The 48254-nt window shown below is 64.3% G+C and carries 39 protein-coding genes, 3 pseudogenes and 1 CRISPR repeat array; of the genes and pseudogenes, 20 read left to right on the plus strand and 22 right to left on the minus strand.

The genetic code is table 11. The features are described from left to right. Window positions 1–253 precede the first annotated feature (253 nt). Window positions 254–1413, plus strand: a pseudogene (locus IEY21_RS12880) (IS3 family transposase). A gap of 91 nt (window positions 1414–1504) precedes the next feature. On the opposite strand, the gene IEY21_RS12885 reads toward IEY21_RS12880, so the two are convergent. The 9 genes from IEY21_RS12885 to IEY21_RS12925 form a co-directional block, all read right to left on the minus strand. After that, window positions 1505–2338 (minus strand): alpha/beta fold hydrolase, encoded by an 834-nt coding sequence (locus IEY21_RS12885; RefSeq protein ID WP_188904759.1) that lies wholly within the window; start codon window positions 2336–2338, stop codon window positions 1505–1507. Then, on the minus strand, window positions 2335–3579 hold the full coding sequence (locus IEY21_RS12890) for a dipeptidase (RefSeq protein WP_229753088.1): 1245 nt from the start codon (window positions 3577–3579) through the stop codon (window positions 2335–2337). Before IEY21_RS12890 ends, IEY21_RS12885 begins: the two co-directional genes overlap by 4 nt. Further along, a complete protein-coding gene (locus IEY21_RS12895) occupies window positions 3572–4984 on the minus strand; it encodes a BPL-N domain-containing protein (RefSeq protein WP_188904760.1) in 1413 nt (470 codons plus the stop codon). Before IEY21_RS12895 ends, IEY21_RS12890 begins: the two co-directional genes overlap by 8 nt. After that, window positions 4981–5865, minus strand: a complete 885-nt coding sequence (locus tag IEY21_RS12900) for an ABC transporter permease (protein WP_188904761.1) — start codon at window positions 5863–5865, stop codon at window positions 4981–4983. The genes IEY21_RS12895 and IEY21_RS12900 overlap by 4 nt, the downstream gene beginning before the upstream one ends. Further along, a complete protein-coding gene (locus IEY21_RS12905; RefSeq protein ID WP_188904762.1) occupies window positions 5858–6805 on the minus strand; it encodes an ABC transporter permease in 948 nt (315 codons plus the stop codon). The genes IEY21_RS12900 and IEY21_RS12905 overlap by 8 nt, the downstream gene beginning before the upstream one ends. A gap of 50 nt (window positions 6806–6855) precedes the next feature. Next, the gene (locus IEY21_RS12910) at window positions 6856–8436 is read right to left on the minus strand and encodes an ABC transporter substrate-binding protein (RefSeq protein ID WP_188904763.1); all 1581 of its coding nucleotides are present in this window, start codon (window positions 8434–8436) and stop codon (window positions 6856–6858) included. A gap of 10 nt (window positions 8437–8446) precedes the next feature. Then, window positions 8447–9253: an IclR family transcriptional regulator gene (locus tag IEY21_RS12915; RefSeq protein WP_188904764.1), complete on the minus strand. Its 807-nt coding sequence runs from the start codon at window positions 9251–9253 to the stop codon at window positions 8447–8449. Window positions 9254–9399: 146 nt separating this feature from the next. Next, on the minus strand, window positions 9400–10500 hold the full coding sequence (locus IEY21_RS12920; RefSeq protein WP_444542373.1) for an IS4 family transposase: 1101 nt from the start codon (window positions 10498–10500) through the stop codon (window positions 9400–9402). Window positions 10501–10694: 194 nt separating this feature from the next. Continuing rightward, on the minus strand, window positions 10695–12446 hold the full coding sequence (locus IEY21_RS12925; RefSeq protein ID WP_188904765.1) for a thiol-activated cytolysin family protein: 1752 nt from the start codon (window positions 12444–12446) through the stop codon (window positions 10695–10697). Between the two features lie 318 nt (window positions 12447–12764). Here IEY21_RS12925 and IEY21_RS12930 point away from each other — a divergent pair, with 318 nt between their 5' ends. The 3 genes from IEY21_RS12930 to IEY21_RS12940 all read left to right on the plus strand — a co-directional run bounded on the left by IEY21_RS12930 (window position 12765) and on the right by IEY21_RS12940 (window position 17571). Then, window positions 12765–15611 (plus strand): AfsR/SARP family transcriptional regulator, encoded by a 2847-nt coding sequence (locus tag IEY21_RS12930; protein ID WP_188904766.1) that lies wholly within the window; start codon window positions 12765–12767, stop codon window positions 15609–15611. A gap of 56 nt (window positions 15612–15667) precedes the next feature. Beyond that, a complete protein-coding gene (locus tag IEY21_RS12935) occupies window positions 15668–16207 on the plus strand; it encodes a hypothetical protein (protein WP_188904767.1) in 540 nt (179 codons plus the stop codon). Window positions 16208–16908: 701 nt separating this feature from the next. Then, entirely contained in the window at window positions 16909–17571 is a 663-nt protein-coding gene (locus IEY21_RS12940; RefSeq protein ID WP_188904768.1) for a recombinase family protein, read from the plus strand. A gap of 293 nt (window positions 17572–17864) precedes the next feature. Here IEY21_RS12940 and IEY21_RS12945 read toward each other — a convergent pair whose 3' ends face one another. From IEY21_RS12945 to IEY21_RS16850, 10 genes are all read right to left on the minus strand, one after another. Beyond that, window positions 17865–19304 (minus strand): hypothetical protein, encoded by a 1440-nt coding sequence (locus IEY21_RS12945; RefSeq protein ID WP_188904769.1) that lies wholly within the window; start codon window positions 19302–19304, stop codon window positions 17865–17867. Window positions 19305–19312: 8 nt separating this feature from the next. Further along, window positions 19313–22840, minus strand: coding sequence for a hypothetical protein (locus IEY21_RS12950; protein WP_188904770.1), 3528 nt, complete (start codon window positions 22838–22840; stop codon window positions 19313–19315). Window positions 22841–23460: 620 nt separating this feature from the next. Further along, a CRISPR array of direct repeats spans window positions 23461–26553; the repeat unit is 37 nt; unit sequence GTTTCAATCCACGGCCCACCCGAAGGCAGGCCGAATC. 177 nt (window positions 26554–26730) lie between these two features. Beyond that, complete coding sequence (gene cas2 / locus IEY21_RS12955) at window positions 26731–27024, minus strand: CRISPR-associated endonuclease Cas2 (RefSeq protein WP_188904771.1); 294 nt, start codon at window positions 27022–27024, stop codon at window positions 26731–26733. Beyond that, window positions 27021–28049: a type I-C CRISPR-associated endonuclease Cas1c gene (cas1c, locus tag IEY21_RS12960; protein WP_188904772.1), complete on the minus strand. Its 1029-nt coding sequence runs from the start codon at window positions 28047–28049 to the stop codon at window positions 27021–27023. The genes cas2 and cas1c overlap by 4 nt, the downstream gene beginning before the upstream one ends. Continuing rightward, window positions 28046–28675 (minus strand): CRISPR-associated protein Cas4, encoded by a 630-nt coding sequence (cas4, locus tag IEY21_RS12965; RefSeq protein WP_188904773.1) that lies wholly within the window; start codon window positions 28673–28675, stop codon window positions 28046–28048. Before cas4 ends, cas1c begins: the two co-directional genes overlap by 4 nt. 3 nt (window positions 28676–28678) lie before the next feature. Further along, a complete protein-coding gene (gene cas7c, locus IEY21_RS12970; RefSeq protein ID WP_188904774.1) occupies window positions 28679–29665 on the minus strand; it encodes a type I-C CRISPR-associated protein Cas7/Csd2 in 987 nt (328 codons plus the stop codon). A 2-nt stretch (window positions 29666–29667) separates the two neighbouring features. Next, entirely contained in the window at window positions 29668–31653 is a 1986-nt protein-coding gene (locus IEY21_RS12975; protein ID WP_188904775.1) for a type I-C CRISPR-associated protein Cas8c/Csd1, read from the minus strand. Beyond that, window positions 31653–32405 (minus strand): type I-C CRISPR-associated protein Cas5c, encoded by a 753-nt coding sequence (gene cas5c / locus IEY21_RS12980; protein ID WP_188904776.1) that lies wholly within the window; start codon window positions 32403–32405, stop codon window positions 31653–31655. The genes IEY21_RS12975 and cas5c overlap by 1 nt, the downstream gene beginning before the upstream one ends. Before the next feature lie 8 nt (window positions 32406–32413). Further along, window positions 32414–34723 carry a CRISPR-associated endonuclease Cas3'' gene (locus tag IEY21_RS12985; protein WP_188904777.1) on the minus strand — a complete coding sequence of 770 codons (2310 nt, stop codon included), beginning with the start codon at window positions 34721–34723 and terminating at the stop codon, window positions 32414–32416. 148 nt (window positions 34724–34871) lie between these two features. Then, window positions 34872–34985 (minus strand): WYL domain-containing protein, encoded by a 114-nt coding sequence (locus IEY21_RS16850; RefSeq protein WP_229753089.1) that lies wholly within the window; start codon window positions 34983–34985, stop codon window positions 34872–34874. A 13-nt stretch (window positions 34986–34998) separates the two neighbouring features. Here IEY21_RS16850 and IEY21_RS12990 point away from each other — a divergent pair, with 13 nt between their 5' ends. The 13 genes and pseudogenes from IEY21_RS12990 (at window position 34999) to IEY21_RS13040 (ending at window position 42673) form a co-directional block, all read left to right on the plus strand. Then, window positions 34999–36051 carry a hypothetical protein gene (locus IEY21_RS12990; protein WP_188904778.1) on the plus strand — a complete coding sequence of 351 codons (1053 nt, stop codon included), beginning with the start codon at window positions 34999–35001 and terminating at the stop codon, window positions 36049–36051. A 22-nt stretch (window positions 36052–36073) separates the two neighbouring features. Then, window positions 36074–36742 carry an ATP-binding protein gene (locus IEY21_RS12995; RefSeq protein ID WP_188904779.1) on the plus strand — a complete coding sequence of 223 codons (669 nt, stop codon included), beginning with the start codon at window positions 36074–36076 and terminating at the stop codon, window positions 36740–36742. Continuing rightward, entirely contained in the window at window positions 36739–38097 is a 1359-nt protein-coding gene (locus IEY21_RS13000; RefSeq protein ID WP_188904780.1) for a DnaB-like helicase C-terminal domain-containing protein, read from the plus strand. Before IEY21_RS12995 ends, IEY21_RS13000 begins: the two co-directional genes overlap by 4 nt. 14 nt (window positions 38098–38111) lie before the next feature. Continuing rightward, a complete protein-coding gene (locus tag IEY21_RS13005) occupies window positions 38112–38867 on the plus strand; it encodes a deoxycytidylate deaminase (RefSeq protein WP_229753090.1) in 756 nt (251 codons plus the stop codon). A 50-nt stretch (window positions 38868–38917) separates the two neighbouring features. Further along, window positions 38918–38989: pseudogene (locus tag IEY21_RS17125) on the plus strand (hypothetical protein); the annotation flags it as partial. Between the two features lie 91 nt (window positions 38990–39080). Then, window positions 39081–39212 carry a hypothetical protein gene (locus IEY21_RS17030; RefSeq protein WP_268237804.1) on the plus strand — a complete coding sequence of 44 codons (132 nt, stop codon included), beginning with the start codon at window positions 39081–39083 and terminating at the stop codon, window positions 39210–39212. Further along, window positions 39209–39547, plus strand: a complete 339-nt coding sequence (locus IEY21_RS16855; protein WP_229753091.1) for a hypothetical protein — start codon at window positions 39209–39211, stop codon at window positions 39545–39547. Before IEY21_RS17030 ends, IEY21_RS16855 begins: the two co-directional genes overlap by 4 nt. Further along, window positions 39544–39723 (plus strand): hypothetical protein, encoded by a 180-nt coding sequence (locus IEY21_RS13015; protein WP_188904782.1) that lies wholly within the window; start codon window positions 39544–39546, stop codon window positions 39721–39723. The genes IEY21_RS16855 and IEY21_RS13015 overlap by 4 nt, the downstream gene beginning before the upstream one ends. Continuing rightward, the gene (locus IEY21_RS13020) at window positions 39716–40213 is read left to right on the plus strand and encodes a hypothetical protein (RefSeq protein ID WP_188904783.1); all 498 of its coding nucleotides are present in this window, start codon (window positions 39716–39718) and stop codon (window positions 40211–40213) included. The genes IEY21_RS13015 and IEY21_RS13020 overlap by 8 nt, the downstream gene beginning before the upstream one ends. Continuing rightward, the gene (locus IEY21_RS13025; protein WP_188904784.1) at window positions 40206–40712 is read left to right on the plus strand and encodes a hypothetical protein; all 507 of its coding nucleotides are present in this window, start codon (window positions 40206–40208) and stop codon (window positions 40710–40712) included. The genes IEY21_RS13020 and IEY21_RS13025 overlap by 8 nt, the downstream gene beginning before the upstream one ends. Then, window positions 40709–41188 carry a hypothetical protein gene (locus IEY21_RS13030; RefSeq protein ID WP_188904785.1) on the plus strand — a complete coding sequence of 160 codons (480 nt, stop codon included), beginning with the start codon at window positions 40709–40711 and terminating at the stop codon, window positions 41186–41188. The genes IEY21_RS13025 and IEY21_RS13030 overlap by 4 nt, the downstream gene beginning before the upstream one ends. Then, entirely contained in the window at window positions 41185–41544 is a 360-nt protein-coding gene (locus IEY21_RS13035; RefSeq protein ID WP_188904786.1) for a hypothetical protein, read from the plus strand. The genes IEY21_RS13030 and IEY21_RS13035 overlap by 4 nt, the downstream gene beginning before the upstream one ends. A gap of 67 nt (window positions 41545–41611) precedes the next feature. Continuing rightward, window positions 41612–42673, plus strand: coding sequence for a toprim domain-containing protein (locus IEY21_RS13040; RefSeq protein WP_188904787.1), 1062 nt, complete (start codon window positions 41612–41614; stop codon window positions 42671–42673). 350 nt (window positions 42674–43023) lie between these two features. Here the strand turns inward: IEY21_RS13040 and IEY21_RS13045 are convergent, their stop codons facing one another. Beyond that, window positions 43024–43386 carry a DUF5615 family PIN-like protein gene (locus IEY21_RS13045; RefSeq protein WP_229753092.1) on the minus strand — a complete coding sequence of 121 codons (363 nt, stop codon included), beginning with the start codon at window positions 43384–43386 and terminating at the stop codon, window positions 43024–43026. Further along, window positions 43379–43600 carry a DUF433 domain-containing protein gene (locus IEY21_RS13050; protein ID WP_188904788.1) on the minus strand — a complete coding sequence of 74 codons (222 nt, stop codon included), beginning with the start codon at window positions 43598–43600 and terminating at the stop codon, window positions 43379–43381. Before IEY21_RS13050 ends, IEY21_RS13045 begins: the two co-directional genes overlap by 8 nt. A gap of 824 nt (window positions 43601–44424) precedes the next feature. Between IEY21_RS13050 and IEY21_RS13055 the strand changes: the two genes are divergently transcribed. The 3 genes from IEY21_RS13055 to IEY21_RS13065 are packed head-to-tail and all read left to right on the plus strand — an operon-like array spanning window position 44425 to window position 47479. Beyond that, window positions 44425–45744, plus strand: a complete 1320-nt coding sequence (locus IEY21_RS13055) for a replication initiator protein A (protein ID WP_188904789.1) — start codon at window positions 44425–44427, stop codon at window positions 45742–45744. Window positions 45745–45792: 48 nt separating this feature from the next. Then, complete coding sequence (locus IEY21_RS13060; protein WP_188904790.1) at window positions 45793–46602, plus strand: ParA family protein; 810 nt, start codon at window positions 45793–45795, stop codon at window positions 46600–46602. Next, a complete protein-coding gene (locus tag IEY21_RS13065) occupies window positions 46595–47479 on the plus strand; it encodes a ParB/RepB/Spo0J family partition protein (RefSeq protein ID WP_188904791.1) in 885 nt (294 codons plus the stop codon). The genes IEY21_RS13060 and IEY21_RS13065 overlap by 8 nt, the downstream gene beginning before the upstream one ends. Window positions 47480–47612: 133 nt before the next feature. Here IEY21_RS13065 and IEY21_RS17130 read toward each other — a convergent pair. Further along, window positions 47613–48229, minus strand: a pseudogene (locus tag IEY21_RS17130) (DDE-type integrase/transposase/recombinase); the annotation flags it as partial. Window positions 48230–48254 lie beyond the last annotated feature (25 nt).

Below are 48254 nucleotides of genomic sequence, written 5' to 3' on the forward strand. Positions count from 1 at the left end.
GCTACGCCTATCCCTGGGATAAACTGGTCGCGTCGGCGAGGTCTCTCTTCGCCGCTTGACGGGATTCTTGGAGCACTACCCCGGCAACTCAGGGTGAAGCGATGGGACCGCCATATAGTGGAGCCGATCACGGAGAGGAGAAAGCGGGAGCCGGGGAGCTTTTCCCCAACTACTTGCCAGGGGGCGGCTTGATGGTGAGGGTGATCCGGTAATGCGCAGATGGAGATAAGCCTCGAAGATAGGAGGCACCATCATGACGACCCGCAGAGTCCACCGCCCTGAGTTCAAGCGGGATGCTGTGCATCTCGCGCGTACCAGCAGCAACGTTTCAGGTACCGCCCGCAATCTGGGCATTCAGGTTTCCCTCCTTCGAAAATGGATGAAGGCCGAGCAGGACGAGGGTAATGTCGCGTTCCCAGGTCACGGACACCAGGTATTGACAGCGGAACAGCAGGAAATCCGGAGACTCCGCAAAGAGAACGAAATCCTGCGCCAGTAGCGGGAAATCCTGAAAAAAGCTACGGCCTTCTTTGCCAAAGAAACCACACGCTGAGGTATCAGTTCATCACTGCTCACCGAGTCGAGTTCCGCCTGGACATCATGTGCCGGGTCCTGGACGTCTCAGCGAGCGGATACCACAGCTGGCGAAGAAGGCCACCTTCAACCCGCAGACAGGAGGATGCGCTGCTTCAACAGCGCATCCAGGGCATCCACGTCCGCACCAAGGGACGATACGGAGCGCCTCGGATTCACGCGGAGTTGCGTGCTGAAGGCGTCCGGGTCTCCCGCAAGCGGGTCACCCGACTGATCCGCGCCTCGAGACTAAGTGGGAAGGGAAAACGCCACTGGGTGCGGACGACCGACAGTGAACACGTCTTGCCGGTTTCTCTGAACCTGCTGGAGCGCCAGTTCCACGTGCACCACCCGAATCAGGTGTGGGCATCCGACATCACCTATCTGCCCACCAGGGAGGGCTGGCTGTACCTCGCGGTGACCCTGGATCTGCATTCCCGTGCTGTCGTCGGGTACGCCATGGAAGCCCATATGCACGCCAGCTTGCCGCTCGCGGCTTTACAGATGGCCGCCTCGCGCCGTGATCCCCCGCCTGGTCTGCTTCATCACAGCGATCGAGGAAGTCAATACGCCAGCCGGATTTTTCAGGAAGCATTGGCCCGCCTACGGGCCAAAGAAAGCATGAGTAGAAAGGGAGATTGCTGGGACAATGCTGTCGTGGAGAGTTTTTTCAGCTCCCTGAAAAGGGAGCTGTTCGAGGACAATATCTTCGAGAACCGCATGGTTGCCCGACAGGCCATCTTCGAATACATTGAGGTCTTCTACAACCGACAGCGCCGTCACTCCACCCTGGGCTACTTGACACCTCACGAGTTCGAACGCCAGGCTAAGGCCGCTTAACTTCAACTACGCAATAGCGGGGTAGGCCCACACTGCATGTTCGCTTCCTGTCAAAAATTGTTGCATCACTCGCGCCAATTGAGGGGGCAGGTCACGACACATGCTGTTCAAGAAAGCTCCTGACGACTTTCAGGTATCGCTCCTGCTCCTCTATATGGGGCGAATGTCCACTGTGCTCGAAGATCACGAATTCGTTGTTTGGCAGGCCTGCTGCCAACTCTTCCGACGCCTCAAGAGGTGTAATCCAGTCCTCACGGCCCACCGTCACCAGCACCGGCACCTGAATTTCCTTCAGGCGGTCCACCAGGTCATACTCCGGCTGGTTGCGGCTGAACGCCCAGTTGTGTGTTTCGTAGCGGAAGGGTATCTGGGCGAGTCGCTTGGCCTCCGCGACAGGATCACGCTCCACGGTGTAGAGGGGTTGGATCATGCCAAAGCTCTCGCGGAACTCGTCGTTGCTGCCGACGTGCCCCCCAAACAGCCGTTCCAGCCGCGCCTGATCCATAGGAAAACCACTCGACATGGCGCGCTCCATACTGGTGTCCTGGAACCGGTTGCTGGCCGCCGTGTCGCGCAAGATCACCGCATGAAGGCTCTGTGGGTGGGCCAACGCGTATTCCAGGGCCAGGAAGCCGCCGTAACTGCCCCCCAGCACCACGATCTTGCCCAGATCCAACTTCTGGCGCAGCGCCTCCAGATCGTCCACAAACTGCGCGTGTGAGTACGGCTCACCCGCATCGGAATCGCCGTTCCCGCGCTGATCGTAACTGATCAGCCGATACTGATCTGTGAGTGGCTGAAAGGCCGTCCAGTCCCCGGCCCGGCTGCCCATGCCGGGACCGCCGTGAAGGGTGACGATGGCAGTACCTTGGCCGCCATCTTCATAAACAAGCTTCACGCCGTTGACCTCGATGCTGCGACTCATCGGTACCAGGCCTCTTTCAGCACGCGCATGATGTTTCCGCCCGTCGCCTTGGCAATGTCCTCGTCGCTGTAGCCGTGCTTCACCAGCCAGCGCACGATGTTTGGGAACGCCTCGGCCGGATTCTCGATGCCGTCCACGAACGGCACCTTGTCGTAGCTCAGATGTCCGCGCGACGCGCCAATGGACAGCGCCTCGGTCAGGGCGGTGTGCAGGCCCACATGGTCACCAAACAGCACGTCCGGCCCAAAGGCCACGTGGTCGATGCCCACGAGGTTGGCGCAGTACTCGAAATGCTCCATGTAGGACTCGATGGAGTGCCGGGGGTGCTGCTCGGTCAGGGTGGTGTGCGGCGCAGCCTCGATGCCGATCACGCCGCCCTTCTCCGCGCAGGCCCGGATGATGTCGTCGGGTTTGAGCCGGTTGGAGTTCCACAGCGCGCGCGCCCCGGCGTGCGTGATGAAGATCGGCTTGTCGCTGACCTCGATGGTGTCCATCGAAGTCCGGTCCCCGGAGTGACTCACGTCGATGGCGATGCCGAGCTTGTTCATGCGCTTCACGGCCTGCCGCCCGAAGGTGGTGAGCCCGCCGTCGTTCGGCTCCTTGAGCCCCGCGCCGAGCTGGTTGCCCTCGCTGTAGGCGATGCCCAGGCAGCGCACGCCCAGTCCGTACAGGATGTCCAGACGGTCGAGTTCGTTCTCGATCATCGCCGCGCCCTCGATGGACACGATAAAGGCGATCTGTCCGTTCTTCTTGGCGTTGATGATGTCCTCGGTCGTGCGGCACAGCACCACCATCTCCTGATGGGCGATGTCCGACAGGCGCATCCCGAGGTCATAGATAATGTCGTCCCACTTCCAGCCGCCGCGCGAGGTGATCATGGCCGTGCCGTTCATCAGGTTGTCGAACACCGCGTCCAGCCCCGAGACGCTCAGGCCCTCATAACCGGTGAAGTCCCGGCCCCAGCGGCGGAATTCCAGGAACTGGCTGAGGTCCTCGGGGGCCACGAAACAGTGGTCGTGCAGCGAGATCATCAGCTGTTCCTGGAACAGCCGCCGCACGCGGGTCTCCTGCTCGTCCGTGACCTCCACGCGGCGGCTGGGCACGCGGCCGATTTCCTGCGCGAGCGGATACACCTTGTAGTCCTCTCCCGGCGTCAGGTACGAGAACGACTTGTAGCCACTGTAGTTCTTCTGCTGCATCGGGGCATCGGTAGGAATGGGCATTTCTTTCAGGTCAGTCATGATGTTTCCTCTCGGGGCTGAACATAGGGTGAGGTGGTGGGCAGTCGGTCCCAGACAGGGTGCCGATGATGCCGGCCACGAGGCTTGCGGAGGCGGTCACTCCAGAAGCGCTGAGATAGCTACTGGCCAGTAGGTGGTAGGGGTGTTGATCCCAGTCGCCGTACGGAGATGTTGATGGCTTCGGAGGCGACCTTAGGTGCGCCTCAGCCTGATCAAGCAGGCTAAGAATGTGGGTGGCCAGCTGACGTAGCCCCACAAAACCGTAATCCTGTGCAGGAGTGGCGGAAGAATCGAGCCAGGATGCGCAGGCGGATGGCACCTGCCCAGTGTCTAGGCCGCGCAGGAACACGGCAGTGTCAGCACTCAGAGCTGACGCTTCCGTCAGGGCAGCCTTCCAGATGGCCGGCGCCTGTTGGCCCTGGAAGGCCGGTGCCCCCGTCAGATCGGGAGTGCGGTCAACCAGGTCGGTGAAGCGTTGCGAGGCGCGCTGCAGATCGTCCGCTACAGGGCACACTTCCAGTGTCACGCGGGACATGTCTCGCTGCTGCAGCACCGAGTCTCGGCTCCGGGGACCCTGGTGCCGGAGGGCATTCCCGAACAGGCGGGCGGCGACGCCCCAGCCGAGTTGCAGCACATCGAAGCCAAACTCCGGATGGGACCCGAAGAGAACCACGTTGCCCTGACCGAACGGCCCAGTCACGACATTCGCCGCGCCGTCGGCAATCAGGGTCTCCACCAGCGGTGCAGCGTCGCCGGGCAAGCTGCGCTCCCATGGCGTGAAGGCAACACCTGCACCCTGTACGTGTGTCACGGCGGTGACGTCGGTGTGAACGAGGGGAGTGAAGCACGGCCCGTTGTAGTGCACGACCTCGAAGCGGTGAGGCAGTCCCTGGGTCAGCCAGTGCCTCGGGGCGGCCACTACAGCCTGGAGTACGCCAACCCCGGGGGAATCCAGGCCGCCCAAGCCAGCGTCGGCACCATTGGCCAGCGGGACGTCCAGCAAATGCAGGGGTCCAATGGCCGGGTGCTGCGCCGCAAAGCTTGCGGGTACGGTCGCGGGCAGGTACGCGCCCGCGCACGAGCCGATGTACATGCCGCCCGCTGCCACCCACTCCCGGATCGCCTGACTGCCGGTGATGCCCAGCGGGGCCAGTAATCCTGCCATGCCCAACAGGCCCCCTCCGGGCATCACCAGGACGTCGTAATCCTTCAGGCCGCCTGCCTGGATCTGCGCTGCACTGAGGGGCTCCGGTAGGCCGCCCCATTGCGCGACGAGCGCCGCGTGATGGTACGGTGCGCCGGCTGAAGCATAGATTGCCACCCGCAGCCGGGACAGTTCAGGGGACAGTTCGGCTCGCAAGTCTATCCACCAGGTGGGGACGCCGCTCACCATGGCCGCAGTCATCGGGTCCTCGGATCAGTCAGGTCACGCAGGACATTCCCCAGTAGGTTGAAACACAGGACGGCCACCGCAATCATCAGCCCCGGATATACCGCCAGGGCAGGCTTCACCCAGAAGTACGTCTGGGCGTTTTGCAGCATGTTCCCCCATGACGCCACCGGCGGCTGAATGCCCAGACCCAGGTAACTCAATCCAGTCTCCGTGAGGATGGACCAGGCGATGCCCAGCGTGGTCAGCACGGCGGTGGCCGGCAGGGCCTGCGGAAAGATATGCCGCCAGATGATGCGGTTACTGGAAGCACCGAGCGCGCGTTCGGCTTCCACGAAGTCAAAATTGCGGATCTTCGTGACCTCCGCGTGCACGATGCGCGCCACCTGTGGCCAGAAACCCAGACCCACGACCAGCACCACGATTGGCGGACTGTTGCCCAGCACCGCCAGCGCCGCCAAGATCAGGAAAAAACTGGGGATGGCCATGAAGGTGTCCACGACCCGCATCAGCACCACTTCCAGCCAGCCACGGTGGTAGCCGGCCATGGCACCAACCAGCGAACCGATGCTCAGGGCAACAAGCATCGAGATGATGCTGATCATTAGCGTAATGCGCCCGCCATACATCAGCCGCGCAAGTACGTCTCGGCCAAGTTCGTCTGTGCCCAACAGGTGCTCCGCTGAAGGCGAGGCCGTTGTGTTGAGCGCGTCTGTGGTGATGGGCGAGGCGGTGTATACGAGCGGCCCAAGGAAAGCGGTCAGATACATCATGGCCAGCACGGTGATTGCCAGCAGGCCAACTGGGTGCGAAAGCATCCGTGCAAGTAACCCCTTCCGGCGCTTACTTCCCGGCACAGCAGAAACAGTTGTCCCAACTTCGCGCGCCTCAATCATGACGGATCCTCGGGTCAACCACCGAGTACGTCAGGTCGATGAGCAGATTGGTGACGATCACCACGGCCCCCGCCACCAGCGTGACGGCCATGATGGTGTTGTAGTCACGTCCGAGTGCGGCGTCCACTGCGAGGCGGCCCATGCCGGGCAGGCCAAAGACGCTCTCGATGATCACCGAGCCGCTGAGCAGCGCCGGAAGGATCAGCCCCACCATGGCAATGATGGGGACCAGGGCATTGCGTAGCGCGTGTTTAGAGATCACACGGCGCTCTCCAACGCCTTTGGCACGGGCAGTGCGCAGATAGTCCATGCCAAGGACCTCCAGTAGCGACGAGCGTGTGAAGCGCACCAGGTTGGGCAACATCACGAAAGCCAGCACCCCCGCCGGGAGAATCATGTGTCTGAGCCAGCCCACCAGCGAGAAGCCGGCGCTCGCGTCATATAGCCCGGAGGAGGGCAGGACCTTCCACACCACGGAGAACAGCAGGATCGCCATGATCCCAGTCCAGAAGTCTGGAATACTCATGCCGAGTGTAGTGATGGTGTTGGTGACGTGATCGAGCACAGAATTTCGGCGCATGGCCGTGAGGATGCCCAGTGGGATGCCAATCACCACGGAAAGCAATAGGGCCGAGAGCGCCAGCTGTGCGGTATTCCCAAGCCGCTGACGCAAAATCGGCCCGATGGGCTGCCCGCCGTTGAGGGTGACGCCAAAGTCGCCCTGCACCAGATTTCCAGCCCATTGCCCGTAACGGGAGACGAGTGGCTGATCAAGACCCAGCTGTTTGTTCAGCGCGATGCGTTCCTCAGCAGTGGTCTCAAAACGTGAAGCGGAACTCGGCCCACCCGGCGCAAGGTTGATCAGAAAGAACGTGATCAGGGAAATCAGAACGAGCACAAGCACGCCCTGTCCGAGACGGCGAACCAGAAAACCCAGCATCTTTGCACCTCATGAAAGCAGGTGGGCGCACCGAAGTGCGCCCTGTCTGGTTATTTCGCGACGAACCACTCGTTGGCGTACTGAAAGTCTGCGGCCTGGGTGATGCCGCGCATCCCCTGCAGGCGCTTGTTGTACGCAGTGATGCTCTGCGGGTACCACAAGTACAGGTACGGCAGTTCTTTGGCCATCAGCGCCTGCGCGTCGTTGTAGATCCGTTTGCGCGATAGCGTGCTGCTGGCTTTGCGCCCGCTCTCAAGCAGCGCGTCCAGCTTCGGGTTCTTGTAGTTCGGAATGTTGTTGCCCACGTTCGCTGCTGAGGAATCGTAGTACGGCAGCACGTCGGGATCAGCAGGGGTCGACCACCACGCGGCGGACGCCTGATAGTCACGCTTAACGATGACCTGTTGAATATATGAGTTCCAGTCCATGGTCTTGATGTCGGCCTTCACGCCAATGTCCTTCCAGTACTGCTGCACCAGCAGCGAAATCGGCACGAGTTGCTGATACGACGCGGTGGGCATACTGATCACAAAAGGCTTGCCATCTTTCATCAGTGTGCCGTCCGGGCCGGGCTTCCAGCCAGCCTGAGCAAGCAGCGCCTTGGCTTTGGCGGGGTCGTAAGGGTACTGCTGGACATTCGCGTTGTAGTAGCTCTTCTGAATGGGCGCAATAGGACCGGTGGCGACCTGCCCGTAGCCTTTGAGAACGCTGGTGATCATGGCAGGCCGGTTGATGGCATGCAGCAACGCCTGACGTACGCGGGCGTCCTGGAAGCGTGGGTCATCCTGATTCAGGGCCACGAAGTAATAGATGTTGGCAGTGGCGATGTCCAGCACGAGGTTGGGGCTGCTCTTGATCCGGTCGACGGTTTCCGGATTGCTGACGGCGATCAGATCCACGTCCCCGGAGAGCAGTTGCGCGAGTTGCGCGTTGCTGTCCGACACGACCTTGAAAGTCACCCCCTGCAACTTGGGCTTGGTGCCCCAGTAGTTGTCGTTACGCACCATGCGGATGGTGGCGCCGGACACCACCTGCGAGATTTTAAACGGTCCCGAGCTGACGGGATTCTGCTTGTTAAAGGCCGTGAACTTCCAGGGATCGGTCACGCCCGCGAAGGCATGCTTGGGCAGGATACCCGCGTAGTAGGCGAGGTAGGTGGGCAGGGACGCCCACGGCCGTGCAAGGATGAATTCTGCGGTCGTTGAGTTGATCACATTGACCTTGGTCACAGCGTTACGCCAGGTACTGCCCTGGTTTGCCCCCAGCTCTTTTTTCAGCACGATGTCGTTGAAGGTAAATGCCACGTCCTCTGCCGTGAGGGGCTTACCGTCAGACCACTTCACGTTCTTGCGCAGGTTGAAGGTCCATTTCAGACCATCACTAGACGCCTTCCAGGAGGTCGCAAGGTCTGGAACCGGCTTAAGGTCTTTGTCCCAACGGGTCAGGCCAGGGAAGAGCAACTCGTTGATCAGGTTGGACTCGACAAATGCGTTTGGACTCCACGGATTGAAGGTCGGATCGGCCGTCGTCACGAAAGTAACACTGCCATTGGGATCGACGTTCTGGGCACCAGTACCACCAGCCAGGAGAAATCCAAGAGCCACCAGCTTCATTGTGCGCATTTTTTTCATACTTGCCACCTCACTCAAGGGGGAACAACAGTTGACGGTTCTGACCCAGCTGACGTGAAATGCGCTGCGCAGCAGAGCGGATCAGGTTGCCGAGTTCTGCCAAACGTTGGGGGGTCATACGGGATGCGGGGCCCCCAACACTGATGGCGCCGATGACCTGTCCAGCAGCGTTGAAGATGGGGGCGCCCACGCCACGGGCCTCTTCGTCGATATCAAGATCACTGATGGCGTAACCGCGCAGGCGGATAAATTCAAGTTCCTGCCGCAGCACCTCAGGATCGAGTTCGGTACGCGCTGTGAAACGCGGCAGGTCCGGCAACTGTGTAAGGACGGTGTCCTGTTCTGCAGCAGACAGGAAAGCCAGCACTGCTTTTGGACACGCACCGGCGTGCAAAGGGATACGTCGGCCAGGTTCGGTCACGAGACGTACGGGCCGCACACCATCGCGGTGATCCACACAGCTGAGCTGGTCACCGTCAAGGACAAACAGGTTGACGGTTTCCCCCGTTGTTTGTGAAACCTCGTCCATGAAGTCCTGCGCGGCACCAACCAGCGTGGGCTGTGGCTGTGACGCGGTTGCAAGCTGGTCAACCAGCTTGGTCAATACGAAGCGGTCGTCCTCATCCAGACGGATAAATCCAACGTGTTGGAGGGTGCGCAAGCAGCGGAACGCCTGGTTGCGATCAAGATCAAGTTGCTGCGCCATTTCTGAGGGCGTGTAGCGATAGGGCGGGCGGCCAAATACCAGCAGAACCTCAAGCGTGAGAGCGGCGGACTGAATAAGGTAGCGCGGAACATCCCTGGTGGTCTGAGTCACCCTGGTCTCCTGTTTGACTGTCTTAAACGGTTTGATTAATCGTATCGGATTGTTGTAGAGAACACAAGCTGGCTTGCAGCCGGTCAAATCTCACCGCATCTGGTCTGAATGCTGTATTGCCATAATTTGAGTAAGTGTGTTCCACCTCAGCACCTGACACTTCGGAAATTTGACGTGTTGGTAGGCGGGAAGGGCATGCTGAGCAACTGAAGGCAGTCCCCAAAGATCTCGCCGCCCCACCGCGCAGCTTGACCCAGCACCTGCCACCCGATCCGCACCTGACTGACCACGGCCCGCCCGCGGTTGTCCTGCCGTGGAGGATGGTCCTGAACCCATTGCGCGCCCACCCGAGCCATCCACGCCAGCGCGATACACAGCAATCCGAACAGCCGCGAGATCCGCTCTGGAGCGGTCATGTGCGTGGCTTCCAGATTCAACCCGCGGGACTTCAACGATGAGAACGCCGACTCAATACCCCACCTGAGGCGATAGGTCTGCAGGATGTCCAGAACGGGTAGATCCGAAGCGACGATCACCCTGTCCCCCACAGGGGACAGGGTGATGACCACGTGCATCCATCCGCCGTACACCCAGGACCACTCGAAGAGTGTGCGGACTTCCCCGGGCTGCAGGGTGGTGAAGAGATCCCGGACCAGCTCATCCTCAAGGCGGGTGTTCTCCCGGATGCGTACACACTGCCGGATGCGTTTCCAGCGCAGGAATGAGCACCACTCTCGACCGATGAACTCCCGATCGGCGATGACCACAGTCCAGCGACGGGCAGGCAGCACCTTCAGCAGACGGGCCACCAGCAGGATCCGGGCCGCTGTGCAACTATTCCCCTGATGCGGCAAGACCCGCCACACGAGGGGAATGACCGCGCCACCGAGGAGCGCCCCCAGCACCAGGATGTTGAGGGGCGTCTGGCCGTAGTGCCAGGTGGTGCGGTCCATGATCAGCGTCAGTTTGCCGTCCGGCAGAAGGGGAAGCAGGACGTCTGTGACATCCTGCGGCGTGAGGTGAGCGTCTTGGAAAACCCGCGCCACGGTGCGGGTTTTGGATTCGAGCGTGGCCTCCCGGGGTAGATGGAGCGCGATCTTGCGGTGAAGTGTGGATTCGGCTTGGAGCAGTGCCAGCAGCACTTCAGCGAGCCGCCGGAGGGCATCCAGGCGACGATGCGGAAGGCGGGTTTTCAGGTGGGCGGCCAGCGTGTCAGCATGCAAGTGGGCAGTATCGGGGATCGTCACAGACCCAGATACCGCCCTTTGTCATGCCTCATCGCGTCTCAGACGCCATTCGTCGCAAAGTGTCAGGTGCTGAGCAGGCCCGCCATACGACAAAAGATCGCCGGGGAGTTTCCCCGACGATCCCAACCATGGTGGCGCCATTGTCCGTGTGGTACAAAGTTATTTAGCGGTTTTAAAACTCATCCACAACGCCGTTATTCCCAGTTGGTCGCGCCAGTCGTTTTATTGATGCCAAACTTGTACGCCTCACCTGAATGACAGGATGTGCAGTTTACACGACCAGGATTAAAAACGCTCACATCATCGGCTTCCACATCGAGATTAATGCTGCGCTGATAACTACCAAACATGCCCGAAGAGCGCGTTGAGATGCTGTCTACACGAATCGAGTTGTAACCGTCACGCAATTTATCAGTGATATCAATGCTGCCATTGGTGTCGATCGAGCCAGCGAAAACTTTGTTGTTGCTGGCGTCCAGAACATACACGTTTGCGCTGCCATACATCTCGGTGAACTTCAGAATCACGCGCTTATAGGGGTTACAGGTACGCTGAGTGTAATTGAAAGGGCTGTGAACCTTTACTATGGGGCCATCCCAACGGCGTACGTCATACCCGACCGGTAACATGGTGGAAGGGCTGGCATTTGCGCCGAAGTAGGACTGGTACTTGAGGTCCTTGATGGCCGCATCAGTGGGCGTAAACGGGCCACCATAGGCATATACCTTCACGTGCGAGTTCTTCAGGGTATTCTTCTGGTGGACCGTGAGACTGGCCGAAGCGTTGTTGGCATCCTTGCCGTCCCCGTACGCTGCCGTCACTGTGGCTTTTAATTCGTTGACGCTGACGTTGGACGACATCGAGAAGATCAGGCGACGGCCGTACACTACCCGCTGCACGTAAGTGGGCAGGTTGTCATATGCCAACTGACCGTCGTTGCCCAGACCCTCAAGGTCTCCAGTAGTGACGTTGTTGAATAGACCTTCAACGATTGGTCGGGCGGGAAGCGATACGTCCACCCAATACTGCGCCTGGAAGAACGAGACGAACACCATACTTCGGTCGTTCGTGGCGGTCGAATCGCTGTCGATGCTTGCCTGGAGATCGCCCATCTTGCCTTTTACGCCGAGTTTCACGCCTGCCTCCTGCGCACTGGACGCTTCGTGAACTTCGAAGAAAATCTCACCATTCATGTCGCTCGGTGCCGTGGAAATCAAGCGGCCCACAGCGGCGTTCACGTCACCCAGCGTCGCAGGCACGTTGGATTGCATCGGCCCGGGAAACGACGCAGTCAGGTCCATTGTGGCACGCTTTCCGGCCGGTGGATAAACTGGAACAATGCTGCCAGGACCCTGGTTTATGGTGCGTCCCTGCAAGATCGCCCCGACGAACATGTTTGGGTCGTTCCCCGTCACACCCACCAGAAACGGTGTTTCGCCGTTGACAGTGACAGGTCGGCTGACGCAGCTGGGGTCGCTGGAGGGCGCACCGATAACTGGGGTGGTGGACGGGTCTATCCAGCCAATCTGGCCATACAGCTGGCTGATGAAATTGCTGGGACTGCTTGCCCCAATTGGGTGGGACTGCGCCTGAAACGATCCGCCGCCGCTTTGAATGCTGTACGGGTTAGTGTTCTGGACAGCCGCGGCTGCAGGGGAGATGCCCAGCGTGGCCGCGCGGTTGTACAGCTCCTGTATGGGCGTCACCGAGATTGAAGGGGCAGTGGGGGCGGGATCATCGGGCGGATCGGTCGGGCCGCTGCCACAAGAATCAGGGTACTGTTGAGCACGCATGTTATCGCCGACGCTATAAGACTCGTAGGGCTCACATGGTTCGATGTACTGTGATGTCACTGTGCCCGTAGTAGGGGAGACAGGCGTCTGATTGCACGAGCTTAAGGCAAGCACAGCGGTGGACATCAGCATGATTCGTTGAGTGATTTTCATGACAACTCCTGGTGAGGGAAGAGGGCGGAGGATGATCGCGGAATTCGGAAGTGCTGAGCCTCCTGGCAGTTGGCGTGGTTGAGGTCTACTGGAGCCAGGGGGAACGCGCTGGGAAAGCCACAGTGTTCTCGGAGCGTTCCCAGCTTCGTTTTTCTTTTCACGCCGTCCGCAGACAGTGAACAGACCTCACGCCTGACCTGAACCGGTTTTGGGGAGTGGCTCAGGTACGCTGAGATTTGCAAATCGACTGGAACCGCGATTGGAGCACCCTCAAGTCAGCCTTGCCCGAAGTGTGAGCGACTAGAATGCCGGCACTCCATGACGTCCTCCCTGATTCCCCGTCCGGCGCGGTTCGAAATCACGCGTCCCACCTTGCTGACCCGGCTGGCCGAGTCCCTGGATGCCCAGGTGATCGTGCTGGCTGCGCCGTCTGGGTACGGGAAGTCCACGCTGCTCGCCCAATACGCCCGGAGCACGCCCCGGCCCGCCGTGTGGTGCCGGCTGACCGAGGCTCACGCCGGCCCGCTGGAGGTCACCCGGCTCATTGCGCGCGGGATCCAGCCGTATGTCGGGGTCCATGCCGATCTGCTCCAGCCCGATCCACGGACACCGGACCACGCGCTGATGGACGGCCTGATCCAGGCACTGGCGGCAGCCGACACCAACATCGACCTGATCGTCGACCCGGTCGAGGACGACCAGGTGGCCCGCTGGTTGATCAGCTTGGCCCTCGCGCTGGAAGAGGGGCACCGCGTGCTGATCAGCCGTTACCGTGCCGAGGGCCTGCGGCTCGCCCGGCCTGTGGCCCACGGTCAGGCCCTGATCCTGGACGCCGCGGACCTGCAGTTCAGTGCCCTGGAAACCGCGAACCTGCTGGACCTGCGGGGCGTGTCCCTGTCGGCCCGGGTGCTGGAAGAGGTCCAGGGCTGGCCCGCTGGCCTCGCCCTGGCCGCCGCCGGAACGCAGCGTCACGTCGGCACGCAGGATCTCGTGCGGGATTCCCTGGACGGATTGCCGGACGAGGTCCGCTGCGGGCTGGCCGACCTCGCGGTGCTGGAGACGTGGAGCGAGGACGACGCGTGCCGGCTGGGCAGCGCCCTGCCGGACGGATGGCTCACCCGGGTGCAGCGGGCGGGCCTGCCCCTGCTGCCGCTGGGACAGCAGCACTTTCAGCCGCATCAACTGCTGCTTGGTGTGCTGGAACAGGAACTGACGCGCGATCCGGGGCGGCGGAAGCGCCTGCAACTTGCCGCGGCCGACATGGCCGAGGGCCGCGGCGAGTTGCGCCGCGCCGCACGGTTGTACGCCCATGCCGGCGCTGTCCCGGAGTTCTTGCGTGTGGTCGGTCCCCTCACCGATCAGTTCCGCGCCCGGGGCGAGCACCGCCTCAGCCGTGATCTGCTGGACCTGGTGCCAGTGGCACAGTTGCCCGACAGTCTGGCGGCCCGGCTGGCGTGGGCGCTGATCGAGACGGGAGACGCGCCGCGCGGAGAGGCGCTCCTACAGGGCCTGCGCCGAGCGGCGCAGCTGTCTCCGTCCGGCTTCGCGTCGTTAGCCATGGTGTACGGACGGCGCGGCGACGTGGAGCAGCAGTACCGTTACGCCAGCGAGGGCCTGGCCCGGCTCGGCCCTGGGCAGGTCGAGCCGGCCCTGTCCTGGCCGTTCGTCCACGCTGCCTTGAAGCGAGGTCAGCATTCAGCGGCTCAAGAGGCGGCGGAGACGATGATGGTGTGGGCACGCGTCCAGGGAGATCCGGTGCGACTCGCGGAGGCGTGGCAGCTGCGCGCCCTCGTGACCCGACACGCTCAGGATGTGCCGAGTTCGAGGCAGGCCCTGCGGGAGTCCAGGACCATCTATGACGGCCTCGGATGGACGGTCCGTGCGGCGATGATCCAACTGGACGAGGCGGAATTGTCGCTGCACGCGGGCGATCTTGCGGCGGCACAGGCTGCTCTGGGCTCCGCTCCGCCCGGGATGGATCCCGGGCATCATCTGTATCACGTTCGTCGCCTGCTGCTGGACGCGTCCCTGGCGCTCTGGAACGGACAGCTTGAGCGCGCTGTGGACGCGCTCGCCGGGGCGCAGACGCACGCCCAGGCCGGACAGCTGAGGCTCCAGCAGCAGGAACTGCTGCTCAAGCGCGCCGACGTGCTGATCACCCAGAACCGTATGGAGGAGGCGCGGCAGTTGCTGGACGGCGTTCACCCCGACCCACTGCACCTGCAGGCCTATCACCGCGTGCTGACCGGCCTGCTTCCTGGAGCCACGTTCGTTGGGGACGTGCAGACCGTCCGGGCCTGGACCGACGCGGGCCTGCGGGTCCGCGGGCTGGCCCTGCTCGCCCGCCAGCACCCGGAGCTGATGGACGAGGCGCGGTCCATGGCCCTGTGGGCCCAGCTGCCCGAGCATGAGAGGCGCGAGTCCATCGCCCGCCCCCGTCCCAGCCCTGAGCCCAGTCCAGCCCCTGGACTCCTGCTGGAGATCGCGGCCCTGGGCGACGTGAGCGTGCGCCTCGCGGGACAGGCAGTCCCGGTCGCGCTGGCCAAATCGCGCGAGCTGCTCGTGTGGCTGGGTCAGCGTGGCTCCGGCGCCCGCGATGAGCTGGTCACAGCGCTGTGGGACGGCTCCGCGGAGGAGCGGCATGTCGAGTATTTCCGCGTGGCAGTCCGGCGGCTGCGCGGCGCGCTGCGAACGGCGCTGTCCACGGACTTCGACCCGCTCCCCTACCAGGACGGCCGTTACCGGCTTAGCACCGCCCTCCGGGTCCACCTGGACGCACGCCCCGACCTGCCGTTGCCCACTGACCTTCCCACCCTTCGGGCGCAGTTCCAGGCCTACCAGCAGACGTTTCTGCCAGGCGTCGAGAGCGACTGGGTGCAGGAGGTCCGGGAGCACTGCCAGCAGAGGGCCATTGCCCTGGGGCTTCACCTGGCGGGCAGATCCGGCCCGGACGCGCCCGAGGTCTACCAGCAGGTTCTGCACTTCGAGCCGTGGTGCGAGGTGGCCCACCGGGGCCTGATCCAGACACTGGTCGGCCTGGAGCGCCGGACCGAGGGAGAGCAGGCCCTACGCACCTACACCCGCGTGCTCCGTCAGGAGCTGGGTAGCGCACCCGACCCGGGCTTTCTGCAGGACCTCGCCCGGCAGGGGCTGCGCCTGCCGTGAAGGCCCTGCCTGCCCGGTTCCCTGCCGGTTCCCTGCCCGGGAGGCAGACTGCCTGCATGCCCCGCGCCCTTGCCTGGATCGCCGCCGTCACCCTGCCGCTCGCCGCCTGCGGCACGCCCACGCCTTCTCCTACGCCCACACTCTTCCAGGCGCTCGAGGACTGCCCCTCGTGCGGCCTCATGCCCTCACAGCCGGCCTCGGAGCCACTGTTCTGGGGATGGAACCCGCAGGGCGTGGGGGGGGTGGAAGTCTGGACATACGGCGAAGAGCGCCAGAATGGAGACGTTGCCGAGGTGTACATCAAGACTGCCGGGCGACCGACGCCGAAGACATCCAGTTACCCGCTCGGGTGTCTTCTGGAACCGCAGGAGTCCGGTGATTTTTCCAGACCACTGCCCCACTCCGGTACCCTCCGGGTGACAGAACCGGTGTCCTACAGAGCACTCACCAGCCAGGCCGGGGCCGACGCGATCTGCGCCGATATGTTCGGTATGCAGTGGCACGCTGTCGCCCACGCATCGATGTATGAACGTGAATTCGCGCAGGGGGTCTGGGTGGCGGGACACCGACCAGCCGACACAGGCCCTGAATGGTAGTCCACTTCAGCGACGACCACTGGCCCACGCTACAGCACTCGGTAGGTCGACTTCTGCACGACATGCAGGGAGTCCTGACTTCCCAGCCGCTCACCCGCACGTGGACTGTCCATGAGATCCATCAAGCCGAGCGGCTCATCGCCGCACTCAGAAGCGACTGGGAGACCCACTGTGTCCAGCAGCAAACCGTATGGGAGATGGAACAGCTGAGTGGCAGGCTGGACGCTGCAGCCTGCACGGTCATCCGGGCAAACGTTGGAGCGATCCGACAACACCTGATATACATCCTTCACGATACGGCTGCGGCCCTGGACTTCAGTGGACTGTCCAGGAGAGAGTCTCGCGTGTGAGCTCGAGCTCGCGGTCCGACCCACTGAAGTCCGGGGGCCCTGACTTTGCCTGTAAGGGTCTGGCAACTTGCCCCTGCCATGGTCGCTGAACCTCAGCCGACGATCTGAAGATCAGAGCGCCTGCTGGACAGGCTGCTGCCACAAGAGATTCACCGTAGTCCAAACAGTACCCTGAGAACCAGGCCGAGATGCCGTACTGAGTCTAAAGATCCGTCAGGACCCTGCCACCACTCAGGAAGGGTTTGAGATCCTCTCGTACCTCCGAAGATGGCCTCTGCCTGTTACCAAGCCTGGATATTCAGAGTGTTGCAGTTCAGTAACGCCCGTATTTAAGCTGCTACACTCCGGGCCATGCCCCCCGCCGTCGCCTATTACCGGGTCTCCACCACCAAGCAGGGGCAAAGCGGCCTGGGTCTGGAAGCCCAGCGCCACGCCGTGACCGTGTTCGCCCGCTCCAGGGGTCTGGACGTGATCCGGGAAGTCATCGAGATCGAAACCGGCACCGCGAAGCGGGACCGGCCGCAGCTGCGCGCGGCCCTCGAGACGGCGCGTGGAGCGGGCGCGGTGCTGATGATCGCCAAGCTCGACCGTCTGGCCCGCAACGTGGCGTTCATCAGTTCGCTGATGGAGGCGCGCACACCCTTTGTCGCGTGCGACATGCCGGACGCGACCGAACTGACGGTGCACATCATGGCGGCGCTGGCCGAGCACGAGGCGCGGCTGATCGGCACGCGGACCCGGGACGCCCTGGCAGCCGCCAAAGCCCGCGGAGTCAAGCTGGGAAGTCCGGTCCCGATGTCGGAGGCGTGCCGCGCCGCCGGCCGGGCGAGCACCGCCCGCAAGGCTCAGGCCGCCTACAGCTCCGTGAACGGCTATGTCCGCCTGATGCGCCAGACTGGGATGTCGCTGCGGGAGATCGCCTCCCGGCTGAACGCGGAAGGACACCGTTCACGCACTGGAAAGACCTGGAACCATGCTCAGGTGGCACGTGTGCTGAAGTACTGCACTACTTGAAGACTGAAAGCAGTACATGCGCTGCAGGTGGAAGCTTGATGGTGCTTATCAGGCCAAGCTCATTTCCCTCCTGGCACGGCCATGAATATATACGTAACCACCCATTCCTCTTCTTGCTCGAATCGAACCGCGGATGACGGCTGGGCCTCGTCCCAACAGGAGCTCTTTGAAACCCAAGGCGGCGGTAAGGGGCCAAAGCGACCCTTACTCCGTTTCCAGTCCAGGAAGACGGTGGACACGCGAGCAGTTCCCCCAGCATGCCGCAGGGTTGAGGCGACAGACGCGCAAAAATGCTAGGGCGTCACCTTCAGCACGGTGACCACGTACACCGTGCCGTCCGGTCGGTATCCGATCATTGCCGCGCGGAACGGTTTTCCAGGAACCGCCCGCGGCCCACCGCTCCAGATGCGTCGGACCTGCGCGCGGAACTTCGCGAATCCGCTTGGCGTGTCGGGTTTGAAATCGCCGATGTTGAACCCCGGATCCTCACCACCGGTCCACACCACGTCTGCGCCCGTGTTGCCCCGGCCGGTATTGAACCGGAATTGTGAACGTGGGAACCGCTGCCTGACAATGATTGCCATGGGTGGTTCCATTGCCGCGCCGTATGGGGCGCTCATTGGGGGCGAAGTCGGCATCTGGTCGCCTGGAATCATGCCGAGCACTTCGCCGTCAGCCACTGGATAGCCTGCGCCACTCGGTACAGACTGATTGGTGTTCGCAGCCGAGCGAGTGGGTTTGGCAGTTGGCGGCGCAGATGATTTGCTGCCTGGCGAAGTTGACTTGGGGGGACCAGGCGTCACCATATTGTCGTTGGCAGGGGTGAGCCTGCCTGTTCCCGTTGAATCAGTGGCACGCGTAGCCCCGTTCAGCGGTGGACGCGGCGCGCCGCGGTCCCCGGCACGTGGCGGTGGGACGGTCTCGGGTATCGATGGCGTTGTCGTGCGCGGTCGGGATTCGGCAACGGGTGGTTTGCCCCCAGGCAGATACCCGATCGGCAGATTGCTCATCACTCCTGCCAACCCGATGGATACAAAGGCCTCAAAGTCCTCAGCGTCCTTGTACAGGACCGCGACTGCCTTGTGCTTCTCCTTATAAAGGCGCGGCGTCGTGTCGGCACCGAGGCGCAGCGGCATCAGCCGCTGATTCGGCCCGACGACGGCCCGCAGCATTGATTGCATCGGCGCGGGATCCGGTGAGTCGCAGATCGTGAAGATGTCCAAGTCGAGTTCGGATCTGTCTTGGTACGTTAGATGCAGGACCGTCGAACTGCGCCCGGGGCGGTAGCGATACGAGATGTCGTAACGCGCGCTCACGAACGCGTCGATAAAGTTGCCCATCGGCAGCTTGGCAACAGATGGGTCTGGTGTCGGCGGTACCGGCTCCATGGGGTCGATATGCGCAAGACTCTGAAAGCCTCCTGACACCGGGGACAGTCCAATTCCTAACTTGATCACCCGGTTGGCCGCGTCGACCGCCGCCTGCGGGTCATGATTTTTAATTTGCACCAGACATGCCCACAAGTAATTGCCGTACGGCGAGTGCGGAATGCACTGCAACTCGAGCGCCCAACGGTACACTTCCGCATCTGTCTTAAGCTTTCGGTACTGCCTCAGCAGCACCTTGCCACTGGGGCGGTCATCAAGTTCGGCGACCGTCTGCTTTGCGACCGCCGTGATGATGGGCAGCCAGTGCGATTTGGGCAGCGGCTCGATGAGCGGCGGCAACGCCATTGTTCCTCCTAAAGCTCGTCCAACGGCACCGTGATGTTGCTGGCGTGCTCGACGACGATCTTCTTGTCGGTCTCCGGATCTTCGCGCTCGCCGTGCAGCAAGCGATCGATCAGGCGTAGGTTCTCAAGCTCCGCTCGGCGCGTTTCGGCCTGCACCTTTTTCACATCGACGGCGCGGTGAATCGTTTTGAAGCGCTCTAGCAACGAGGTCGTGGCAGGCAGCGCCTCGATGAACAGCGATCCCGTAGGTACTATGATCTCTTCGCCATTGCGGTGCGGGGCTTTGAGCAGTTTCTCGTACTGATCCTTGAGCTGCTGGCGGATATGTTCGAATTCTGGTTCGCTCAAGCGGTCTTTCAACTTAAGTACATAATCGGCGAACTCCTCGAGCGTCCAGTTGCCCACATCATCAGGATCGATGAGTTCCTCGAACCCGCGCAGTACGTAAGGTTCGGCCATGAATCGAGTGAGTGAATTGGACTCTTTGAGTGCGAAGATCATGTAGTTGCCGAAGTACCCCAGCAGGTTGTCGAGGTCAGCGACTTGCGCCAGTGGCCTTGTCTTGAGCCGTTTGAAGCTTGGGACAATTTCTGCCTCAAACACCTTGGTGGGAAGGTCGAGATCGCGTCCCGGAATGGTGCGGTGCGCGTACGCCGTCATTGCCGCATGGGCGGGCACGACACCATTTGCGAAGTGGTACTTGCCCTGATGTGCGAAGGTCGGTACCGACACCTCATGCAGACGCAGGTAACGCTGATCGGGCGGCTCGTGGTTCCACACTGCCTGCATGTAATAGAGGATGTTCTGCTTGATGTGGGTGCGTAGCCGGAGGATCTGGGTGCGCTGGTTGTAATTTTTAGCCAGCGCCTTGGCATAGGACTCGGTGAGTGCATTCAGTGCTGTGACCTCGCGCTCGACCCTCATGAGCAGGTCGCGTTCCTCGTCGGCAGTGCGCTGCATCGCGTCTTTTAGCGTGTCCTGACGGCTGTCGCCGACTTCGGGCATGTCGGGATGAATGAAGTCACCGACCGCATCGATCGCATCCTCGACAAGGTCAACGGCGTTTCCGACCACGGGGATGCCAGAGAACAGGCCGCCGCTGTGCCCCTTTTTCTTGGCAGAGCGTTGCAGCAGGGAGCGTTCGAGCAGGTTGCGGTACGTGGCCAACCTCGAGCGCACAACGCCGAGTTCGCGCTGCAATTCGGCAATCAAGTTCCGTTGCTGCTGTATGTTTGTGCGCATCTCGGCAAGAGCCACCCGGTCGCCAACCACGTGCTGACTCAGATAATCGAGCGCGGGCAAGAACGAGTCATCAAGAATGGTGCGGCGCAGGATCCAATCGTGGCTGACCAGCCACGCTTCGTTGATTTCGTGCGGTGCGGGCATCTCCTGAGCGACCAAGACCACCTCGCTCAGCCGGTGCAGGCTTTCGGAAACCGCATATCGACGCTGCAATTCATAAAAGAGGAAGGTCACGGCGAGTTCGTCGTTGGGGTTGGAAATCTCGCCTGAGTCGCTGGTCTCAAGATTCTCGATATCCTCGCTGTTGACCTCAACCGTCACCTCGTCCTTGAACTCCTGGGCCGCCTTGACAACCGATTCGCGGAAGTTGCGTTTGACCGCTTCCGAGGTCTGACCGACCTCGCGGTCGAACGCGGTTTTCGTCATGGCTTTGCCGGTCGCGTCGGTGCCGCTACTGGACTCCGAGCTGAGGTTGAAGTTCGTCTTGGTATTGGCCTTGCGGACGATCTCCTCTTCGGCGCGGGCGGTAGTGGACATTTCGTCCTTGCGTACGCGCAGGTGGTTTTGTACCTCGCGCTCGGCGCGCTTGTGCTGTCGCTTGACGGTGCGCGTGTACCGCTGCACCTCCTTGGGAGCCAGGGTGATGGTCTTCGCGAGCCTTCCCGCCTGGTACATCGTCGGCACCCAGCGTTGGCGGTACGTCACGAGCACACCGAAATTGACACTGCGTTCGCGCCGGTTTGCGGCGAAGGTGGTGAAGGCGTATGGCTCCTGCATGCGCTGCTCTAGTTCATCAAGCAGATCTGGCAGGCGCTCAATTGGCGTGAGCGGCTGAAGGTCACTGAGGTGTGTGGTCAGCAGACCGTCAAGAATGCCGAAAGAGGCAAGCAGGCTCTGGCTTGCCCGCGCCGACCCACCTGGTGGCGGCACGGATCGTGTGGCGATCTTAGGCGAAACGGTGGCGCGGCGCGCGGCAAGTTGAAGCGCCGCCGCCTCGCGCCTCAGACCGCGCACCGGATCGACGATGATTCCGTCGCGGGGCGGTTGCCCGCCCGCGAGTACGATCTCGTTATAGGCGCTCTCGGCAATGTCAAGCACGCCCTGATCGATCGCCTCCTGCCAAACGTGACGAAAGGCCACCTGAAGATTGTGAAAGTCGTAAAAAGCGGGAGTATCTGCGGGGCTCGGCTTGAAGGCGAGCTCCTCGATTGTTTGCCGTACCGTTCCCTGTGTGGCGCGCGGTTCGAGGCCAGCAAGCACGGCCTCTTCGGGCGAGGTCATCGTATCGACGAGTCGCGCGATAAATCGCGGCACGTCGCTCGAAGCGATCGGCTCGATCCCATTGCCCAGGCGATCCTCTGGTTCCAGAGCAGGGACGGGCGGTGATGCCCCCGCAAGTGCGGCGAGCGCCTCAGTTTCGCGCGGCGATGGCGCACGCCGCACCACATCGGCGGGATCTGTGCGCAGGTACGTGGGTCCGGCCTGCGGGGCTTGCTCAGCTCCGAGAGCCATCCGCAAATCCGCAGCAGAGATGTTCAGATCGCTGTCGAGCTTGTCGCGAACGGCCCCTGCCTGCGCCTCGGTCAGCGCGAAGCGCGTGACGGCACGCGGTCGCCTGCCCTTCGGGCTGATCACCTCCTTAAGATCGCGATCGACCACCACGCCGTGCGTTGCTTGTACCGAGGCGTCTGCCGCAACGAAGGTCTCGGAGCCGCGCTGCTGCGGGCGAACCGAGCTGAGGCGATCGGCCAGCGCCGGTCTGATCTCATCGCGAAAGGCCGTCAGCTCGCCGCGCGCCTGGGCCACCCGCACAGTCACGGCTTCTTGTGCCACGCTGGCTACCTCAAGGTCGCGTCTGGCGCGCGCGGTCAGGCGTTGGCGCATGCGTTCGGGCGGCTCGACAATACCTTCGTCGGCCTCGCCCGGAAGCGCGATGCCGTTTTTCTCAAGATCGGCGGCTGGGATACGGACGTAATAGGCCTCGCTCGCGCTGGCGTTCTTGCGCACCGTGGGCGCGACGAAGAGCGGCTCGCGTGCATCGGCGGTTTCTTCGGGCGGCGAGACGGTGAGGAGCAATTGCACACGGGCCCTTGCGTCTCCTGCTGCAGTGCTGGTCTCGTACTCGATCCTAAATCTACCCTCGGCGTCGGTGATGGTGGACGCCAGCCGTAACCACGCATCCTGCGGCAGAGTGGTCGAACCCGTCGTGGAGTTCACGTCGAAGGCAACCACCAAAAGATTGGGGATACCGCGCCCCGTCTCGCTGACGATGACGCTTCCGACTACCGTGTTCATAGGGAACCTCCGAGCGTCTATCCGGTCTGACTGAGGGTGGCACCCGAAACAGTGGGAGTCTGATCCTGTGCCGGTGAGCGCTCGAACGGTGGCGAATCGGTTGGAGCTGTTGACCCAGCATCAGGGTACGCTGATACCGTGATCGGGCCGTGACCACAGGCGACTCACGTGCAAAAGGTTGCATGTGGGCGGCGAGTGAACCTGGCCGCTCCTGTGTGACGACAACCTGCGGGGTCAAGGTCCTGCGCGCGTTGGGCGATGGCTTGGGCGAGGGCGTTCATGGGGGAAGTCTATTCGAGCAGAATGATGGAGCTCCTGGCGTTCACAGGAGACTGACCGAGGGCAGTAAAGCCCCCTCTGCCAGCCCAGGGACGCTCAACAGACTTCGGAGCTCCATGTGCAGCTGTGAATATATACACTATTTTCCTGCTTAAATTAGTCAAGTTACCCCGTAAAAGCCGGAGCCGGAGATGCAGCGGCACAGGATCATAAGCCTACGCAATGGCATAGCCCAGTGTCCTTTCAACGCTTGAGCAGGAGGCTGGGGCACGAAAAAGGACGGGGGAGAGGAAAGAGGGGCGTGGAATGATGGGAAGCTGTATATATTCGATGTGAGGCATGCTTCAATCCACGGCCCACCCGAAGGCAGGCCGAATCCGCCGTGAACTCGGCAAAGCTCATCCCGGACGCCCGCGTTTCAATCCACGGCCCACCCGAAGGCAGGCCGAATCATGCGGGGGAAGATCGCCGCCGGACGGGTAGGTTTCAATCCACGGCCCACCCGAAGGCAGGCCGAATCCCGGTCGGCACGCCCCCACCGGCCCCCGACCACATGTTTCAATCCACGGCCCACCCGAAGGCAGGCCGAATCTCAAACGCCCTGTACTCGTCCTCGGCTTGCCGCTTGTTTCAATCCACGGCCCACCCGAAGGCAGGCCGAATCCCCCACGAGCGGGCCGTGTTCTGCCTGCTGATTGTTTCAATCCACGGCCCACCCGAAGGCAGGCCGAATCGGGCGGACTTCTGGAGGCTTCACCATGATTGATAGTTTCAATCCACGGCCCACCCGAAGGCAGGCCGAATCCGCTGCCCCCGAAAAAGCTCACGATGTCCTCGTGGTTTCAATCCACGGCCCACCCGAAGGCAGGCCGAATCGCGTGAGCGAGGTGGGCGGCCCGGCGGCGTACCCCGAGTTTCAATCCACGGCCCACCCGAAGGCAGGCCGAATCACGGCAACGGGCAACTGCACCCGCTCGAAATCGGCATGTTTCAATCCACGGCCCACCCGAAGGCAGGCCGAATCCTGACGGCGCTGGCCCTGAGTCCGCTGTGCCGGGTGTTTCAATCCACGGCCCACCCGAAGGCAGGCCGAATCCGGCGACCCATGCCGCCGATTTCCACGTATCAGACGTTTCAATCCACGGCCCACCCGAAGGCAGGCCGAATCCCGAGCGGCAGTGGTGTTACTTCAACGCCCTGATGGTTTCAATCCACGGCCCACCCGAAGGCAGGCCGAATCCTGATCGAGCGTCTGAGCATCCACGCGCCCGTGTTTCAATCCACGGCCCACCCGAAGGCAGGCCGAATCTGGGGCAGGTGGCCGGGGAACTGGGGGAGATGCTGTTTCAATCCACGGCCCACCCGAAGGCAGGCCGAATCGCTGACCCTCACCGAAACGTCAGCGGGCGTGGTGGTTTCAATCCACGGCCCACCCGAAGGCAGGCCGAATCCGCATTGTCGGCCCCGGCCTGGACACCGACGCATGTTTCAATCCACGGCCCACCCGAAGGCAGGCCGAATCCCGCACGTCGAGCATCCCGCCCACCCCACCCCACCGTTTCAATCCACGGCCCACCCGAAGGCAGGCCGAATCCCCGGCACCCTGACGCGCACGCTGATGAACCGCGTGTTTCAATCCACGGCCCACCCGAAGGCAGGCCGAATCACCGGCGCGCTGGCGACCTCGACCGCGCTGGCCTCGTTTCAATCCACGGCCCACCCGAAGGCAGGCCGAATCGGCACCACTGCCCGCCGCTACCGGGTGGCCGGATGTTTCAATCCACGGCCCACCCGAAGGCAGGCCGAATCCGGGCGCGCTGCTCGGCGACCAGCAGTGCCAGGGTTTCAATCCACGGCCCACCCGAAGGCAGGCCGAATCCCCAGCCCGGCCCTGTCGGCGGCCCTCAATGGGGTTTCAATCCACGGCCTACCCGAAGGCAGGCCGAATCAGCGCGTGCGGGCCAGCGTGTCCTTCATAGATGGTTTCAATCCACGGCCCACCCGAAGGCAGGCCGAATCCCTGGGTCTCCGCCCGCCCCGCGTCCGAGCGCGTGTTTCAATCCACGGCCCACCCGAAGGCAGGCCGAATCCGGTGGTCCACAGGCCCAGGCCCGAGGCGTTGGTTTCAATCCACGGCCCACCCGAAGGCAGGCCGAATCGCCCCGGGGGGGCGTGCTGAGCTCCTCCTCATGGGTTTCAATCCACGGCCCACCCGAAGGCAGGCCGAATCGCGTGAGCGTGCGCCCCAGCGCCGAGCTGGAGGAGTTTCAATCCACGGCCCACCCGAAGGCAGGCCGAATCCGCATACGCGGACGCCATGCACTTTCAGCTTACGGTTTCAATCCACGGCCCACCCGAAGGCAGGCCGAATCCCGTGGCGCTGCTCATCTACATCGGCGCGATGGCGTTTCAATCCACGGCCCACCCGAAGGCAGGCCGAATCCACGGCCGCCGCTATGGTCGACGCCCTACCGCATGTTTCAATCCACGGCCCACCCGAAGGCAGGCCGAATCCGCGTACCTCGCGAGGCTCCAACATGCGTATTGTTTCAATCCACGGCCCACCCGAAGGCAGGCCGAATCGCCGGCCGCCCGGTACAGGCCGGCGCGCGCCCAGGTTTCAATCCACGGCCCACCCGAAGGCAGGCCGAATCGTCGAGGGTCGAGGGGCCAGCAGGCCGGTCGAGGCGTTTCAATCCACGGCCCACCCGAAGGCAGGCCGAATCCGATGCCGCGCGCATGCCAGGCGGCCAGCTCGTCGTTTCAATCCACGGCCCACCCGAAGGCAGGCCGAATCTGAAGCCCCCCAGCCCCCCAGCCCCCCCCACCGACGTTTCAATCCACGGCCCACCCGAAGGCAGGCCGAATCGTCGGTCAGGCCCTGCATCATCACGGGGGGCAGGTTGTTTCAATCCACGGCCCACCCGAAGGCAGGCCGAATCCGATTTCAGCGAGGCGGGGCAGGCCGTCAAAAGGGTTTCAATCCACGGCCCACCCGAAGGCAGGCCGAATCTTGGTGTAGCGCCAGGTGATCGAAACCCCGTAGTTTCAATCCACGGCCCACCCGAAGGCAGGCCGAATCATGCGCCCGCCGTAAAAGGTGTTGTCGTTGCACCATGTTTCAATCCACGGCCCACCCGAAGGCAGGCCGAATCCGCGAGCAGCGTGGCGCAGGTCGCCGGGTAGGTTTCAATCCACGGCCCACCCGAAGGCAGGCCGAATCCCCCCATCTGCCCGACCCACTGGGGCGCGGCGATGTTTCAATCCACGGCCCACCCGAAGGCAGGCCGAATCGCATCATCGTCGACCAGGGCCACGACTTCGAGGTTTCAATCCACGGCCCACCCGAAGGCAGGCCGAATCGGCTGGCCGACCCGAAGGCCCCGCACTTTGAACTGTTTCAATCCACGGCCCACCCGAAGGCAGGCCGAATCTGGTGGCTGTTGGAATACGTCCCAGACGGCAGTCCCACGTCAGTTTGCGCGAACTGCTCGCAGAAGTCCACTTTTGTGGGCAGGTGTCGTTGTTCTGTTGTCATGCAGCGCGTCCAGAACGGACTTTTCGAATTGCGCGAACCCCCCTGGGTTTTCGTATGTGCGGAGGGTTCGCGTTTACAGGATCAGGGGGTCACTAAAGTTCACGTACTGGTCGCGGCCGTAAGCTTCCACAAAGCTGTCGCGGGGTTGCCGCAGGCGGTAGAGGCGGATGCTGTCCTCCGTCGGATCCAGAATGTCCAGCAGTTTCTGCCGCAGTGTCAGCAGTTGTGTGTCTGTCACACTCACCTCGAATACGCTGTTCTGCACACGTTGTCCGTGCGCGACGCAGACCTTCGCCACGCGGCGCAGGCGGCGGCGTCCACCTTCAGTGGTCGTGGCGACGTCGTAGCAGACGAGTAGGTCGATCATCTGTGCAGGTACGGCGGGTAGTGGGAGCGGTCCCCGCGCAGGTGCTGCGCCATCAGGCGGGCCTGCACGTGCGGAATCAGGCCCAGCGGTGTCTTGCGGGCGGTCAGGGGGTGCGTGACTTCCTCCTTGCGGCGCTCCGTGAGGTGCGCGAGGATGGTGCGCCGGGCGTCTTCCGTGATGGTCACAGCGCCTCCTTCGTGCTGCTGGAAGTCGCGGGGCGTGAGTTGCTGGCGGTTGATGAGGGTCAAGATGGCGCGGTCGGCGGTGGCGGGCCGCAGTTCCTCCATCAGGTCCAGCGCGAGGCTGGCCCGTCCGGGGCGCAGGGCGTGTAAGAATCCCACCTGGGGGTCCAAGCCGACGCTCTGAGCCGCGCTGGCGCAGTCATTGGCGAGGATGGTGTACACGAAATTCAGCAGGGAATTGATGGGATCACGGGCGGGACGCCGGGTGCGTTCCGTCAGCCAGAAGAAATCCCGGTTGGCGCGGATCATCAGCGGGAAGACTTCCCAGTAGGTACGGGCGGCGGCCCCCTCGACGCCGCGAACCTCGTCGACGGTACCGGTCAGGGGGAGGACGCCGATCTGCGCGTTGATGTCCCTGGCGGCCTGACGAAGCAGGTCCGGGTCGCTGTCCTGCACCTCGCGGGCGGCACGCATCAGGGTGGTTTTCTGGTTCTGGAGTTTCCCGGCGGCCACGAAGCGCGCCACGGCCAGCGTCCGGTCAGGGTCGCAGGCCGCGGCGTGCTGCGCGGTGCGCAGCAGAACATTCCCGCTGACCGGGGTCTCGGTACGGGCCATGAATCGCCCAAACTCCGTGAGCCACGTGACAGGTTTGTGGTCGCGGGCCAAGCGATGAATCAGGTACGGGGAGAGCAGCACGTTCCCGAACACGACGATGCCCTCAACGTGATGCAGGGGAATCATGGCTTTGCGCTGGCGTTCCACGTCCACGCGGATGTTGTCGGTGTCCAGGTGCAGGTAACTGCCCTGCGTCTGTACGTACAGGGTGTTCAAGAGTTGCCTCAACGGTCCTCCAGGGTGGTGCTGAACGGGTCGTATCCGGGCGGGAAGGCGCGGGGCGCGAACGGCTCGCATTCGTCGAACAGGCTGCACAGACGGCAGCGGTCATCCGCAGCCGGTGGAGGCAGGACGCGGTCGCGCAACAGGTCGCGCACGCCGTCACGGGCGACCAGGACAGCGGCGCGCAGGTCGGGCGTGAACGACACCTCGCGCCGCCTGTGGCTCCCGGCGTGGTAGATGAACCCGGCGGGGATGCTGGTAGTGAACATTTCCTCCAGACACAGGGACTGCGCGCACAGCTGCACCTCCTCGGCGAACTTGCCGAGCTTGTGGGTTTTCGGGGCTTTGCTGGATTTGTATTCGACGGGGCGTGGCGTTCCATCTGCGAGGATCTCCACCACGTCCGCCACTCCCGCAAGCCCATGTTCACGCGAGACAAGAGGAAGGGAGCGGAGTGTTATCACTCCGTCCCGTTCCTCCGTTCCCCCACCGTGCACCCGCTGGTGCTGCTGCTGACCACGCTTGGTGTACACGTTCTCGGCCCACTCGCCTTCAATGTGCACCAGCGCGAAGCGGCGCGGGCAATATGTGTAATGCGTCAGCCCTGACAGGGGAATGGGATCGTCGGTCATGGCTTACCCCTGCCGGGATTGCCAGCCGCCCCCGAATTTCTCGGCGTCCCACGCGTCCAGGTCCAGCACCTCGACGCCAGCGGGCAGCCTGCTCAGGTCGAGTTGCACGCTGTAATCACCGAACTTGCGAGCGGGTTGACTCTCGTCCACCAGCTTGACGCTGACCATCTGTCCCAGGTCCAGCAACTTGTGCGCGGGGGTACAGCCGAGCATGGCCTGCCGGGCGCGCTGTTGCGCGTCGCTGTCAGTGCCGACGTGTCGGAACACGAACAGGCGGCGGCTGCTCATCTGGCCCTTGCTGGCGCTGCGGTCATGCTCGTACATGTTCAGCAGACCCTCGAGCAGCAGTTTCAGGTCCGCCTCGCTGAAGCCCGTTCCGGCGGCCAGGTGGGCGCTGACGAAGCCTTTTGCCGCGAACAACCCGTACGGGATCAGGCTCTTGCGGCCCATCGTGCGGAGTTTGTCCTCATCCTGTTCCGCTTCCCACTTCAAGAAGTCCTCGACGGTCTTCGCATTCTTGATGTCCTCGGCCACGGCGCCGCGGGTGATGCTGGCCTCAATGGCGAACACCGGGTGGACGCTGCGAGCGAAGGTCACCTGCACGGGGCCGCGCACCTGCCCGGCGTTCGCGCCAGTGCTCATCACTGCTCCGAAGGTGCGCACGTCGTAGAAGTTGGTGCACATCCAGCGGCGTCCAGCATCCACATCCGCCTTTTTCTTGCTGGTGCCGCCGCCGCTTTCCTGTTTGGCACGGAAGATCTCGCGGTTCAGGTTCGTGCCGTGCTGAATGAAGATCTGCTCTCCGGCGACCTGCGCGTAGTTCCGCAGGCGGCGTTTGATGGCCACGTCGGAGATCAGGCCGTGACCGTCTTCCGGGTCGACGCGGGGGGCGTTGCCGCTGTCCGGGTCGCCGTTCGGGTTGCCGTTTTCCACGTCCAGCAGCAGCAGGAATTCGTAGCGGTTGCGGATGGGGTCAATTGGGTTGGTCATGGTCATTCTCCCTTGTCGGTGTCGAGGAGGCTTTGGGGCGCAGTGGCGGGTCCAGGGTGAGCGGCGTCGGCTTGGTTCTTTGCGGCAGTTTCCTTGCGGGTGGCGACGCTGTGAGCAAGTTGCTGGTAGTAGCCCAGCGCGAACAGGCTCTGTTCTTCCAGTGACAGCGTCCTGGGCGGCTGCTTACCCAGCGCGGACCACACCGACGCGATTTCCTCATCAAGCCGGAAGGCCAGTCCCGGCTTGTCCCGTGAAATCTTCGCCAGGTGATGCTGGCTCAGGCGGGTCAGGCGGCCCAGGACCAGGGCGGGTGTGCTGCTGGCCGCGCCGTAGTAGCGCTGCACCACTCCGGCGTTGATGTCGTCGCCCTGCGCCTCCTGCACGTTCGCCAGGAGGTACATGAGCCGCCCGCAGTGATACGCGGGGCTGGGGTGCTTAGGGTCAACGCTGCTATGCATGGAATAACCTCCTTGATTTCTGGCCTTGCGGACGTGATACGCCCGTAAGATGGCCATGCGGATGTAGATGCGGCCCTTCTCGATGCCGTCACCGTCCCGTCCGAGCGCCTCGGTGAACGCGCCCGTCATGACGTGCGATTTGTGTGCTTCCATGACTTTCGCCACGGCCGGGAAGGGGATGGGCATGTCGGGGTCAAGTGCGGCCCGCCACAGCGGCAGCTGCAGGTTGCGGATGGGTTTCAGATAATCGTCCATGCTGGTGGACGCCGGTTTCGGACGCTGCACATTCGTCAGCAGGGAAAAGAATTTCGGCCGGTTGGCCCGTCTGCCACTCAGGTTCGTGATGGCCAGGTCGTCGAACCACGTCGCCACCGCAGCGGCCAGGTGGTCCAGACTGCCGGTCTTCCAGTCGCGCACCATGGCGCGGCCCGAAGCGCCACTGATCGCCAAGGCGAAATACTGCGCCGTGACGCTCTCCGGCCGCTCGCCCCGGCGGATAGCCATCAGGAGTTTCTGCCCACGCTGCTGCGCGACCGCTTCCTGCTGCTCGGGCATCTGCGCGGCCAGCACGACCTCGTTTTCATCCACGTCATCCAGATTCAGTGCCTCCAGCACTTCCTCTCCGAGCCTGGCGGGATCCGCGATCGCGGCGATGAGTGCCTGCCCTTCAATCTGCCGGTGGTCGAACCACGCGGCCACCTTCATCTGCCCCAGGATGAGCGCGCGTTCCAGCAGGTTTTCCAGCGCAGCGCGGTACGCGGCGGCGTTCTCCGCGGAGACGGCGCCGTTCTCGCCTGCGTTCAGGCCATACGATCCGAACGCTTCCTTGTCGTATCCGACAAGCGAGGCCCCCATGGCGATGGCGCCCACGCCCAGCTTGGTCAGTTTCGGGTGGGTGTTGGCAGGCGTGACCGGTTGCCCCGAGGTGAAGTCCAGCATTCCCCCGCCGTCCGTACTGCTCGCGCGCCCGAAGGCCTCGCGCCGGAAGCTGCGCCACCAGGCGTGCCACAGGTCGCTGCCCAGCAGGTCAGTGTCGCCCACCGTGAAGCTGAGCTTATCGTTGGGCTTGGCACCATTCCGCGCCAGTTCGGCACGCAGGAACGCCAGCTGGGTCTCGTCTGTCAGTACACTCAGCAGTTCAGTCAACTCGGGAACGTTCGCCGAGGCCCGCCGCAGCAGTTCGAGGTAGCTCGGGTGCTTCTCGACGAACTTGGCGAGGTCCGCCTGACTCCGGTCGTCGGTTTTCACGTTGCCGTCGCGGTCTAGGGCGGGTAGGAGTGCCAGCACGCCGCACGTGTCCGCCAGGAAGTGCGCTGCCTGCGGCTTTCCCAGCACCCTCGGTAACGCCATCAATTCCGGCTGACTCATCTCCGGGCAACGCGGGTAACTGGTGCCTGTTCTTCCATCACCTACGACTCCCGTCAACTTGCCGCCGGACACGTGGGCCATCCAGCGGATTTCCTTCGGGGCGAAGCCGGGTTCCACAGTCAACCCCGCGTGCTGCGCCTGCCGCACCAGGGCCGCGAGCATCAGTTCACCCCCGGCTTGTGAACAAGGGGACTGTGGTACTTGGGGACGGTCAGGACGCCGCTCTCGATGCTCGCCTCGAACAGGCTGATGCTAGGCGCGTCCGTGTTCGAGCCGGGGCGGGACAGGTCGAACACGTCGTACAGCATCCAGCCGATGTCCTCGGTGTGCTTCGTCGGTAACTTCCCGGCCCCGGACCCGAGTTCGAACGAGGCCGCGAACTCCCGGCAGCCCAGGTACGGCTGGTAGATGCACTGGCCTTTCGAGGCGCGGCGTTCGAAGCTGCGTTCTATCTTCTGCCGCAGTCCGGCGTCCTCGCGGAACAGCACGGCCCGCCCGTGAAGGCGGTAATGCGGGCGTTTCAGGGCCATCGTCTGGCGTTGCGTGCGGCCTTTGGCGTCTGTTCCCAGGTCGTCTTTCGTGCCGTCCGCGTAGATGGGGGTCAGTTCTGCCGGGTTCTTCATCCACTTGCCCACGCTGGCGCCGCTGATCTTTTCCTTGACCTCGTTGCGCATCAGGGCGACGTACCGGATGGGTTCCAGAATCTCGATCTTCGTGATTTCCCAGCGGTGGGCGGGTTTCTTGGTTTCTTTGTCGAATTCCAGGTAGATGGCGTCGAAGATGTTCCGCGCGGCGCTGGGCGTGATGCACGGGTAACTGAACCGCTCGACTTTCAGTTCCGGGCGGGTGAAACACCCGTAGTCTCCCCAGACTTCCAGCGTGAACGTCTGACCGGGACTGCGTTCCTTCGTCATCGGGCCTCCTATTGGTTGAACGGGTCGGCGCTGCCGCCGTCGGGCAGGTAGCCGAACATGTGTTCGTCGTACGAACCGTCGTGTGCCAGGTACCAGTCGGGGGCGGGTTGAGGCAGGGCACCTCCTCTGGGGCGGTAGTTGACGGGTTCCAGGTGTGCGGGCAGGGTGCCGTCGCGTCCACGGAAGACGGAGACGGTGTACAGCTGCGCCCGTTTCATCCAGTGGCGGTCGATGCCGTCCTGGCGGGCCTTGTTGATGAGTGCCCGGCCTTCGCCGTAGGGCACGACCACGTTCACGCTGTCGTTGTTGATCAATCGGTACAGCGCGGCCACTTCGGGGTAGTCCTGCCGCTCGACCGCCTGACGCAGGACCTCGAGGTGGGTGGATTCATACCGCCAGAGTTGCTCGTAGAAGCGGCGGAAGGTGGCGGGGTCGTCCAGGTTCAGGCCGCCCGCGCGGTACATGGTCAGGGCGACCTGCGCTGCCCTGCGGTACGCGGGCGTGGGGTACTGCTCGTCGGACGGCAGGAACACGCGCAGTTCGCCGCTGGGACGTTTCTTGTGGCGGTTGCAGCGCCCGGCGGCCTGCGCGATGGAGTCCAGTGGCCCCAGGGCACGGAGCACGGTGGGGAAGTCCAGGTCGACACCTGCCTCGACGCACTGGGTGGCGATGACGCGCACGTCTGCGCCCGACTTCAGGTCGGCGCGGATGCCCGCCAAGATCGTGCGGCGGTGCGCGGGGCACAGGTAGGTGGACATGTGGCGCAGTCCGGGTATGCCTTCCAGAGATTTCACCAGTTCCAGCGCGTGCTTTCGCATGTTCACGATGGACAGCACCTGCGGTTCGGCGCGCACCCAGTACTGCACGGCGCTCCACTCGACGCTCTCATCCAGGTGCCAGACGGGATTCACGCGCCTGGAACGCTCGAACAGGCGCAGGCCGGGCGGGGCCATCTCGCGGGGGTGCCAGCCGTCGTTCAGGCCCGCTTCCAGCACTTCGCTGCTCAGGGTGTCGAAGGCAGGTTGCGTGGCGGTCGCCATGACCACGACCGCACCGTATTTCTCACTGGTCAGGCGTGACAGGGTTTTCAGGGTGGGGACGGCCAGCGCGACGGGCAGCGTCTGCACCTCGTCCATCAGGATGACGCTGTGGGCCAGACGGTGCAGTTTGCGGCAAGCGCCGGGCCTGTTGGCGTGCAGGCTCTCGAGGAGTTGCACGCTGGTCGTGATGATGATGGGGGCGTCCCAGTTCTGCACGAACAGTCGGGCGTCCGGGCCGGGCTGGCGGGCCTCGCCGTCATCCTGGCCGCCCTGGCTTTCATCACTGCGAAGTCCGGCGAGGCTGTGGTGCTCCAGCACGAATTCAGGCGGGAATCCGGCGGCGCTGAACAGGTTGCGGTACTCCTCGACCGTCTGGTCGAGAATGCTCAGGAAGGGCAGCACGACCACGATGCGCCGGATGGGTTGACCGGACGCCTGCACAGCGGCCGCCCTGGTCAGTGCGAACAGCAGCATGGCGAATGTCTTGCCGCTCCCGGTTGGGGCGGTCAGTGTCCACAGTCGGTCGTGTTCCAGTCCTGCTTCCCGGCAGGCCTGCATCAGGTCGGCGCGGAGCTGACGTGTCTCCTCAGGGACGTCAGTATTCGCCCCCAGCCCGCTCAGTTTGGCTTCCAGGGCACACAGGGCGCGGGCGGCGTCCAGACCCTTGTTTACCGGACGTGGAAGCGTGCCGTCCAGCCGCATGGCGTCCTCGGTATCCAGGTAGTCGGCGTCCACCAGTGCGGAGAACAGCATGCGGGTATCCAGCATCTCAGCTGCTCCTTGCCCGCTTCGCAGTTCTGGTTTTCTGGCTCCCACCGGTGTGACCCCGTCCGCCATGAGCCGACTCAGAAGTAGTTTGAAATTCGTTACATGGGGTTCGGACTCAGTCAGACGCAGTTCCAGGGGATGACTGGCCTTGAGGCTTTCCAGCGTGAATTCATCAAGGGCATCCTTGTTTCCCTGCTGTAGGCCGATATGGTGTCCTTGAACGACCAATGCCAGCGCTGCATCACGGTAATGATGCTTGGCAAAAAATGCTCCCACAGACCAGTGATCGAGTCCGCGTTCCTTCCCTTCCAGGCGCTTCTGGAACAGTTCGCCGTACTTGCCCAGGTCATGCAGCTGCCCTGCCAGTTCAGCGCGCGGGCCCTCTCCGAACGCCTCAGCGTTACGCCTGGCGCGGTCAGCGACGTTCAGGGCGTGGTCTTTCATCAGTTGCCAGCGGGATTTGTCGTGCGGCGGGTCGTTAGGGTTGGTGTGCCCGTAGAAAACGGTCATTCCAGTCTCTCCTCCCTGTTCAACGTCGGGCAGACCGAGCATTTCCAGCCAAGGTTGTGCACCTTATTTGTTGTCATACCGGAGTCTCTCCCATGGGCGCGTCAGTTCGTGCCGCATGTGAGGCAGCGGCCCGCAGTTCGCTCAGCCACTACGCGCGGGTGTGATCCGGTCCGAGGATGCTCACGCGGGAGCCGAAGCTCAGGATCCACGGAATGACCTCACGCGACAGGCCGCTGCTGTCTTTTTCAAGGGAGTCGCTCACTGGAGGCGACGCGATGAGCGACGACCAGAAATCCGGAATCATCCGGGTGGTCAAGACGGGCGGCTTCACGGTGCTCGACAACACCGCCGCCAACGACGAGCGTCTGAGCTTCAAGGCCGTGGGAATCCACACCTACCTGATGACCAAGCCCGACGACTGGCAGGTCTACGGCTCCCACCTGGCCAAGACCCACAAGGACGGCCGCGACGCGGTGTACGCCGGACTCAAGGAGCTCGAGGAGTGCGGCTACCTGATCCGCAGGGTCCTTCGAGATGAATCGGGCAAGATCGTCGGCCGTGAGAGCGTTATCTTCGAGCGTCCCCAGGCAGCCCCGGAAAAGCCGTCCAGGACGCGGGGTGAACCGTATTCCGGAAAAGCCGCATTACGGGAAAGCCGTGTTGCGGAAAACCCGGAGCTACTAAATACTGACTTACCAGTAAAGACTGACGAACAAGAATTACTGACTTTCTCTCCGCTTCGCGTCGAGCCCGAGGCCCCACAGCCGACGGGCACCCTGAAGGAGCGCATGCTCGCCCTGAAGGCCAGGAAGCGGGACACGACACGAACCCCTTCAGCGCTTCACGGCGAACAGGTGGTGGGCAGGGCAGCCGACGACGCCGAAAGGGCCACCCCCACTGCGGTGAAGGCGAACGCCCCCAAGGCCCCCAACCCCGTTGCGGGCCCCCCTTCCCCCGCGGTCCCGGCCGGGAAGCCCGCGAGGAAGAAGGCCGAGAAGACCGCGCATCCCCGGCACGGTGAGATGTGGGACGCCATCAAGACGGCGCTGTACGGCGACGTCAAGGTCAGCAACGCCTCGCTGATCGGCAAGGAAGCCACCACGCTGCTCGCCGAGGACCTGACGCCCGAGGACGTTCCGGCCCTGGTGGCGTGGCTGCGCGGGCTATACACGTACCGCAACCCCGGCGGCATGCCGCTCAAGCCGTACCACCTCAGCAGCAACCTCACCGAGTGGCGCGCGGCCCAGAAGGCCCCCACCGGACCCCGAGGCTCCACCAAGGTCGCCGACTATCTCGCCGAGAAATACGGAGAGGAGGAACTGTTTTGAACTATCCCCCCACCTGCCCGCTGTGCGGCTCCGAGCGCCTCACCGAAACCGGCCTGTACGCCTGTCTGATCGCCGACGAGGCGACCCCGCCGAACTGGACCGCGCGGTCCTGAGGGGCGCGCAGACCGAAGCGAACCGCCGCGCCTTCCTGGCCTCGCTGCCGCCGCGCTACGGGCGCTACGCCACCACCCCGGTCCCGGCCCAGGTGCTCGCCGCCAACCCCGAGCTGCGGGCCAAGCTCGAGCGCATGACGCCCCAGGGCTTCTTGTACCTCACGGGCGAGGCCGACGCCGCCAAGACCCACCTCGCGGTGCGTCAGGCCCTGCACCTGACCGAGGGCGGCGGCTCGGCGCTGTTCGTGGACGAGACCGACTACTTCGCCCGCGTGTTCGCCGAGTTCGGGGGCGGCCCGCCCGCGCCGGACCTGCTCGCCCCGGACGTGCTCGTCTACGACGACCTCGGCAAGCAGAAGCCCAGCGAGTTCGCGCTGCAAAAGCTCTACCACCTGCTCGAGATGCGCTGGTCCCATGAAAAGGCCCTGATCGTCACGAGCAACTTCACGCCGCGTGAGGTGGTCGCCCGCCTGACCGACGACGAGGTCGTGGGCCACGCCATCTACTCGCGCCTGATGGCCGGTCAGCTCGCAGGCATCCGGCGCGGCGCGGGCGGCCGCCAGGGAAGTGCGCTGTGACCGCCCTCACCGCCTCCACTCCGCAGGCCCGCTTTCTCGGCAACGTCCTCGAGCAGGCCCGCGCGTTTCGTCACGACGCCTTAGACGACCTGCGCGACGCCGTCGGGGGCCTGGAAAGCGCCATGTTCACGGGCGGCGACCAGCGCCTGTTCACCGCCATCACCGAACTGCTCGACGAGGGCCGCGTGCCCACCCCCGCCGCCGTGCGCACCCTCAAGCTCGAGGGCTTCACCGGCGAGCACGCCGCGCGCTACCTGGATCAGGCCGGGCAGCTCGGCGAGTGGAGTTCCTACGTTCAGCCGATCCTCCGCGAACACACCCAGAAGGTTCTGGTGCAAGGACTCACCGAGGCGCTGCGGGCGGCCCAGGCGGGGCAGCTCGACGAGGCCCGCACCCTGGGTGCGCAGACCCTCGACGAGGCCCCTTCCTGGACCTCCCAGGCGCTGCACTACATCGAGGACTTCGCGGCCACCCAGGCCCCCGAGCCGCGCATTCCCACGCCGTGGCCGCGCGTCAACGAACACCTCGGCGGCGGACTGGGGTTTACCGGCAACAGCGTGGTCAGTCTGTGGATCGCCGACAGCGGCGTGGGCAAGTCGTCGGTCACCCAGCAGATGATTCCCGGGTGGCTCGCCGCCGGGCACCACGTCCTGTACTGCTTCGGCGAGGGGCGCCGGGACGACATCACCCGCGAGGTCACGCGCTTCCAGGCGGGTCTGGGCTATGCCGAGCTGAAGTTCGGCCAGGAGCAGGCCGTGCCGCGCACGCTGGACCGGTACGCCGCGGCGGCCCGGGCCCTCTCGGCGCTGCCGGGGCGGCTCGCGGTGTACGACGAGGAGTTCGACGGTCAGGCGGTGCGCGACCTTGCCCGCCGCTACCGCCGCCAGTTGTCGCGTGACCTCGAGGCGGGCGTGGCCCGGCCCGGGGCGCGGCTGATCGTGATCGTGGACAACATCGACTCGGCGGTGAGCTTTGACAGCAAACGCTTTGCCCGCGAGGACCAGGCCTACGAGTACGAGGCCAAACGCTTCGAGCAGGCGGCCAAGACCGAGGGCTACCACCTGATGCTGCTGTCGCAGACCAACGAGGACGGACGCCGCCGTCAGGGGGCGCCGGAGAAGTCGGACATCGCCCGCGCCAAGGCGCTGATGAACCGCGCGGCCTTCGTGGTGACGCTGCACCGCCCGGTGACCGACGCCGACCGCACGCAACAGGACAAAGACGGCGAGAAGGGACGCCGGGCGAGGACCTGGATCGCGGTGCGAAAAGCGCGCGGCGGGGTGCTCGCGGAACTGGAGTTCGAGACCAATGCCCGGACCGGTGAGTGGTATGACCCCCGGCAACCTGCCTTTTGAGACAAGGAGAAACCATGAATGACGCCACGGGCGCAGTGAGGAAGGGCGGCCACTACCGCCACAAGACGGGGGAGCTGTACCGGGTCCTGGACCGGGTCAGGCCGTCGGTGTTCGGCACCGGGGGCCACGCGGTCACGTTCTGGGTGAAGGCGTGCGGCCGCGCCAGGGGCTGCATCGTGACCGACAACTTCCGCCCGGGCGAGCCGGTGGTGCTGTACGAGCACGTGGACAGCGGCATGTGCTGGGCGCGCCCCGAGGCGCTGTTCGACGACCCCGAACGCTTCCAGTACGTGGGCGACACGCTGGAAGAAGCCCGGGGCAAGCTGTTTTCCGGCTCCCCGGCCCCCGCGCGCCCGTCGTGGGACGAGACCGGCATGGACCTGGCGCGGGTGTTCGCGCAGCGCAGCGCCGACGAGAAGTTCAAGGTCGGCGCCGCGATCCTGAGCAACACCTCACACGCGGTGGTGAGCCTGGGCGTCAACGGGCGCTACCCCGGATGCCCCACCGAGGCGCGCGCCGATGCGGGGCAGGGCAGGTCCGAGATGCTGCACGCCGAGCAAAACGCCATCGTGCGCTCCCGCTGGGAGCACGGCGAGAGCCACACCCTGTACGCGACCATGGAGCCGTGCCATGAGTGCGCGCTGCTGATCCTCGCCGCGCGCCACATCACCCGGGTGGTGTACGCCAAACCCTACGCCGGAGACGGAGTGCGCCGCCGGGGCAGCGAGATCCTCAAAGACGCCGGGGTAGAGGTGGTTCAGTGCGGGTGATCATCGCCGGAGGACGCGAGGTCACCGATCAGGCGGCGGTGGATCAGGCCATGACCGAGTCGGGCTTCACGGTCACGGCCGTGGTCTGCGGCAGGGCGCGCGGAGCCGACACCCTGGGTGAACGCTGGGCGCAGGCGCGCGGCATTCCGGTGGTTGCCAAACCCGCGGACTGGACCCGGTACGGCGCGCGCCGGATTCGTCCGCAACCGGGAAATGAGCGAGCAGGCCGACGCGCTGGTGCTGGTGTGGTCGGGCCGCTCGCCGGGCTCGCAGAACATGCTCATGGAAGCCGCCAAACGCGGACTCAAGATCCACCAGCACATCATCCGGGAGACAGACGCATGACCTTCGTCGACACGCTGCGGGAACTGACCCGGCGGCTGCCGGGACGGGTGCGCAGGCAAGGGGCCTGGATCGAGGTGCGGTTTTTCGACACATGGTGGACGGCATGCACTCCAAACGAGATCGTGGATTCGTTCCTCATGAACGTGGAAGCCGCCCTGCGCGAGGAGTGCCGCGCGCGCGGCTGGGACATTGAAATGGGCATCGGTGAGCGCTGCTGGGCCACCCTCTACCCGCCCGGGTGGCCCCGGCCCGAGCAGTTGCGCACCACCTTCGGGGACACCCCCGCCGAGGCGCTCTCGGGCGCCGTGCTCGCTGCGCTGGAGGCACGGACATGATCGCCGTGATCAAGACCGAGAAGAAGTGCGCGAGCTTCGAGGAGCTGCTGCGCCGCACGCACGCCGGGGAGGAGATGACCCTCGTGGCGGGCGGGCGGCGCTACACGCTCACGCCGGTGGAGCCGCCCGCCGTCACCCACACCACACCCCCCCCCAGGAGGAACACCCATGACTGAGCACCCCGAAACCCTGTACGCCACCGTGAACCAGGACGGCGAACGCTCCGACCTGTACCCCACCCCCGAGGCCGCCCTGGCCGCCGCAGAGGACCGCGCCGAGGTGGACGGCATCGCCACCCTCCACCACCTGAGCGTGGGCGCCCGGGTGCTGCGCGGCTGGGACGTCCGGCACCTGCTGTACGCCGCCGAGGAGAAAGACCCCCACGAAGACGTGGACGTGGCCCCCGACACCCTGGCCGACGACCTCGAAGCGCTGCTGCTCGACGACGGCACCGAGACCCTGGCGATGGGGGAGCTGTTCGAGGTCATGGTGGCGGCGATCAACACCTGGGCCGAGCAGCGCGGCCTGGTGTCGCACCGCTACGAGGACGAGGGCAACCTGGACCTGTCGTGGCAGGACGACGAGACGCCGGTCGGGGGGACCTACGCGCAGCTCCGCGCGCGGTTCATGGGCCGGCCGGCCGCGGCGGAGGACACCGATGACTGAGCTGCCGACCGTGACCGAGCCGTGGTTCCACAGCGTGCTCAACCCCCGCGCCGAGGACGTGCTGCTGGTCGAGCATCCCGGCATGAACGACCCCCAGTTCAGCGCCGAGTTCGAGGAGGGCGGCCTCTTTGACTTCGAAGGGTTCGCGCTGATCGTCGGCGAGAAGGGGACGTGGTGCGGGTCCGAGGTGCATCTGCCCCCGGACCTCGGGCTGCTGACCGTCTGCGACCGGGTGGACCGGCTGATCGGCGGCGACGCGCTGGTGCAGGCCTGCGAGGCCCTGCCGTACCTCTCGGAGTCCGGACCAGAGGGCGCGGCGCTGACGGCCCGCTGCGTGCAGGCGGCCATGGACAGCGGCCGGTGCGTGCGCCTGGTGCTCTCGGGGCACGACCGCCGCAACGGCTGGATCTTCCTGCTGCGCGCCGAGGACCTGGACCGCGCCCTGGACCTGGTGGCGGAAGACATCGCCGCGTGGAAACGGAGGGAGGAACACCCATGACTGAAGCCCTGAAGCTGCCCGTGATTGTGGCGGCCTGGCCGCACGACATGCTCAACCCCGACGCCGAGCCGGTGTATCTGGTGGAGCACCCCCACATCGAGGAGTTCGAGGGCGGCCCGGTGTTCGACGACGTGTACACCCTGGCGCTCGCGGGCGGCCAGAAGACGGAAGACGGCGAGTGCTTTCTGGACTCGGGGGCCCTGGACGCGCTGTGCGACAACGTGGACGCCCTGACCCGCAGCTCGGCGCTGGGAGAGGCCTGGACGGCGCTGCGCAGCCGCCCGCTCAGCCTCCGCGACGAGGTGGCCCTGGAGCAGCGCTGCGTTCAGGCCGCGATGGACAGCGGTCAGTGCGTGCGCCTGGTGGTGTCGGGCCCGGAGCGCGTCGAGGGCTGGATCTTCGTGCTGCAGCGCGGCAACCTGCCCCGCGCCCTGGACCTGGTGGCGGAAGACATCGGGCGGGAGGACGAGGAATGACCCTGGCCCGCAAGCTTGCGCGGCAGCGGGAGCGCGCCGCGCTGCGGGCCAGCCGCAAGGACCCCGACGCCCGCATCGGGACCCTGGTGGCCGAGCGCGGCGGCAACGCCGAGTTCGACGCGGTGGTCTACTGCCTGCTGCGGCAGGTGGAGGGAGACGTCGAGCTGGACCTCAGCGCGTACCGCCCCGGCAAGGCGGCGGCGTTCTGGCGCCGGGTCGCGGAGCTCGAGGGCGCCGACCTGGCGTTTCTCCGGGGCCTCGCCGCCGCCGGAAGCGGAGCGGGTCCGGCCCCGAAAAAAGCGGTGGGGGCTTCCCAGGCGCCCGCCTCCGGCCCCGCCGTCAACCTCCGGATCTGAAGGAGCCCGCCCCCGCCCCCATCCTGGGGGCCCCTTCCCCACCGGTCCCGGCCGGGACCACAGCGAGGTGAGCCGTATCGAGCGTATTCAGAAAGCCAAGAACACCTACCCCCTGGACGTGGTGGCCCACCGTCTGGGTCTGCGGACCGAGACCCGCGGCGGTGAGCTGTACGCCGTGTGCGCCAATCCCGACCACGCCGACCGCCACCCCTCCATGAACCTCTCGATGCGCGGCAAGTACGCGGGCAAGTTCAAGTGCTTCGTGTGCAACGCGCGCGGGGACGTGATCGACCTCGTCGCCCTGGCGCTCAAGATGACCACCCCCCAGGCGCTGGACTGGCTCGACGGCGAGTCGCGCCGCGCGCCGCTGCCCGCCCCCCGCGTGGTGAAGGGCCCGAACGTCCAGCCGCTGAACACCGACCTGACCAGCTTTGCCCAGGCGGCCTACACCCGGCGCAGCGACGCGGCGGCGCGCTGGCTGGTGTCGCGCGGGCTGGCGAGCGTGATGGACCTGTTCCGTCTGGGCTCGACCGACGCGCCGGGCTTCGACGTGGCGCTGCTGCCGCAGAACTACGACCGCGAGAACGGACGCATCTACCAGCACAAGAACTTCCTGAACCGCGTGGTCATTCCGTACATCGATCCCGTGGGGGTCAGCTACGTGAACGCGCGCGCGCTGGGTGAACAGAAACCCAAGTATCTCAAGCCCGCACGTCCGCAGGGCGGCGCCGTTCCGCCGTATCTGTTGCATATGATGCTGGAGATGAGCGAGCAGATCTTTGTCACCGAGGGAGAACTCGACTGCCTGTCGCTGCACGCCGCCTTGCCGGGGGTCGCCGCGTGCGCGGTTCCCGGAACCCAGACGCTGTCCGAACGCGACGAGCTGCTGTTCGAGGACCGCGAAGTCATCATCGTGATGGACAACGACGACGCGGGAATCAAGGCCAGAGCCGAACTGGAACGCCGGTTGCTGCCCTACGCCCGAAGCGTGACCCAGGCCTACGTGCACCCGGATTTCAGCGACGTGAACGAGCAGCTCGTCAAGCGCGGCAAGAAGTGGAGTGCGGGGTACTGGGAAGCGGTGCGCACCGAAGCCGCGGGCAAGAAGGTCTACCGCACCGCGCTGTAACACAGCACCTGGGAAAACACCTCGAACGACCCGGTTGCCCCCGACCTGCCAGGGCTGAATCTCCGCTGCCAGAAGCAGGCGGGCGGGTCCGGTCCGCTGAGTTCCTGAAGCCCTGGACCGTCCGGACGATCACCCGCTCCTCACCAGCAGTCTCCCTGGCACGGAACCCACCTGCTGGGGGCCTGAAAGTCCGGGAGGCTCCCGGACCTTCTGCTCCGCAGATTTCCCGGCAACGCCCCGAGGGTCCCGGTCGTCGCGCTCAGCGTGGGTCGGCCTTCTCCCGGAAGACTCCGTCGGGGCGACGACCGGAATACGGTGTTCCGTGGGACTGTCCCGGCCGGGACCCCGATTCAGGCTGACCGATCCCCGATCTCGACCACGTGCTCTCCCTGACCCAGGAGGCGGTGCGCTTCGGGGAACACACGTTCCAGCACCGTCTTCAGGAAGCGGGTGCTGGTATTACCACAGGTCACATACAGCAGCTGCGGGGGTGGTCCGAGACGAACCACCCGGTCGAGAAAGTCGGCGTCCTTCGACACGACCACCGCTCCAGCAGCCCGGGCCGCCCGGAAAATCTGGTCGTCACTGGCATCCCGGTATCCCAGGAAGCTGACGCTGTAGGCCTCCACACCGAAGGTCTGGGTCAGCCAGGGCGCGAGTTGGGGTGGCAGCTGGGCATCCAGCCAGTAGGAGGCCAGCGGCACTTCAGGCACTCAGACGCGGATGATTAAGATAACGCGCCGCGTACAGCAGCGCGGCATGAATGTCCTCGCGCTCCAGATCCGGGTAGTCGGCGAGGATTTCCTCCTCCCCCACGCCCTGACCCAGCAGGTCGAGCAGATCGCTGACCCGGATGCGCATCCCACGGATGCAGGGACGGCCCCCACACTGCTGGGGATGCACGGTGATCCGGTCCAGGGGGCTCATGCCATCAGTGTACCGGGCCAGACGGGTCATGCCCGCAAATTCACCAAGTTGGGCCCAGCCTCACCGGGGCCCAGCGCGTTGTCCAGAGCCATCAGTTGACTGTGTCCCAGGAGCGGCGCGTCCTGTATCCTCCCGCCCGGGCCCCTCATCGCAGCAGCAGCAGTTGCTCGACCGCTTCGTCGGTGCGGCTTTCTCCCCTGGGGATTCTTGGACAGCTCTGCCCCGGACTGCCTCTCCCCTCCCCCACCTCAATGTTCCTGTTTGCATCCGGCAATTCAGGCACCGACCGCCGCACAGATTGACGCTTTGGATCCAGTGACCGAGTTCCAGACATACGGCTCCTGGCCAGTCCTGATTGTTGACTTGTCTTGGTGTAGTACGGAAAAAAGATTGATACGAAAACATCATCAGCCGCCACGACGACATGCGATAAACACGGCATTCCGCAGCACTTTTCCCCCATTCGCAACGGTATTTCCCCCCATTCGCAACGGTATTTTTTCGGCTTTTCCCCCCATTCATGACGGTAGCCGTCTCTGCTTTCCCCCCATTCATAACGGCCTCTTCCCCCCATTCATAACGGTAGGCATCCCCCCATTCATAACGGGGAGAGGGCCGCGTTCCCCCCATTCATAACGGCAGACCTGCCCGCGTTCCCCCCATTCATAACGGCCCCTGACCGTACAGAAGAAAAGGCCCGCTGGGAGCGCCTTCTTACCGTAAATGCCCCATTTGTAACGGGGAGACCCCACACTGTCCCCCCATTCATAACGGCGTGGCGGGTTGGACGCCAGGCGGGTAGACTGGGGCCCTTCGGAGGGCACGTGTCCAACCAACCCGACCAGGAAGTGGTGCTGCGCGAGGACCTGAACGTCGGGCAGCTGGGCCTGATCTCCATTCAACGCAAGATCGCCCCGGACTACACATCCTGGCAGGTGGCCTTCGAACGGGCTGGAATTCCCAGCGAGATCGAATGCAACGGGGCCCAGAAATACGGGGTGCCGCACGGCATCGACAACGACTCGTACCTGGCCCTGCAGGAGCTCTACATCGAACAGGGGTGCCCTGAGGACGGGCGCGTCGGCTTCACGATGTACCGGTTGCTGCAGATGTGCGGGCTGGACGACAGCGGCGCCAACCGCCGCATGATGCGGCAGAGTCTGGAGCGCCTGAGCGCGACTCAGTACTGGATCAGCGGAGCGTGGCGCAGCCATGAGGACGACGACTGGGTGACGGCCGGCTTTCGGCTGATCGAGAAGCTGGTGTTCACGCGGGCGCGCAAGGACACGGAGGGAGCCAAGCTGATCACGGTGACGTTGCCGCGTGAACTGACCCGCAACATCCGCAACGGCTACTTCAAGCCGGTGAGCACGGCGCTACTGCGCCAGCTGGGCCAGCCTGCCCGCGCCGCCTACCGGGTACTGGACGCCCTGCGGCATGACCCGGTGGAACCTCAGTCGCGCACCGTCAGCCTGCAGATTTCGCTGATGGACCTCGCACAGCGCTGCGGGATCGCCAGCGACAAGCCCGACAAGATCAGGCGCACGCTCGATCCGATTCATCAGGACCTGCTCGCGACCGGCTACCTGCATGAGGTGCAGGTCACGGGCCGCGGGCGCAAGCAGATGGTGAGCTACCAGTTCGGACAACCGCTGGCTGAGCCGGAGGCCGAACTGGTGGACCTGCTCGTCGGCCTGAAGGTTCCGGTGGTGGCGGCCAGGAAACTGGCGCTCGACTACCCGCAGAATGTCCGGGACGGCGTGGCGCAGGCCCGGGCCATCCTGGCCCGCGGGTACCGGCCGCACAATGACGTCGGCTTCGTGCTGGACGTCGTGCGTTCTTACGGCAACGGCAAGTATGCCTGGCCAGAGGGTGCCCGGCTGCTCCGGTTGCTCGAAGCGGCCCCTGCGCGCCCGCGTCCACCGCAGCCCGAGATGCCCGAGGCCCCCCCATCCAGCGAGGATCTGGCCCGCACGCTCGCCTTTTTGCTGAAGGCGGAAGGCCTGCGCCGCGAGGATCTGGCCCGCCTGCCGCTGACCACGCTGCAGGACGTTCGTGGACGCGTGCTGGGGCGCTCGCCGGAGGACCGGGCACAGGCGGTTGCCGAACTGCGGACACTGCTGGCTGCCGCGGCGGGTACCTGAGGAAGTTTTATCGACAGGGCGTCCATCCTGCCGGGGTAGCATGGGGCAATGAAGGTGATCACGTTCTTCAACCATGCCGGGGGGGTAGGAAAATCCAGCTCTGCCCGGGACATCGGCTACACGTTGGGGCAGCTGGGTCACCGTGTCCTGTTGATCGACGCCGATCCCCAGGCGAACCTGACTGACTGGCTGGGCGTGCGTGCAGTGGAGGAGGAACAGGGAGCCCGGGAGATCGAGCTCGACGATACGCTCTATCCGGCGGTGCTGGGAGACGACGACGCCGAACTGCGTCTTCCGTCCCCGATTACCGTGCATGGCGTGGACCTGATTCCCGGCCACCTCGACGTGGCGACCATCGAGCCACTGCTGCCGGGACAGCTGATGGGCGTGATGCGGCTCAAAGAAGCCCTGCGGCCGCTGGTGGACCGCTACGACTTCGTGTTGATCGATCCTCCGCCTAGCCTGGGCCAGCTGAGCGCCCTGTCCGTCATCGCGGCGCAGCACGTGGTCGTGCCGGTCCCGGCCAGCGGAAAAGGTCTCAAGGGGCTGCAGACGGTGGTCCAGATGCTGGGCCGCTTTCGCAAGGCCAACCCGAGCCTGAACCTCGCCCTGATCCTGGTGACCCAGTACAACGACACGACCAACCACAGCCGGGAGAGTCTGGCGCAGCTGCGCGCGCAGTTCGGGCACCTGGCTCCGGTCAGCGCGCCCCTCACCTACCGGCCGGCGCTGTATCCCGACTCGCAGCTGCACGGCGAGCCGCTGCCAGCTTTCGCGCGCAGGAGTGCCGCGGCGGCCGAGATCGGTGCGGTTACGGCGCAACTGCTGGACGTGCTGGGGGTGGAGCAGCGTGCCTAGGGCCAAGCCGAGCCGCGCCGACGCGTTCGGATCTCTGCTGGGGACCGCGAAGCCGGAGCTGGCGTCACCCGGCCCGAGCGCGGTGGCGCTGGATCAGATCCGGGTCCGGGCCCGGCAGCCCCGGCGCCACTTCGACGAGGGCTCGCTGGCGTCCCTGGCCCAAAGCATCCGTGAACAGGGAGTGCTGCAACCGGTGCTGCTGCGGCAGACGGACCGGGACTATGAGCTGATCGCCGGAGAACGCCGCGTGCGTGCCGCCCGCCTGGCAGGGCTGAGCGAGGTGCCGGCGGTGGTCCGGGATGCCAGCGATGAAGAGGCCGACGTCCTGGCTGCCCTGGAGAACCTACAGCGCGAGGATCTGAACCCGCTGGACGAGGTAGAGGCGACCCTGACCATCGTCGCCCGGGAGTTGTGCGTCCCCGTGGATGAGGTGGTGCCTCTGCTGCACGCGCAGCGCCGAACACCTGATCCGCAGACGGTGACCCGGCTGGATGGGGTGTTTGCCCGGCTGGGGCGGGGTACTTGGCGCTCCTTTGCGACCAACAAGGCCGGTGTCCTGCGCTTTCCTCCGGAGTTGCTCGAGCTGATGCGCCAGGGAAGCCTGGAGTACACCCGGGCGGCTGCGCTGTCGCGGGTCAAGGACGACGCGCTGCGCGCTGAACTGATTTGCCGTACGCTCGAGGAGAACCTGAGCGTCCGTGAGATCGCGTCCGCGGCGAAGCCGCCACCCACCGAGGCCACCCAACTGCGGCGTGTGCGTGACCTGCTCGACGAGCGTCAGGTAGCACGGCTGGGCGTGCGTGAGCGCAAGCGGATTCACACGCTGCTTGATGAGTTGGAGACCATCCTGAACGGAGCACAGGGGCAGCGCTCTTAACGTTAAGAGCAGGCGCTCTGTACCGGACCACTTCATTTCAAGCGGTGCTTGGTGGGTCCGGGCAACTTAACCTCTGCGAGGCGGTCGTGGCGAGTTGATGGCGTCCGGACAGCGGGGGCCCCGGACGGGCAGGTGGCCTGAGCTTCAGGCCACCTGCCCGTCCCGTTTCCTGTCCCGTCTGGAAGGCAGCCGATTGGGAGCGGGCAGGGCGGTAGAGATTCGTGATCCAGGCGTGCCGGTCGAGCAAGCACTGCGCCCCTCGTCGTGAGCGGAACCCTCGCTGCTGCCATTCCGGCCGTCGAGTCGGTCGGTGAGACTGCTCAGTCAGGGTGTTGCAGCACGCCGTGGAGCACGTCCAGGCCACGCAGTGCAGTTCCAGAGCTTGTCGGTATGGATCATCTCCGGCACGTCGTGTTCCCCCAGCAGGCAGTGAAAGAACGATGTGGCGGCCTCGGTATCGCGGTGTTCTTGAAGGAAGATTTCCAGTACGGCACCACGTTAATTCACCGCCCGCCGTAGCCAGTGTTTGCTCCCACTGACATCCACGTGGCGTAACGTCGAGGTGCCATCGAGAACGCCGGAGGGGTTCCCGATGACGCAGGTCCTGGATGAAGAAGTTGGTGACCTTGATGCACCAGGCCCAGATGGATGTGACGACGGTCCCCGTTCCAACAGCAGTTCTTCGACATCCCGGGTAGTGCTCCAGAAATCCCGACAGAAAATCCCCAACCCGTTGAGAGGGTAGGGCACACTGGAGGGAACGTATGGGAAAGCA

It is taken from the genome of Deinococcus aerophilus, assembly GCF_014647075.1.
Lineage (GTDB): Bacteria > Deinococcota > Deinococci > Deinococcales > Deinococcaceae > Deinococcus > Deinococcus aerophilus.

Excerpts from the sequence above, each read along its gene's own strand:
- IEY21_RS13020 (WP_188904783.1), top strand. The coding sequence starts at position 39,716 with ATGACTGAGCACCCCGAAACCCTGTACGCCACCGTGAACCAGGACGGC.
- cas5c (WP_188904776.1), bottom strand. The coding sequence starts at position 32,405 with ATGACGAAGGAACGCAGTCCCGGTCAGACGTTCACGCTGGAAGTCTGG.
- IEY21_RS12885 (WP_188904759.1), bottom strand. The coding sequence starts at position 2,338 with ATGAGTCGCAGCATCGAGGTCAACGGCGTGAAGCTTGTTTATGAAGAT.
- cas2 (WP_188904771.1), bottom strand. The coding sequence starts at position 27,024 with ATGATCGACCTACTCGTCTGCTACGACGTCGCCACGACCACTGAAGGT.
- IEY21_RS12925 (WP_188904765.1), bottom strand. The coding sequence starts at position 12,446 with ATGAAAATCACTCAACGAATCATGCTGATGTCCACCGCTGTGCTTGCC.
- cas7c (WP_188904774.1), bottom strand. The coding sequence starts at position 29,665 with ATGACCAACCCAATTGACCCCATCCGCAACCGCTACGAATTCCTGCTG.
- IEY21_RS12975 (WP_188904775.1), bottom strand. The coding sequence starts at position 31,653 with ATGCTCGCGGCCCTGGTGCGGCAGGCGCAGCACGCGGGGTTGACTGTG.
- IEY21_RS12910 (WP_188904763.1), bottom strand. The coding sequence starts at position 8,436 with ATGAAAAAAATGCGCACAATGAAGCTGGTGGCTCTTGGATTTCTCCTG.
- IEY21_RS12905 (WP_188904762.1), bottom strand. The coding sequence starts at position 6,805 with ATGCTGGGTTTTCTGGTTCGCCGTCTCGGACAGGGCGTGCTTGTGCTC.
- IEY21_RS13005 (WP_229753090.1), top strand. The coding sequence starts at position 38,112 with ATGAATGACGCCACGGGCGCAGTGAGGAAGGGCGGCCACTACCGCCAC.
- IEY21_RS13050 (WP_188904788.1), bottom strand. The coding sequence starts at position 43,600 with ATGAGCCCCCTGGACCGGATCACCGTGCATCCCCAGCAGTGTGGGGGC.
- IEY21_RS12950 (WP_188904770.1), bottom strand. The coding sequence starts at position 22,840 with ATGAACACGGTAGTCGGAAGCGTCATCGTCAGCGAGACGGGGCGCGGT.
- IEY21_RS13030 (WP_188904785.1), top strand. The coding sequence starts at position 40,709 with ATGACTGAAGCCCTGAAGCTGCCCGTGATTGTGGCGGCCTGGCCGCAC.
- IEY21_RS12990 (WP_188904778.1), top strand. The coding sequence starts at position 34,999 with ATGAGCGACGACCAGAAATCCGGAATCATCCGGGTGGTCAAGACGGGC.
- IEY21_RS12940 (WP_188904768.1), top strand. The coding sequence starts at position 16,909 with ATGCCCCCCGCCGTCGCCTATTACCGGGTCTCCACCACCAAGCAGGGG.
- IEY21_RS12985 (WP_188904777.1), bottom strand. The coding sequence starts at position 34,723 with ATGACCGTTTTCTACGGGCACACCAACCCTAACGACCCGCCGCACGAC.
- IEY21_RS12930 (WP_188904766.1), top strand. The coding sequence starts at position 12,765 with ATGACGTCCTCCCTGATTCCCCGTCCGGCGCGGTTCGAAATCACGCGT.
- IEY21_RS12945 (WP_188904769.1), bottom strand. The coding sequence starts at position 19,304 with ATGGCGTTGCCGCCGCTCATCGAGCCGCTGCCCAAATCGCACTGGCTG.
- IEY21_RS12935 (WP_188904767.1), top strand. The coding sequence starts at position 15,668 with ATGCCCCGCGCCCTTGCCTGGATCGCCGCCGTCACCCTGCCGCTCGCC.
- IEY21_RS12895 (WP_188904760.1), bottom strand. The coding sequence starts at position 4,984 with ATGACTGCGGCCATGGTGAGCGGCGTCCCCACCTGGTGGATAGACTTG.
- IEY21_RS12890 (WP_229753088.1), bottom strand. The coding sequence starts at position 3,579 with ATGACTGACCTGAAAGAAATGCCCATTCCTACCGATGCCCCGATGCAG.
- IEY21_RS16855 (WP_229753091.1), top strand. The coding sequence starts at position 39,209 with ATGACCTTCGTCGACACGCTGCGGGAACTGACCCGGCGGCTGCCGGGA.
- IEY21_RS13035 (WP_188904786.1), top strand. The coding sequence starts at position 41,185 with ATGACCCTGGCCCGCAAGCTTGCGCGGCAGCGGGAGCGCGCCGCGCTG.
- IEY21_RS17030 (WP_268237804.1), top strand. The coding sequence starts at position 39,081 with ATGAGCGAGCAGGCCGACGCGCTGGTGCTGGTGTGGTCGGGCCGCTCG.
- IEY21_RS12900 (WP_188904761.1), bottom strand. The coding sequence starts at position 5,865 with ATGATTGAGGCGCGCGAAGTTGGGACAACTGTTTCTGCTGTGCCGGGA.
- cas4 (WP_188904773.1), bottom strand. The coding sequence starts at position 28,675 with ATGACCGACGATCCCATTCCCCTGTCAGGGCTGACGCATTACACATAT.
- IEY21_RS13060 (WP_188904790.1), top strand. The coding sequence starts at position 45,793 with ATGAAGGTGATCACGTTCTTCAACCATGCCGGGGGGGTAGGAAAATCC.
- IEY21_RS13015 (WP_188904782.1), top strand. The coding sequence starts at position 39,544 with ATGATCGCCGTGATCAAGACCGAGAAGAAGTGCGCGAGCTTCGAGGAG.
- IEY21_RS13025 (WP_188904784.1), top strand. The coding sequence starts at position 40,206 with ATGACTGAGCTGCCGACCGTGACCGAGCCGTGGTTCCACAGCGTGCTC.